We start from the raw sequence: 57,671 nt of genomic DNA on the forward strand, positions 1-57,671 counted from the left end.
AGATTGGATTTAAATGTTGTGGTTTGAAGTCAATCGCTGCATCTTCACCACGAATAATTTTTGTTACGATCCATGCTAACACTGCAATGAACGGGAATTGAATAATTGTATTTGTTACGTTAAATGTTCCGTGTGCAAATGCAATAGTCATTTCTGGATTCAAGTTTAATGATGTTTGGAAATATTGAATTAAACTTGTAAATGGTACTAATAAAATTGTAAAGATAATTGTACCGATAATATTAAAGATAACGTGAACTAATGCTGCACGTCTTGCTGCAATTGAAGTACCGATCGCTGCTAATACAGCTGTAATTGTTGTACCGATGTTATCACCGAATAATACAGGAAGAGCTGCTTGTAAATCGATTGCACCTTGACCGAATAGTTCTTGTAAAATACCGATTGTTGCGCTTGAACTTTGTACAATTAAAGTAAAGACTGTACCGACAACAATTCCTAAAATTGGATTATCACTCATGCTCACTGTTAATTCTTGGAATGATTCTAAAGAACGAAGAGGTTTCATACCTGCGCTCATTAATTCTAAACCGAAGAATAACATACCAAAACCGAATACAACTTGACCTACAGAATGTACTTTTTTATTTTTAAAGAAGAATAGTAAGATTGCTCCAACTGCCATAACTGGGAGAGCATATTCTCCGATTTTAATTCCGATAATAAATGCAGTAACTGTCGTACCGATGTTTGCACCCATAATAACACCGATTGCTTGTCTTAATGTCATAAATCCGGCACTTACAAGTCCGACTGTTAAAGCGGTTGTTCCTGAACTGGATTGGATTAATACAGTAACTAACATACCTGCTAGTACACCCATAAGTGGGTTTGTTGTAAAACGATCTAGAATATCGCGAAGACGATCTCCAGCTGCTTGTTGCAGTCCATCGCCCATGTATTTAATCCCGAATAAGAAAATACCTAATCCACCAATGAACTGGAAGATCATATCTTGAACATTATATTCCACGCATTCCACTCCTTAAATTTCATGTACGATGTAATTATTAACTGAACCTTGAGTCACTGTAAACGGTTTGCTAGTAAAATTTACACTAAATTTACAAAGGGAAGAAAAGTTTACAATCCCTTAAAGAAACAGCTGTATTTTATTGGTTTTCATCTTGTATAAATCTTAATTTTGTAAAGAAATCACACTTTTTAGAATAATGTTGTTCAGTTGAATATCAAGGAAAGCGTCTGCGAGTTCATCGTATATTTTTTGATGAAAGTTAAAAAAATATGTAGGAAAATGCATGTAGTTTTATAACAGCAAAACGAGGGAAAACAATTTTTTAATACGATAAAAAAGCTACTGATTTATCCAGCAGCTTTTTCCGTGTTTTTATCGCTATGCTTTTGTTTTCTTATGCTTGTAATGTAAATGAAGAGAAAAGCAATAAGTAATAGAGAGGAGTAACGATATACAGTTGCATAGTTTGTAAAATGAGCAATAAATCCAAATATAATCGCTCCAGCGCCGATTCCAAGGTCAAATGCGGAGAAGAATGTAGCCGTTGCTACGCCGCGTCGATGCGGTGCTACGCGGTCAATCATCCATGCTTGTAGTGCAGGTTGGATCGCTCCAAAACCACTTCCGTAACATGCTGCAGCAATAATTAAGCTCGGAATTGTCGTCGTATACGACAATAAAATAATACCTGTAAACGTTATAATAACTCCCGGAATGATGACGAATGTATGGCCTTTTGCATCATATAGCTTTCCAGAGAATGGACGAGTTACAGCGATTGCTAGTGCGTTACATAAAAAGAAGAGGCTAATATCAGCTATGCCGACTTCTGTAGCAAATAGTGTGATAAAACTTCCGATTCCTCCGTACATTAATGTAATACATAATATTAATAATGAAGGAAGTAAAGCTTTACGCTCAATAAATCCATCGAGAAAAGTACTAGATGATTGTTGTGGAGGCTGTTTCGTTTTTTGGATTTGAAGTAGTTTCGTTAATATTAATGAAACAATTGTGCACGATAATGCACATAAAAAAAGAATTGTGAAGTTATATGTTTGCATAAGCCATAGTCCGATAAGTGGACCGAGGGCCATTGCAATTGTTCCAGAAAGACCAAAATATCCCATGCCTTCTCCGCGGCGAGCTGAGGGAATTAAATCAGAAACGACAGTCCCATATGTAGTCGTTGTAATACCGAAACCAGCTCCGTGTAAAATACGAACAGCAAGCAAGAGAAAGATTGTTGAGGCGAAAAGGTAACTGCCCATAGCGAGTAAACAAATAGCAGTACCGATCATTAAGATGATTTTTTTATTAAATTTTTGCAAGGCGTTCCCAGTTAGCGGTCTAACAAAAAGTGCCGCAACGGTAAACATGCCGACAACCAATCCGATATTGGAACTTGTGCCACCAATTTCTTTCACATAAACAGGTAAGGTTGGAATTAACATTTGAAACCCTAAAAACATACATAAGTTTGCAAAAATTAAAGCAACAAACTCTTTTGTCCATAACGGTTCTCGTTTTACGAGTATTGCTTCTCCCATATATTCATCCCCTATATAAAATTTTCTCTTTTCTTTCGAGTATATGTATTGGCCAATGCAACAGTCAAGGAAGGTGTCTTGAAAACGGATAACAATTTTTAAGGTGAAAAACTGACAAATTTGTGTAAAGGCTACACAACTATGAAAAAAAGATGTAAAGTATAGATGTATAGACTTGTAGGTGTTAAGAATGATAGAAATTGTTTTTTCTTTAAAGAAAGCGGATTCAAAGGAGTAGTGAACAAGAAGGGGATATATACTTTTTCACTACATATATTTGAAAAGGTTTACAATATGATGAAGAAAGAGGCGTGTACATATGAGACGATTAGGTATTTCTATTTATCCAGAACATTCAACAGTAGAGAAAGATAAGGAGTATTTAACATTAGCAAGTAAATATGGGTTTACACGTGTGTTCACATGTTTATTATCTGTGGATGGAGAAAAAGAGAAAATTATTGAAGAATTTAAAGAAACGATCTCACATGCGAATGCATTAGGGTTCCAAGTATTAGTTGATATTAGTCCATCTGTTTTTGAACAATTAGGTATTTCGTATAATGATTTATCATTCTTCCATGAATTGGGTGCGTACGGTATTCGTTTAGATGTTGGTTTCTCAGGATTAGAAGAATCAATTATGACTTATAATCCGTATGGTTTGAAAATTGAGATTAATATGAGCAATGGTACGAAGTATGTAGATAACATTATGAGTCATAGACCAAATCGTGAAAATTTAATTGGTTGTCATAATTTTTATCCGCATCGTTATTCAGGTTTATCATACGATCATTTCATTAAATGCTCGAAACAATTTAAAGATTACGGTATGAGAACGGCTGCTTTTATTTCATCATTTGATGCAACATACGGACCTTGGCCAGTAACAGAAGGGTTATGTACATTAGAGCAGCATCGTGAATTACCGATGACAACACAGGCGAAGCATTTATTTGCGACGGAATTAATTGATGATGTTATTATTGCAAACGCATATGCGTCAGAAGAAGAATTACAAGCACTAGGTGCATTAAATAAAGAGAAACAAACATTTGATATAGAACTATATGATACAACGACAGAATTAGAAAGAATTATCGTATTAGACGAACCACATTTTTATCGCGGAGATGTATCTGAATATATGATTCGATCTACACAAAGTCGTGTGAAATATAAAAAAGAAGAGTTTAAACCTCATAATACGCGTGAAATTAAGCGTGGAGATTTATTAATTGATAATGAACAATATGGCCAGTATAAAGGCGAATTACAAATTGCATTAAAAGATATGGTGAATACAGGAAAAACAAATGTAGTTGGTCGAATTATAGAAGAAGAAATTTTCTTATTAGATTATTTACAAGCATGGGATAAATTCGGATTCACATTAAAGAAATAGAGAGAATATAAAGGGGAAAAACTACTGATTTCAGCAGCTTTTCCCCATTTATATATAAAGAGCGAGAGGAAGAGCTATGACAAAGGTGCATCAGCGATTAATTTCTATTTTAGAGGAGTTTTTAGAAGAGAAATCGATGTTAAATCGAGCTTTTTTAGCGGGCCGTTTACATGTATCGACGAAGACGATTCAAAAGGATATAAAATTATTAAATGATATATTGGAAGAAAACGGAGCGAAAATCGAATCGCAAAGAGGGACTGGGTACGAATTAGAAATTATACAAACGAAGAAATTTGAAGAATTTTGTGTGAGTCTATTTCAAAAACAGACGGAAAAGATCCCAACTTCTTATGAAGAAAGAATAGCGTATATTCTGCAGCGTGTTTTAACGACAGAGGGATATGTGAAGCTTTCAGAATTAGCAGAAGAGATTTATGTGAGCAAATCAACGGTCAATTTAATTATGAAAGATGTTACAGATATATGTAGTCGCTATAAATTACAAATTGAGAAGAGACCGTATTATGGTATACGTATTGTTGGAGAGGAATTTAATATTCGTTCTTGTTTATCACAATATGGTTTACCGCGTTATGACCATACTCCGTTTCATGAGCAATTTGAGCAGACGGATACATATTTATCGCTACCTCATATATCACTCATTCGTTCAATTATATTAAAGTATATTGAAGGCGGAACAATATATTTATCTGATATAGAAATTGATAATTTAGTCATTCATATTGCAATCGCATTAAAGCGTTGTCAAAGTCAACATTATATGAAAGAACTGCATACGGAGCAATCAGAACTTATAATAAAGAAAGAATATACAATTGCGAAGCAGATTTTAGGAGATTTAGAGAAAGAGTTGAAATTTTCATTTCCAGAAGAAGAAGTATTATATGTGACGATGCATTTATTAAGTACAGCTGTTACAACGAGAGATCGCTATGAAAATGTAGAAGAGCTATTAGGAAAAGATATATATGCATTTATGCAACATATTCTTTTTAAAGTAGCGGAAGAACGGAATCTTATTTTTTATTATGATGAAGAATTATTATTTGGATTTGGTATTCATTTAAAAACGTTATTAAATCGTTTGAAGTATAAGTTAAATACGAGAAATCCTCTTTTGGCAGAAGTGAAAAAGAATTATCCGTATGCTTTTGAAATTGCGGTTCTTGTTGGAGATATCATTGGTGAATATACGGGTGAATCGATCCCTGAAAGTGAAATTGGTTATATAGCAATTCACTTCGGCGGAGCGATGAGCCGTTTGCAGGAGCAGAATCAAAAGAAAAGATGCTTATTAGTTTGTGCGACTGGTCAAGGAAGTGCACAACTATTAAAATATAAAATTTTATCACAGTTCCGAGATAAATTAGAGATTGTAGGTATTACAGGCTATTATCAATTGAAAGTAGAAGATCTTTATAAAGAAAAAATAGATTGTATTATTAGTACGATTCATATACCGAGTGGCTTGCCTGTTCCAGTTATAAAAGTGAATTCAATATTTGATGATAAAGAGATTAAATCGATTGGTCAGCGGTTGTTTACGCATGTGAATAATAGTGTGCGGCAATATATTAAGGACGATTTAATCTTTTTAAATCATAGTGCTTCTACGAAAGAGGATGTTATTCAGTTTTTATGTGAGAAAGCTGCTGAGAAACGCTATGTACCAGAAAACTTTTATGCTTCTGTTATGGAAAGAGAAAATACGTCTCCGACAGCGGTTGGGAATTCAGTTGCAATCCCGCATCCGATGCAGTTATTAAGTGAGGAAACTTTTTTGATGTTTTGCACACTTGAAAAAGCTGTTGATTGGGGAGATAAAAAAGTACAAGTAATTATTTTATTTAGTGTAAAGCGCAATAATAATGAAGATTTGCAAAGGCTTTATGATTTTTTATATGATATTATGTCTAGTCAAACTACGATAGAGAAACTTACTCAGACCGCGGTAATTGAAGATTTTCAAGAGATTTTATTATCATTTTGAAAAAGTATATAAAAACTTCCGTTACATAACGGAAGTTTTTTATGTTTAATTGTATGCGTTTTCATAATAAGATAAAAATATAGAAAACATATAGCTTGGGGGAATTTAAAATGGCTGATATGCAAACTCCATTTGCGTTAATTTTACATGGTGGCAATGCGAGAAGCGCGGCGCTTGAAGCAATTGCTTTTGCAAGACAAGGATATTTTGAGAATGCCGGTGAAAAGATGAAACTTGCTAGTGAGGAAATTTCAGCAGCGCATCGTATTCAAACGGATTTAATTCAAGAAGAGGCAAGAGGAAATCATGCAGAAATCAGTTTACTGTTAGTGCACGCACAAGACCATTTAATGAATGCAATTACAGTAAAAGAACTAGCTGAAGAATTTATTACTCTTCATAAACGAGTGGAAGAGAAAGTGACAGTATAAGATGTATATTTTATTATGTTGTGCAGCAGGCATGTCAACGAGTATGGTCGTAAGAAAAATGCAAGAAGAGGCAAAGAAGCAGGGGAAGAATTATAAAATTAAGGCGGTTGATTCAGAATTAGTGAAACTTGAAATTAAGGAAGCTGATGTCGTTTTAATTGGTCCACAAGTGAAATATTTATTTCCAGCTGTAGAGTTTCTTGCAAATTCATACAATATACCAGTTGCGATTATAGACCAACGAGATTATGGCATGTGTGATGGTTTGAAGGTGCTTAAGCAAGCAGAACAATTAGTTTTAGCATAATTATATTTTTTTAAATATAAACATTATAATGTTATAAAGTTTATTTCATTCTTTTATAGTAGAGAGAAAGAGGAGGGCTATTGATGAATGGGTTTATGAATTTTATGGAACAAAAGATTATGCCAACAACGCAAAAAATCGCAGGACAACGACATTTATTAGCAATTCGAAACGGTGTTATTTCTACATTACCGTTAACGATCGTCGGATCATTTTTCGTTATCTTTTTAAATTTACCAATTGATGCATATATGGAATGGATTGCACCGTTTCGCCATATTTTAGATATTCCATTCCGATTTACAGTAGGACTAATGGCATTATACGCAGCGTTCGGTGTAGGGGCTTCGCTCGCGAACTTTTATCAGCTCAATCAGTTAAGTGCAGGGTTATTATCTGTACTCGCCTTTTTACTAGCATCAGTTGAACCAATTCAAATTACGAAAGCTGTACCAGGTGTTATTGATGCAGGGAGATATATTTCAGTAGGAACATTAAGTGCAACGTCTTTATTCGGCGCAATTGTTACAGCATTAATTGCAGTAGAAATTTATCATTTTATGATTAAGCATAATATTTCAATAAAATTACCAGACAGTGTACCACCAGCAGTTTCAAATTCGTTTGCAGCATTAATTCCAACATTAGTAGTTATTCTTTTATTCTGGGGCATTCGCTACGGTTTGAAATTTGATGTGAATACAACGATCACATATTTAATCGCACCATTAAAATCAGTATTAGTAGGAAATAATTTATTCGGTGGTTTATTAACAGTATTCTTAATCGTGTTTTTCTGGTCATTCGGTATACATGGACCAGCGATTTTAGGACCAATTATTCGTCCGATGTGGGATTCAGCAATTCTTGAAAATATGGAAGTGTTCACGGCTACAGGAAATGCACATCAGTTACCAAACTTATTTACAGAGCAATTCATTCAATGGTTCGTATGGATTGGCGGATCAGGCTCAACGTTAGCTTTAGTAATTATGTTTATGTTCTCTAAATCTAAGTTCCTAAAAGAGTTAGGTAGATTATCATTCGTACCAGGTTTATTCAATATTAACGAGCCAATTATTTTCGGGGCTCCGATTGTAATGAACCCAATCTTAATTATTCCGTTCGTTATTACACCGCTAGTGACAACGACAGTATCATATTTCGCAGTTGTTTCAGGTATGATTCCACTCATGATGGCGAAACTGCCATTTACGATGTTAGCACCAATTGCAGCGATTATTAGCACGGACTGGACAATTATGGCTGGTGTACTTGTACTTGTTAACTTTGCGATCTCATTCGTTATTTACTATCCATTCTTCAAAATGTATGAGAAACAACAATTAGCAGGAGAGGAGAAAACAGAATGCTCGGAGCAATTATCATCCTAATTACATTCGTGGTCGGACAGTGTATTGCCCATTATTCGAAATGGGTACAAAGTAAATCTTTATTAGTGTTACTACTAGTATCAGTTTTATTTATCGGTTGTTCAATGGGTGCATATGTAATGTTAGGATTGCAATCACCGTACGTAATTATTGTACCGACAATTTTATGTGCAACATGTTTATCTGCAAAATATAGATTTACGAGCATGGCATTAATACAACGTGTGAAGGAGATGCAAAAGCATGGAGCGTAAATTAGGAATTTCACTTTATCCAGAACATTCAACGAAAGAAAAAGATATGGCATATATTTCGGCAGCGGCACGACACGGTTTTTCAAGAATATTTACTTGTTTGTTATCTGTGAATCGTCCGAAAGAAGAAATTGTATCTGAATTTAAAGAGATTATTAATCACGCAAAAGATAATAATATGGAAGTTATTCTAGATGTAGCTCCGGCTGTGTTTGATCAGCTTGATATTAGTTATAGCGATCTATCATTTTTCGCAGAGTTAGGTGCAGACGGTATTCGTTTAGATGTAGGTTTTGACGGATTAACGGAAGCGAAAATGACGAATAATCCGTACGGTTTAAAAATTGAGTTAAATGTAAGTAACGATATTGCGTACTTAGAAAATATTCTTTCGCATCAAGCGAATAAATCAGCTTTAATTGGTTGTCATAATTTTTATCCGCAAAAATTCACTGGTCTTCCGTACGATTATTTCATTCGCTGTAGTGAACGCTTTAAAAAGCATGGTATTCGCAGTGCAGCATTTATTACATCACATGCCGCAAACATCGGTCCATGGGATATTAACGACGGATTATGTACGTTAGAAGAGCATCGTAATTTACCAATTGAAGTGCAAGCGAAGCATTTATGGGCGACAGGGCTAATTGATGATGTCATTATCGGAAATGCTTATGCGAGTGAGGAAGAGTTAGAGAAACTAGGAAACTTAAATCGATACATGTTACAGCTGAAAGTACAATTTGTAGACGAAGCGACTGAAGTAGAGAAGAGAGCTACGCTGCAAGAATTACACGTAAGACGCGGCGACATAACAGAGTATATGGTACGTTCTACAGAAGTACGTAAAAAGTACAAAGATTATGACTTCCCAGTGCGTGAAAGTGTGCTACAGGAAAGAGGGCAAGTTGTAATTGGTAATAACTCATTCGGAAAGTATAAAGGTGAACTGCAAATCATCTTGAAAGAAATGCCGATAGATGAACGGAAAAATATCGTCGGTACAATTGCGGAAGAGGAGTTATTCTTACTAGATTATGTAGGAGCTTGGACGCAGTTTACTTGTGTGGAATAGAGAAGAGAAGGAGAGGATGCTGTGGCATCCTCTTTTTTCTATTGATATAGTAGTCTATCGTATATAGAATGCAAAGAGATAGATTTCATTTGGACGGGAGAGAAGGAGATGGAAGAGTATATAGATGATTTATTAAGGCGGATGGATGATGAAGAAGCAGGTATTCGGCAATGTGCGTATGAAGAAGCGATGCAGTTAAATGATTTATCCCTTTTTTCTTGTTTGCAAGAGAAAGTAACGGAAGCACGAAAAGTATATATAAAAATAAACCTTTATTTTTTAATTACACAACTTGCAATAAATACTAGAGAGATGTATATAGCAGATTATTTGATAAATCGGTTAGAAAGTGAAGAAAGCAGGATAGTGTTGGATAGTATGCTTATAGATTTAAGTAAATTATCTGAAGCGAGCAATGCACATAAAATTATTCCTTACATATATCATAAAAATAGTGGAGTTCGTTATTCCGCTGTCATCGCTTTAAAGTTGTGTAAATCGTTGGGAGCAGAAGAGGCTTTATTGAAGTTACTTACAGTGGAGGAGAATCGAGATGATATTGTAAATATATGTGCCACTTTACATGAGATTGGAACAAAGCGATCGATTCTATCTTTAACGAAACTTTTACACTGCGATAGTGCTTATATTCGTTCAGCAGCTATTGAGACTTTAGCAGAAATCGGAAGAACAGACTTACAAATAGTTTATATTGAAGCTTTGCATGATAGAAATGTGATGGTGAAATATGAAGCTGTTCGAGCTATTTATATGTATGGCGACGAAATGGCAATGAGACCAATTTGCGAACGTGTGAATAAAATTGTCGCTAGAAGACGTAAAAATGAAGTAGAGCCTACGGATGAATCAGAGATTATCATTGCTCTTCGTTTCCTACATAAGTTTGTTAATCAGGAAGAAGTTTTAAAGACATTTGATAAAGTGTACAAAAAACGTGGAAACTTGTTTATGTCGGAGAGGAAGTGGCTTCGAGATAATATTACTTACTTTCAAGAGAAAGAAAGAATGTAAGAATCATAAAAAAGAGCCAGCCTCAACGATGAGACTGACTCTTTTTTACTAACTAGTTTAATACTTTAACTGTAACTGTTTTACGTCCCCAGCTACTTGATGTGCCTTTATCTGGCATTAAAACGTCGATTTTATTTCCTTTAATAGCTCCACCAGTATCACCAGCGATTGCTACTCCGTAACCTTCAACCCATACCTTTGAACCTAATGGAATGACACTTGGATCAACTGCAATTAGTTTCATGTTTGGATTAGCTGTTAAGTTGTGGCCTAAAGCTGATTTTACTTGGTCGCCTGCTTTATAACCATTTTCAAGTGGATCTGCTGTATAAGCTGTTGCTACAACTTGGAACTCACGAGAAGAAGATTGTGTGTTTTTCTCAGTTTCTTTTGCAACAGGTTGCTTTTCTTTTTGCTCAGCTACTTTTTGTTGAGCTAATTTAGCATTCTCTTGTTCTTGCTTAGCTTTTTGCTCAGCAGCTTTTTGTTGAGCTAATTTACGAGCATTCTCTTGTTCTTGCTCAGCTTTTTGCTCAGCAGCTTTTTGTTGAGCTAATTTAGCATTCTCTTGTTCTTGCTCAGCTTTTTGCTCAGCTACTTTTTGTTGAGCTACTTTTTGTTGAGCTAATTTAGCATTCTCTTGTTCTTGCTCAGCTTTTTGCTCAGCTACTTTACGAGCATTCTCTGTTGCTTGATTTGCTTCACTAGTTTTAGGAGCTTCTTTAGTTTTAATTACTTCTTGAACTTTAACTGTTTCACTAGCTTTAGCTGTATCTTGAACTGTAGTTGTTTTTTCAGCTTTAACTACTGGTTGAATTTTAACTGGTGCTTTACCTGTTAAGTAAGGAACATGAACATAAGCTGTTTTTCCGTTATATTCAAATTGAATCCAATCATTTTGTACTTGGTGTGTTGTTTCGATTACATCATCTTTTTTCAACTTACCAAGAATCTCTGAATCTGTATTTGCACTAGCACGTACGTTTAATACGTTTGCTGTTACGTAGTAAGTGTCTTTTGTATAGTCAGCGCTTATGAAAGCTTCTTTACCGCTATTCAATTGAACTTTTGACCAACCATTTTCTGTATGTAAAACATTTACTTTATATCCATCTAATAATTTTCCTACAACTTTTGATTCAGTAGTTGGGTTTTCTCGTACGTTTAGTACGTCAGTCGTTACGATCGTTTCTGCTTTAGCAGATGTTGTGAAAATCCCAAGACCAAAAACCGCTGCTGTTGCTATACCCATAAATTTTTTCATAATAGCCTCCATTGCATTTGTTTTCGTTGACCTTATTATAGCAACCATTATTTTCTTATTTGCGAAAAACATAAAATTACAAAGCTTTCGTAACGGGGCATTAATATTCTGTAACAATTCCATAAATATCCTGATAGCGCTTCCTTGTTGTTTTTTGGCGTATTAGGGCATGTAAAACACAAAATGAGTAGTATTTCAATTACCGTAACATTAATAATGTTACGGTAATGTTTCTTATGGATATCTATAGTGTTACAAAAATAGCATATTTTACTGTCTGAATGAAAAGATAGTTATGGAATGATAACCTTTTTAGATGTAAAAAGATATAAATGAGGTGAAATTTAATGAAATATCGATATAATTGTTACAAAATCAGTCGAAGCATGGAAAAAATTACGCCTTGATTTTCGTCTGTTACATAGTATTTTTGCAATAATAGGATTAGATAATAGCCTTAGTACCTATAAATAATGAAGAGTACTAGAATGATATTTGTAACGTGAAACATATGTAATAGAAGAAACTCGATTTAATATGTAAATAAAAAACGCAGGAGTGTAAACTCCTACGTTTTTGTTTATTCATATCGTAAACATTCAATTGGATCCAGTTTGGCAGCTTTGTTAGCTGGTAGTAAACCGAATATAATACCGATTAGCATTGAAATACCTACGGCAAGAAGTCCAAGTTCTTTTGAGACAACGAGTGGCCATCCAGCAAAGATTGAGACGATCCAAGCGAAGAAAATACCAAGCATGAATCCGATGAAACCACCAAGTCCTGTTAAAATACAAGATTCGATTAAGAATTGTGTTAATACTTTACCACGTGTTGCACCAAGTGCTTTACGAATACCAATCTCACGTGTACGTTCTGTTACAGATACGAGCATGATGTTCATTACACCGATACCACCAACAAGTAAGGAGATAGCAGCAATACCACCGAATACCATTTTCATCATACCGATTGATTCGTCTAGTTGTTTCGTAAATTCACCTAAATCTTGTGCTTCGAATTTGTGCTCAAATTTAGGAGCTTTCATTTCGTTTAAGACAGAAACAGCTTGTTTTTCTACACTTTTACGTTCTGTCGGAGAGGTCATTGTTAATCTTACAGAGTCATACTCAGTTACTCCTGAAATGACAGGCGCGTTTTCAAGTGACGTATAACCTTCAGGCATAGGCATTCCGAAGTCGTTTTTCGTTTCGTATACACCGACTATTTTATAAGGCTTTCCTTTTATATCTGTGTATTGGTTTGATTCCCAACCACTAAATAATTTGTTGAAAGCTTCTTCATTTAATATAACAGCAGGGATTGCTTGGTTTAGTTCACTGTCATTTAATTCACGACCGTGAACTAATTTTATTTTCGAATCTTTCATAAAGGCGCCTGTTCCACCTTTTAAATCAAGATTTACATCTTTTGAACCAGCAGATGCTTTTACTTTCATACTTACGTCTGGATATACATCTTTAACGCCTGGTACAGTTTGCAGACGGTTTAGCATATCAGGTGTGATTTTGGCACTATCTGTTCCGTAATCAGGGTTGTTGTAGTAAATCGTTACTTCATTATCTTTTCCTTGGCCTAATTCTTTTTTAAACTTTGCGTTTGTACCATCACCCATTGAGATGATAGTAATAATGGCACTAATACCGATAATAATACCTAACATTGTTAAGATAGAACGCATCTTATGAGCAAAGATAGAGGAAAGGGCCATGCGTATATTTTCACTCGTATTCAAAATTAACCTCTCCAATCTTGGACGATATTTCCGTCACGAATTACAATTTGACGTGCTGCAGCTTCCCCGATTTCACGATCATGGGTAATCATAATAATTGTTGAGCCTTGTTTATTTAATTCGTAAAAGAGGTCCATAATTTGTGTGCTTGTTTTCGTATCAAGTGCTCCCGTCGGTTCATCGGCTAAAATGAATTTCGGGTTATTTACGATTGCACGTGCAACAGCGACACGCTGCTTTTGCCCACCGGACAATTCGTTCGGTAAGTGAGTAGCGCGATCAGCTAAGCCTACTTTTGTTAAAGCAGCTAACGAGCGCTCACGTCTTTCTTTTTTATCGACTCCAGCGTAAATAAGAGGTAGCTCTACATTTTGAAGTGCTGTAAGTCTAGGTAATAACATGAAGTTTTGGAATACGAATCCGATTTCTTTATTACGTACGTGTGCAAGTTCTGTTTCAGACATGTTTGAAATGTTTTGACCAGCTAGTTCGTACGTACCTGTCGTCGGTTTATCTAAGCAACCGATAATGTTCATTAATGTTGATTTACCAGAACCAGAAGGTCCCATAATCGAAGTGAATTCTCCTTGGTTCAGTGTTACATCAATTCCATGTAATATTTGAACGGACTCTGCACCATTTTGGAAGGATTTCGTGATGCCTTTTAAGTTAATCACTGGGCGACAACCTCCATACCATCTTTTAAGTCTTTTTCAGGCTTAGAGATAATTTCCTCTCCTTTTTTCACTCCAGAAACTTTTGCTTCGCTATCAGTCTCGAATTCAACAGTAACTGCTTGTTCTTTCGCTTTACCGTCTTTTACAACGAAGACAACATTTTTGTCACCTTTTTTCACGATACTGCTTTTCGGAATAATTGTACCAGTTGCTTCGCCAGATTTACTTGTTACGTAAACGTGGAAGCCGTTTTGTAGTTCGTCACTATTATCTAATGTGACAGTGAATTGGTAATTAGAAACAGTTTTATTTTCATCCATGCTCTTTAAAGGTGTAGAACCGATTTCTGTTACTTTTCCTGTCCAAGTCTTACCAGCGACAGTTTTTGATGAAACAGTTACTTCTTGCCCAACTTTCATACTAGCAAGCTCATATTCAGAAAGTTGACCTTTTACTTTAAATTGACCAGCGTGACGAAGAGTAATTCCGCTCATACCTGTTTTTTCGTCAGCAGTTTTTACGATATCATCAATTACGCCATCAGCAGGACTTGTTACAGAAAGAGTGTTTACTTTCTCTTTTGCTGCTTTAATCATTTCATCAGCTTTTTCAACTTCAAACTTTTTCATTTCAATTTGTGATTCTAATTGCCCAACTTCAGCTTCTGATGCTTTTAATGCTTCAGCAGGAAGGCCTGCATTTTTGTCTTTTTGTAATTTTTGTTTCGCTGCATCAATTTGTTTTTGGAACAACGTTACTTCTTTTTGTGCGATTTTCTTTTGCATTTCTGCTTCTGTTACACCTTGTTTAGCAGTAGGATCATTGTATTTAAACAGAAGTTGACCTTTTTTCACTTCATCGCCTTTTTTAACAGCTAATTCATATGTTCCTTTTGTTGGATCGAATGAAATAGTTTCAATTCCGTTTGGAATAATTTCGCCACCAAATTTTTGTGCGTTTTGGATTTGTTTTTCCGTAACTTTATAACCGCTATATGCCATTGCTACTTCTGAACTGCCTCCAGCAAATGCAAAGTATGATCCAGCTGCAATTCCGATTGCTACTACACTAGTAATTAACACTTTATTTTTCTTCTTCATCTATTTATCACCTTTTCGTTCGTTTTAGTATCTACATTAAGTATAGAAGAGGTGAAGAATCTGACAAATCGTTTTAGCTTACAATAACCTTACAGTTTTGTAAGGTATGAATATGTAAATGTAAGGTAGAGGTTGTCCTAGTGTAAGCAAATGAATTGACTCGTCGTTTCTTTCTTACAATAATATTGTATGGAGGAAAGGAGGAAGGAAGATGGAAGCTTATTTTAGCGCACACCCATTAAAACCATTTATTCCATACTCAAGGCAACATGCCCTTATATTATTTATTATGTTGGTGGGGATATTTTTTCTGTATCAATACCAAGATGTATTACGTCAAAGTGAGTGGAATATAACGGTTCGATATGCAATTGCATTTTTATTTATAGGTAGTGAAATTGGGCTTCATATGTGGGAGTGGAAAGCGGGGATTTTTGAGCTAGCTACTTCATTACCGTTTGAATTATGTACGATTAGTTTATTATTAGCGTCGATTATGATCGTAACGAAAAGTTACCGCATATATGAGATTGTATTTTTCACGGGAATTATTGGTGCATCACAAGCTATTTTAACGCCAAACTTGCAGTATGCTTTTCCGCATTTTCGTTTCATTGAATATTTTATCGCGCATATATTGCTCATTTGGGCACCACTCTTTATGACTTGGGTGGAAGGATATCGTCCGACAGTACAATCTATTAAACGCACAATGATATTTTTAAACATATTGATTCCAATTGTTTCGTTTGTAAATTACAAAACAGGTGGTAATTATATGTTTTTAGCTCATAAGCCAGAAACAGCTTCATTACTTGATATGTTAGGGCCGCATCCTTACTATATTATTTCATTAGAAATAGCTGCGCTTATTGGATGTTTGGTTTTGTATATGCCGTTTGCGAAAAGAGAAAGGCATGCGCATAAGGAATCACTAGGATCATAGCCTAGTGATTTTTCGCTCTTAAAATATTTACAATTCAGAAAATTAAGAATAAAATTAAGGGGTAAATTATAGAGAGAGAAGGGCGAAAATGGTCAAAAAGGTATTTTTGAATGGAATGGAAGTGACGTTTCAATTTCTTATTTCGATTTTGGGTATTATTATTTTAGGGGCTTTGCCGAAATTATTTTATGGATTTAAGGTGGATGTATCAAAGTACATACAGAGTTTAAAAGAAGTGTTTGTGAACTTAATGGATATTTCCAATTTGCAATATGTGAGAGGTAAATTTTTATTTCCACAGTTGTTTGTCCATTATAAAGAAACAATTATTATATTTTTAGCTGCTTTTTTCATTTCATTATTTGTAGCATTTTGTATTGTTTATGTAATTATGAGTAGTTCACCGCGTATACAACATCGAATTAAATCATTTCTTATCTTCCTAGAATCCATTCCAGATATCCTTCTTATTTTAGTATCACAAATTTTAGTTGTATGGTTTTTTAAACAAACAGGTTTTTTACCTTTTCAAATTGCTTCAATTGGAGGCGAGTCGATTAGGGGGTTGCCAATATTGTGTTTGAGCATCCCGACTACGATTATGTTTGTAAAAATGGTCGTGCTTCGTTTTGAAAATGAACTAGAAAAAGATTATGTACTATTTGCTAAGGCGAAAGGGCTGGGGCGCTTTCATATTTTAAATCGTCATATTTTACGAAATGTGTTGCTTAGTACATTATTCTTTGCGAAAACGAATATCTTTTTTATGTTATCTAATTTATATATTATAGAATGGATTTTTAATACGGGTGGTATTTTTATGTTTTTGAAATCGTATTTCGGTATTAGAGTTGAGGTTTTCATCGTTAGTGTGCTTCTTATATATATTCCGATTTTTATTTTATTTAAATTGTTTCATTATCTCATTCCGGCTGCGATGAAGGAGAGATTATAATATGTGGACGTATATAAAACGTGATAAAAGATTTTGGATAAGCATTGGGTTTCTTCTCCTATTAGTTCTTTTGAGCATCGGAAATACGTTATGGAATGATGGACATATTAGACAAGTTACATTGCAATATGATGCGGATGAAAATCCACAAGTGCCACCGTTTCCACCTTCATTACAATTTTTACTCGGGACAGACCGGAAAGGGTATGACCTGTTACATTTAGTCATTGAGGGCGCGAAGTGGACGATTGGTATATCTATTTTAATTGCGGCACTTAGAATGGTAATAGGTGTGTTTTTCGGTGTCGTATTCGGAACGTATATAAAAAGAGGATTTTCAAAAATTGAGGCTTTCTTTGATAGTTTTACAGTTATTCCGACAGTTATGATTGCGTATTTTTTTCTTCAATCTGCAAATACATTTGGAAGCGGAGAGGAGACAACAACCTTTTTTGAAAGGGCTTCGTTTCAAGTTGTATTACTTGTACTGCTTGTAATGCCAGTTATTGCACTGTATGTGGCGAAGGAAGTTCGTAAATTGCGAACGGAAGAATTTGTTGATGCCGCGCGCATATTAGGTGGATCGAGAAGGCATATTGTTATAAAGCATATTTTCCCGCATCTCTATATGACGTTTATACTTGTATTTTTTCAGCAGTTTACGCAAACTCTTACTATTTTACTGCACTTAGGATTACTGGAAATATTCTTTGGCGGAACAGTTCAGTTTTTAGGACCGATAGAAGAAATAGACTCTTACACACATGAATGGTCAGGTTTAATTGGAGTCTATTTTAGATCATTAACAGTGAATCCATGGATCCCTCTCGTTCCGATTACATTTTTTGGACTTACTATTTTTTCAGGAAATATGATTGTAAAAAGTATCGAAGAGGCGATGATGAAAGTAAGGTTGGGAGGAGAGATAAAGAAGGACATTGTAGAAGAGGAACAATCTGCTGTGCATTCAAAAGAAGAGTTGTTTACGTTTAAACATACGATGTGAAGAGCCTAGGAAACTAGGTTCTTTTATTTTGTTATATTACAATATCGTAAGAGAGCTGTAATGAAAATCGATAGGGGAGAAATACAATTTCGTATACACTTCATGTATAGAGAAATGCGAGAGCGGGTGAAGGTATACGATGGATTTTTTAGAAGTATCAAAACGTAGTATAAAACGAAATATGAAAGATTATTTTCTATACTTTATTTCATTAGTAGGTAGCATTATTATTTATTTTACATTCGTATCGATTAAACGAAATGAAAGTGTAGTAGCTCTTTTAAAAGAGTCGGATAAGGTGGAAACGACGTTTACATTTGCACAAATTTTGTTAATTATCTTTTTAACGATATTTATTTTTTATTGTAATAGCTTCTTTTTGCGAAAGAAGAAAAAAGAAATTGCACTATATAGTTTACTAGGTATCCGTAAAGAAGAAATCGCGAAGTTACTTTTTTATGAAACATTATTAGTTGGTGGTGCGGCAAGTGTATTAGGTATTCTTGCTGGTTTATTTATAGCGAATATGTGCGCGGGGCTTCTCGTGAAGTTAATGGGAAGTGCGTTTACTTTTACATTTACGATTTCATTTGTATCTATAGTAGAAGTTCTTATAACGATAGGCGCAATTTTCTTTATTGCATCATGGAAAAGTAAAAAGTTAATTTATGAGCATCGTTTAGTTGAATTACTATATGGTGAAAATCAAAAAGAAGAGGCACCTACGTATTCAAGTAAGAAGGCAAAACGAGCGATTGTTTTATTAATTACAGGTTATATCATTGCGTTACTTACACAAGTTTTTGGATTTGGAGCAATTTTTATTACAGGTCTACTTATTTTTGGCTGTATTGTAAAAGGTACGTTTTTACTATTTGAGCAATATACAGTGAAATCACTCCATACAATCAAGGGAGATAAAACGAAATATTGGAATGGAACGAACATTTTATCGATTTCTTCATTGTTCTTCAGAATAAAAGGAAACGTAAAGATGCTTGCGTTATTATCTTTATTAAGTGCGGTAACATTATGCACCATTGGGGTGAGTTCCAGTATGTATTATGGGGCGCAGAAGACAGCGACCTTAATGAATCCAGTTAGTTATGAGTATGTAACAACTGGAAAGGAACTAGATAAGAAGGTTAGAGAAGAAATTCAAAAACATGAATTAGCAATTAAAAATGAAACGTCTGTAGCTATGCTGTCTATGCAAGGGAAGATAGATGGAGAACAAATATTAACAGGGTATTTAATAGGTAATGGTAATGTGCAAATGATAAAAGTGACAGATTATAATAAATCAGCTTCTATATTAGGCAATAAACAAGTTATTCTCGGTTCTGAAAAGGAAGTTGTTTTATTAGATCCGTATAAATCATATAACATCGAAAAGAATTCGCTTGAAGGAAACAATGTGTTCTTTGAAGGGATGAAGGACGATATTACAATCGTTGATCATCGAGAGGAAACAATTATGAGTGCGAAACTTGCACCAGTGGGGCTTGTTATTCGAGATTCGTTATTTAATAAGTTGCAGCAAGGAAAGGATGTTTCAACAGTTAGTGGATTTATCGTTGAAGGAAACGGTAATAGAGCGCTAACGAAAGAGCTAGGGACAATCATTCCTAAAGAAGTGAAATTCCAATCATTTGAAGAGGCGAGCCAATCTGAATTGCAAGATGGTGCAGTGTTATTATTTGCTAGTATATTTTTAGGGATTGTCTTTATTCTTGCAACAGGCTGTATTTTATACTTTAAACAAATAACAGAAGCGATGGCAGAGCGACCGGCGTACGGAATGTTAAAGAAAATCGGACTAACGAAAAAGGAAGCAAGGGAATCTGTAAGAAAGCAAGTAGGTGCAATATTCTTAGTACCACTATTTCTTGCGATTGTTCATACGTTCTTTGCATTTTTAAGTTTGATGGGTTTTACAGGAATGTTTGAATATAGTCTTCCCTTACTAGGTAGTATAGGAGTGTATATCATAATCTACTTTGGTTATTATATGTTAACTGTTCGTTCTTACACAAATACTGTATTTAATAATAGAAGATAAAAAGAAGCAAGCATGTATTTCATGCTTGCTTCTTTTCTTTATTTTGTAGAAACTTCGCCTTCAGCTTCTGTTTGCGGAATAAAGTATCCGATTATACCACCAATTATTGCTGGAACGATCCAGCCGATTCCTAAGTTATAAAAAGGAATCGTGTGTACAATATTAGCGATAAAACTTGGTATCATTCCCACATTATCAAGTGCGTGAATACAGCTAATAATAAATGCTGCGATCATTGCTCCGATGTAGACAGAAGGTTTACGTTTCGTATATTTATCTATAAATGATACGAAAATTAAAATAATCGTAATTGGATATAAAATAATTAATACAGGTAAAGTAATTTTGATTAATAAACTTAAACCTAAGTTTGAAATCACGAAGCTAAAGATACAAACGTATAGTACAAGCTTTTTGTAGGAAACATTTGTTAGTACTGTTGCGAAATAGTTTGCAAATGCACTTACAACACCAATTGCCGTCGTTAAACAAGCGAAGATAATGGCGATACTTAATAAAATATTACCGCTTGTCCCAAAGAATTGATACATAACAGTAGCTAATAGTTGACCACCGTTTTCGAATTGCCCTAAGTTCCCGTTTGAAGCTCCGATATAACCGAGTAAGAAATAAACAATTGTTAAGAATAGAGCAGCAATGCTTCCGCAAATGATTGTATATTTTGCGATAGATTTCTTCTCTTGTATACCGTTTTGACGAATTGCATTTACAACAATTGTTGATAGTACGAGAGCGCCAATTGCATCTAACGTTAAAAATCCTTCAAGAAATCCTTTGAAAAACGGGATGTCTTTATAGTCACCGATAGGCTCTGCAAACGTTCCTGGTGAAAGAATCGCTTTTGTTGCCATAATTGCAATAATTACAAGTAAAATTGGCGTTAATATTTTACCGATATGATCTACTAGCTTGGATGGATTTAATGATAAGAAGTAAACGACTGTAAAGAAAATCGCACTAAAAACTAACATAGAATACCATTGATCTGGGAAAAGTGGTGCAATCCCAATTTCATAAGATACAGATCCAGTTCGTGGAATAACAAATAGTGGGCCGATTGAAAGATAAATAATGATAGCGAATACTGCTGCGAATTTTGGATGAACACGGCTCGCTAAAGTGTTAAAACTACCACCAGCAAGGGCAACAGCAACGATAGCAAGTAAAGATAAACCGACGTCTGTAATAATAAACCCTGTAATGGAAACCCACATATTTTCTCCGGAAGAAAGGCCAAGAAGGGGCGGGAAAATCATATTACCAGCACCGAAGAAAACTGCGAATAGTAATAAACTAATCGAAAGTATTTGCGCTGGTTTTAAAGTTGTACGCATATAAAGAAAATCCTCCTAATGAGTGTTTTTGTCGAAAATTCAAATAATTTGTCGAGTAACTGTTATTATTTTAAAGGTCTGATGACTAGAAAGCAATAGGGAATTTTGAAAATATTAAAAAATAATGCATTAAATCGAATAAATATACTATTTATATGTTTAATAGGAAGGATTTAACTTTTAACATAAAAAAACACATATCGCTAGGATACGTGTATTAAAAATATATTTTTCTATCGCGTTCTTCTTTTAAAATTTCAACCGCTTCTCGGAAACGTTGTGAATGGACAATTTCTCGTTCGCGTAAAAAGCGTAAACTGTCATTTATATCGGGATCGTCAGATTGGTTAATAAGCCATTGATATGTGGCACGCGCTTTTTCTTCAGCAGCAATATCTTCGTATAGGTCGGCAATTGGATCACCTTTAGCTTGTATATAGGTTGCAGTAAATGGAACGCCAGCTGCGTTATGGTAATGAAGTGCGCTGTCATGGTCAACGTAATGAGGATCGAGACCAGCTGCCTTCATCTGTTCAGGAGTCGCATCTTTTGTCAGCTTATAAACCATCGTAGCAATCATTTCAAGATGTGCAAATTCTTCTGTACCAATATCGGTAAGGAGGCCAATGACTTTATCTGGAATTGTATAGCGCTGATTTAAGTAACGTAGTGCAGCGGCTAATTCTCCATCTGCACCACCGTATTGCTCAATTAATAATTTTGCAAGTGCTGGATTACAAGTTCCTACTTTAACAGGGTATTGTAATTTTTTTTCATAAATCCACATAGTTTCTCTCCTTTATATTTGCCATGGCCAAGGACCTTTACTCCATTCCCAAGGGGCATTAGAATAGCTATTTCCATACTGTTGAAGCGGTCCATATTTTTCTTCCATTTGTTGTTTTAATACTCTTCGTTTATAGGAAAAGTCATTAAATTGATTAATAGCTGCTGTATCGTCTGGGTGGGTGTCTAAGTAAAGTGTTAGTTCCACTAATACAAAGTCTAATTCTTGGAGATTCTCTAAAAGTCGATAATATTCTTCTGGTAGTGGTTGATTCACGTCAGTAGTCACCGCCCTTTTTTATAAGGATTTTCGTAATAATCATAAAAAACAGGCCATAAAGTTCCTTTTTGTAGTGCTTCTTTCGGTGAGAACTGTGGTAAATTTGGCGGTTGAAAACCTAAATATAAATTAGGAGGGGTAGAGTAATAATTTTTTCCAATAGGAGGACAAGGATCTTGAGGGCTATGATATGGCACATATGATTTCATGTATTTATCCATTAATAAACCTCCTCATATCTTCATCACTACGTATTGTATTCAGACATAATAGGCATTTATGACACATATAAAAAGGTAATAGGTACAGGGGGAATGAATGTGGAGCAATGTATTATATTAGAAGTGAAAAATTTAAAGGAAACTTTGTATTTTTACGAAGGGATTTTAGGAATAAGACCTAGTTTAGAAAGACCTCAATTGGATGTAACAGGGGTTTGGTATGATTCTGATTCAAAGAGAATTAGTTTTGTTATGAATCGCATGTTAGGGGGACGAGAGAAGAGTTTTACGAATTCATGCGCTGGTTTAACATTTTCAATTTCTAACATAGAGAATTTAAAGAAGAGGTTAGTGTTTTATAAAATTGCATATACAGAAAACAAAAGTGAGAAGAGTATTGTAGTACAAGACCCAGATGGATATAAACTTCAAGTGATAGAGAAGGATGAATAAACGGAGGCGATTTAGTGGAGCGGAATTATGAAGAAAGTGCGTTGTTTGAGCATCAATTTTGGCTAAGGGTGCTTACTGATCATTCGCAATTTTTACTTGATGCATTAGCTCCGAAGGAAAAAGAAGATATAAAGAAGGCCACATATTTTCTTGAAACATTTATGAATCTTTTAAATAAAGTTCATAATGTGAATCTCATTGCATTTTCAAAAGAGGCAGAACGGGCCGCAAAGGAAATACGAACGTTTAAATTAAGTATTATACAGAAACAACTCGAGGGAAAAATCACTATTCATTTTACGCCAACTTTCATCAATCATATGGTAAACGAAGTAGAAGAATATATAATGGTGTTAGAATTTTTAAAGAAAGGAGAAGTTCCGCCTGTTTTTCATGAATTACATTATCATCTCGTTTGGTTAACGGATGCGGCTGGTCATGCAGGCTCTATTTCTGGTGGATTAGATCTTGTTGAAAAAAGATTGAAAGAGAAAAGTGAAGAATTTACGAAGCACTTTGAACAATTTTACTTAAAGGCAGTTGAGATGACAGGTTATTTACGGACAGAGCTTCATCATTTTCCTGCATTAAAGAAGTTTACAAAAGATGTTTCACTTGAGTTAAAATTATTTTCGCATTTTCTCCATGAGGTGGAAGAGATGGAGTTATCGAATGAAATATTAAGTGCGTTATCTGCTAGAATGGCGGATCATATGGCAAGAGAAGAATGTTATTACTTATTAAAATTAACACAATCTTCTGGACTTGAGATGCCAAAATGTAATCCGCTTTAAAGAAAAAAGAGGTCAATTTTATTTGGCCTCTTTTTCTGTTGTATTGTCTCTTTTTATTTTTGCTTGTTCAATACTTGCCTGTAATGTCTCCATAATATTGATGATGTTTGGAGCAGGAGAGATGGTTTCGGTTTTTTCCTGTTGTTCAATTTTATTTTCGATTAATTCGGTAAGAGCTTCTTTATATTCATCTGTATATAACTCTTGTTCGAAAGGATTTGTAAGATGGTGGATTAAATTGATTGCTGCTGTGAGTTCTTGTTTTTGAATCGGATAATTTTCATTACTTGGTAAGTTAGGTGTATTTGTTATATCGCGAATTTCATTAGGGTAGTGAATAGTTTGTAATATAAGCCCATCTTCAAAGTTACGGATAATAGCTAAATGTTGTTTTTTTCTAATGGAAATATGGATAAGACCAAGTTTATTCGTACGTTCAAGAGCTTCTTTTAATAATAAATACGATTTTTCATGTCCTGAGGTAGGGCCTATAAAATAAGAACGATCGTAGAGAACAGAATCAATTTCGTTATTTTGGATAAAAGATATAATACGAATAGATCTTGGTTCGTGAGCTTTTTGCAACTCAGCTAATTCTTTTTCATCCATAATAATGTACTTATGAGGTGCGTATTCATAGGCTTTTACAATATCTTTATCATCAATTTCTTCATCCGTACAATCAGGAGCAAATTTTTTATATTTAATAGGTGTTAAGCATTCTTTATGAAGACTTAAAAATTTTATATCGTTTTCTTCTACGGCACTGTATAGTTTGATTCCTATATTTAATAGTCCAAGTGAAAGGGCACCTTTCCATACGGTATGCAAATGAAGCCTCTCCTTTCATTCAAAAATGATTATGTATATTATGAGATAGTAAGAAATTTCCTATACGTTTTTTGTTTTTACGGAATGTTAAGCAGGAGGATGTGGGATATAAAATATATTGACAAGCCCTCCAAAATATTTTAATGTGATTGTATAAAATTGTGTATATAAAGGGGAGTAACTTATTACAGTAAAGTCGTCATTACAGGGAGAAACCCTCGGCTTTATTGGCAACGTTTCGTTGTTAGTGAGACCTTTACCAGCAATGGTAAAGGCCCCTTATTGTCTTTTTTAGGACCCTTACCATGTTTGGTAGGGGCCTTTTTGTATACAAAGAGAGGAGATATAAAAATGAAAAAACTTATTAGTAGATTAAGAGTTGTATTTCATGTTCGCCGATTTGTTCCATTCCTATTTGACTTTTTCACTTCAAAAGAGGTTTCAATAAAGAAGAAAATTTTATCTATTGCGTTTTTAGTTGGTTATGTTGCGATGCCGCTCGATTTAATTCCAGACTTCTTACCGTTTATCGGTATTTTAGATGATATTGGAATTGTATTATTTATTTTGAACCGAATTGTAAAAATGGCGCCAGTTCAATTACAAGAAAAGCATAACGTAAACGTAGGATAGGAGTTGGGGTAGAAAATATGGAGCAAATTATTTTAGATATAATCGAGTTTTTAAAGCAATTTTCTTATTTTGGAGTTGTGTTAGCATTAACGTTTGAATTTATTCCGGCAGAAGTAGTTTTGCCCATGGTTGGGTATTGGGTATACGAGGGTGATATGAATTTTTGGCTTGCTGTACTAGCCGGAACGCTTGGCGGAACGACTGGACCGTTAACGTTATACGCACTCGGCTATTACGGTGGCCGTCCTCTATTAATAAAATACGGGAAATACTTCTTCATTAAAGAAGAACAAATTCAAAAAGCAGATGATTTCTTCGAGAAATATGGACCGGTTGTAGCATTTGTTGGACGCTTTGTACCGGGAGTTAGAACGCTTATTTCTGTTCCATGTGGTATGGCGAAAATGAACATATGGAAATTTAGTATATATACATTTGTAGCAATGTTCCCGTTAACGACTTTGTATGTTTATTTTGGAATGAAATTAGGTCCGCATTGGGAAAAAGCAGCAGATGTTGTTGGGCAATATATGCTACCAATATTAGGAGGCGTTATTCTTATCGTTGCTAGTATCTTTGTCTATAAATATATGAAGAAAAGAAATAAAACGGAATCTATTTAGTCATTTGAATATTTTTTGAAAATAGATGAATAGTACAGGCAAAAGACTCTGAGGGACATACACATATAGGGAATATAAAAGAGAGAGGGGAAACAACTATGTCTTGTGAGTGCTCAGGGTCAGCATTAACTTGTTGTCCAGATAAAAATTATGTGCAAGATAAAGTGTGTAGTCCGTGGTCTGCTACTGTAGTTGCAACAGCAATTGATAATGTTCTCTATACAAATAATATTAACCAAAACGTAATTGGTACTGGTTTTGTTAAATATGATGTTGGACCAGGCCCAATTACTGTAGAGGTACTTGATTCTGCTGGGGGTACAATTGATACACAAACATTAAACCCAGGAACGAGTATTGCTTTTACGTATCGCCGCTTTGATAGTATACAAGTTGTGTTACCTGCAACACCTGCTGGAACGTATCAGGGAGAATTTTGTATTACAACACGTTATCCACTTTCATAGCAGAATAGGAGAGGATCGAAATGGGAATGAGAAGTTCCAGTTTGTCTTGTTGTTCTAATAAAACACTTGTGCAAGACCAAGTATGTACAGACTGGTCTATTACAGGTGCTGGTACTCAAATTGTATATACAAATAATATCACGCAAGAAGTATATGGTTCAGGCTACGTGAAGTATGATGTAGGTGCCAACCCGATTACAGTTGATTTTTTAGTAGGTGCAACAGTAGTTGATACAATTACTGTACAACCACAAAGTAGTGGTACTTTCACTGTCCGATATTTTACTACTGTCCGAATTACTACGACAGGAACGACTGTTAATCAAGGCGAGTTTTGTATTACAGTACGTTATCCAATTTCATAAAAAAGCATACCGTAAATGGTATGCTTTTTTTAGAAAGTAATGAAATTGGTATTCTATAAGCAACATGTAAATTCGCAACAGTACTTGCCTTCTAAATATAGTGAAGGATTACTTGTTATATTAATAATACTGACCGACTGTAAGTCTTTTCCTGTGTACGATATTGTATTGCCAGGAAACACAGTGAAAATATTGGTTACTGTTCCAACGATTTGAATTGTAATTGCTTCGGTGCTGCTAGTACTATTGTAAACCGAGACAGTACCTGATATAAGTAGTATCCCATCACTTTGCCATAGTATCATTGATTGTGATGCATCTTTGGCAGAGGGGATGGTGTTATTAGTTATGAGGAAATTCCCTGCAAATTCATTTGTTACTCGCTCGCAATTTGGATTTGGAGGAGGGGGCGGTGGACAAGGGTCTGGACAAATAATAGATAAAGGAGCGAAACAGCCGATATTTTTTTTATTCTTCAATACAACCCCTCCTTTTAAGTTGTCTTTTATTACTATTAAATGTAAAAGCATGGCCGATGTGTTAAAAAAAGAAGGAAATATTAAAAATTAAGATTGTCTAATAGGCTTAAACCTTAACTTATCATTAGTGTTATAGAAAAGATTATATGTGAATAGTCCTAGGAAAAGAATGATCAGACTCTTTTAGACAAAAGGTGGTTGTATACAATAGTACGAGTAATGTTGGACTTAATTTCTAATTAACTGTATATTTACAAAAATCTAATAAAGTTCATTTGTTATTTAAACGACATTAACATGTATTAGATAAAATAGCCCTTGTAATGAATCAATTATTATGAGGAGGATTCACGTGGACAGAAATGCTTTAAGAAAAGTAAAAGGCCTTATTGGATTATTAATGGTTTTTGTATTAGCGTTCGTATCATTTCCGTGGAGTACATCAGTCAAGGCGGAAGAGAAAAAGCAAGAAAAGGCATCAAGTGAGAAGAAGATAGTTTTTCCAGTTGTAAGTGATGTGCATATTAAAAATAGTGGAACAGATGATACGTTTCGCTGGAAAAGAGCGATCGAACAGTTTAATACATTAGCACCGAAGCAAGATGCATTTGTTATTGTAGGTGATTTCACGGATACAGGATCGGTGCAGCAATATGATCGTTTCATGCAAGTGTACAATGAAAATGCAAATAAAGATGCTGTGCGAATGAATTCTCTTGGTAACCATGATTATTGGAACGGTTTATCTGTAGAAGGTGCGCAGAAGCGTTTCTTAGAAAAAACAGGTATGGAATCAATTTATTATCATAAAGTGGTAAAAGGTTATCACTTCCTTGTTATGTCTCCAGAGAATGGAACAACTCATGGATATTATTCAGACAAGCAAATTAATTGGTTAAAAGAAGAAATGGCGAAAGCGCAAAAAGATGATCCAGAAAAACCGATTTTTGTATTTTTACATCAACACATTAAAGAGACAGTATACGGTAGTCATGAATGGGGAACACAAGATAGCGCAAAAATTAATGCGGTATTAAAAGAATACCCACAAGTTATTACGTTTTCAGGTCATTCACATTATCCATTAGATGATCCGAGATCGATACATCAAAAAGACTTTACATCAGTTGGTACATCTTCAGTAAGTTATATGGAAGTTGAAGGTGGTAAAGTACAAGGGAATATCCCGCCAGGAGCTAGTACGTTAAGCCAAGGTTTATTAGTAGAAGTAGATGATGAAGAAGTAACGATTAATCGCCGTGATTTCCATACAAATTCTTGGACAGGCGAGCCTTGGAAAATTAAATTACCAGCAAAGAAAGAAACATTTACACATGTGGAAGATCGTGATAAAGAAAAGCCTTACTTTGCTAAGGATGCAAAGCTTGCTGTATCAAATGTAACAGAAAATGCGGCAACAGTAACATTCCCGCAAGCATTGGACAACCTCCTTGTTCACTCTTACCGTGTACAAGCTAGAGATAAGCAAACGGGTGAAATAAAAAATAAATTGTTAGCATTCTCAGAGTTTTATCGTGATCCAGTGCCGAAAGACCTTACGTTTACGCTTGCAGGGTTAGATGGCGGGAAAACATATACACTTGAAGTAGTTGCGATTGATTCATTTGGCAATGAAACCGCGCAGCCGTTAACTGCGGAAATTAATACGAAAAAAGATAATATTGACCCGAATGTGAAAGTACCAAAAGCTGATGTTTTCGATGTAAACTTTGCAGATGGTACATTTAAAGACAATTCACCATTTGGTACAAAAGGTGATGTGAAGGGCAATGTGACTATTGAATATGATAAAGCATTGAAAAAGAATGTTATGAAGTTAAACGGACAATCTAATACATTTGGATACCTTCCATTTTCAGCAGCACAAAAAGAGAAAGTAGCAAATACATTTACGCTAGAAACGGTATTTTCAATGAATCAAATCCGTGGCCAAGGTATTTTGCAAAATACAGAGAGCGGCGGAATTGGATTTGAGTCTACAGGAAGTGGATATGTTGAATTATGGGCTCACATTGGCGGCAGCTATAAACGTGTTGGAGTTCAATTAGAAGCGAACAAAACGTATCACTTAACAGGAACGTATAACGGAAGTGAAGTGGCAATTTACGTAGATGGTAAAAAAGTAAATAGCCAGCCAGCTACTGGGAAAGTGTATCATCCAAACGTACCATTTGCATTTGGAGCGGATCCTGATAGTAACGGAAATGGTGGTATTCCGTTAAATGGACAAATCGCGCTTGCGAAATTATATAGTAAAGCGTTAAGTTCTTCAGAGGTATTAGCAGCGTACAATGAGTTTTCTAACCGTACGAAGTTAGAGCAAGTAACTGCTTTATTTGAAGAGCTTGGAAAAGTAAAAGAAGTGTTAGCTGGTACGTATGAGTTTGGTGATAAGCCAGGTCAATATTCAAAGGAAGCATTTCAAGAATTAGAGAAAAGCTATAATAATGCAAAACAAGTGTTTGAAAATGTAGGGAGTACGGGAGAGCAAATCGTTCAAACATATAAAGAATTAAAAACAGCTAATGTAACATTTGTACAATCTAAAGTAGTAGAACAACCGAAAACACCGAAAGAAAAATTACAAATCAATATTGAATCTGCAAAAGTAGTAGTGAAAAAAGCGCAAGATGCAAATGTAACGGACGGTTCAGTGAAAGCATTGATTCAAAAAATTACAGTGGCCGAAGCTGTAGTGAAAGATGTAAAAGTAAAAGATGCACAGGTAGAAACGATGAATCGTACATTAGAGTATACAATTTCACTTGTTGAAAAAAGCATAAACAAATAAGAGAGAAGAAAAGAAGCTTATCATGATAGGCTTCTTTTTTGTTATACTAAAAGTAGTATAGAATGAAGGAGCGAATAATTTGGAACAGAAAAAGCTAAAAAGAATTCTTGAATATGTATGGATTGCGGTTGTGCTCCTTGTAGGATATTATTTCTTAAAAGAGAAAAGTATTTGGGTTTTATTTTTAATGACTTTCTTATTAGCAGGACTAGGAACGTTATTTATTAACTTTTTCTTTGATAGTTTAAATGCATGGAAGAATAAAAAGAAGGGAACGAAGTAAAGGAGGGAATATATGCAAAAGTGGAAGCTCATATATCAGGTGATTATTTTCCTATTGCTTGTAGGTATTGGAATTGTTAAATACGCAACGCCAATAGGAAATTGGGCATGGTTTACAGCTTGCATCGGCATATTTTTCATTTTACAATCGTTAACGAAAAAATATAATAGTACAGAAAAATAGCTCGCCGCTAAAACGGCGAGCTATTTTGTTATGCTTTTTTCTTTTCATCATTCGTTTTTTCGGTAGCTAAGTGACTATGCTTTCTAGAGTAGAAGAAATAGAAGCATAAGCCGACTATAAGCCAAACTGCAAAGCTAATCCATGTTGTTTTAGACAAATTGATCATTAAATATAAGCAGCAAAGAATCGCGACAACTGGTAATACAGGTACGAAAGGTGTACGGAATCCACGTTTTAAATCAGGGTGTGTTTTTCGTAAAATAAGTACAGCGCAGCAAACGAATGTAAAGGCTGTTAACGTACCGATGTTTACTAAATTTGCTAGCAAATGTAAATCTAAAAGCCCTGCTAATAAAGCGGCAACAACGCCAGTAATCCACGTATTTAATAAAGGGATTTTTACTCTTTTATTTACACGTGCTAACGCTTTTGGAAGGAGACCGTCACGGCTCATTGCATACGAAACGCGAACTTGTCCATACATAACGACTAAGAGAACGGTTGTCATTCCAGTCATCGCTCCGACAGCGAGTAGTCCTGCAATTGTATCCTCACCAACGAAATGCAATGCAAATGCAACTGGATCAGAGACGTCTAATTGCGTATAAGGAACCATACCTGTTAAAACGAAAGATACAATCATATATAAAACAGTACAAATAAGAAGAGAACCGATAATACCAATTGGTAAGTCACGCTGCGGTTTTTTCGTTTCTTCTGCAGCGGTTGCGATTGCATCAAAACCTAAAAAGGCGAAGAACACAGTGGCAGCCCCAGTAATAATACCGTCGTATCCGAATGGGATGAACGGTGTCCAATTTTCAGGTTTTACATATTTTGCACCTGCTACGATAAAGGCAATGATAACAGCTAGTTTAATAAGAACCATAATATTATTAATGCGTGCACTTTCACGTATACCAAAACTTAAAAGGCCAGTAATAAGAAGTAAAATGCAGACAGCTGGTAAATCGATGAGACCACCTTTTCCTACGCCGGGGGCCGAGGCGATTATGGCGGGCAGATGTATATTGAATCCTTGTAGTAATGATTGCAAATAACCAGACCAACCGACAGCTACTGCCGCGACTGCAAGTAAATATTCGAGCATTAAACACCATCCGACGATGAAGGCGACGACTTCTCCGACTGTCATATATGCGTAAGTATACACACTTCCTGAGACAGGAATAGAAGAAGCAAATTCAGCATAACAAAAGGCTACACAAGCACAAGTAAATGCAGCAATAAGAAATGATAGCATAATACCAGGACCAGAATGTTTTGCTGCAACAATACCTGTTAATACAAAGATCCCTGTCCCAATTACGGCGCCGATCCCTAAAAACGTTAAATCGAGTGCAGTTAATGTTCTATCTAGCTGCTTTGGTGATTCAGTACTAAGCGCTTTTTTTCGTAATAATGACTTCACTTTGGACTCTCCCCCGTTTTTTCATTTCCATAACTGCGACTATAGTATGAGTCCATTAAAAAAGAGTAAGTAAGGAAGTGGAGGTGCAGTTATGGTATGTAGTTTTTTAAAATTGCTGGATTAATCTTAATATAATTCAGAATATTTTGTCAAATAAAAATATGACAAATAAAATGCGGATCAATAGGGGAAACTACTTGCAGAAATGGACGGGGGTTAACGACCCACTGATTAAAGTTAAAGTAGGAGCAGATGCTATGTTATTTTATTTTGAACTTGTCGTCATTTTACTTTGTACGAAATTAGCTGGTGACATTAGTGTGAGACTTGGTCAGCCTTCTGTACTTGGTAAGTTAATTGTCGGTATTATTATCGGTCCAGCTGTACTCGGTATTATTAATAGTTCTGAACTAATTGATGAATTGAGTGAGATTGGTGTTTTGTTACTTATGTTTATGGCGGGACTTGAAACAGATTTAGAAGAGTTAAATCGGAATTTGAAATCGTCATTTGCAGTAGCGGCTGGTGGAATTATTTTTCCTTTCATCGGTGGTTATGTAACAGGATTGCTGTTTGGATTAATGCAGTCCCATGCCATTTTTTTAGGATTATTACTTTGCGCAACATCGGTTAGTATTACGGTGCAGACGCTACGTGATTTAGGGAAAATGAATACGAGAGAAAGTACAACAATTTTAGGTGCTGCCGTATTTGATGATGTCATTGTCGTTATTTTATTGGCATTTGTAATGAGTTTTTTAGGAACACAAGATGTAAATATAACACTTGTCATTGCAAAGAAAATTATTTTCTTTGTAAGTATTGTTTTTATTGCTTGGAAAGTCGTTCCTTGGATTATGAAGATGCTTGTCCCGCTTCGTGTAACAGAAGCGTTAATTAGCGCGGCTCTTATTATTTGCTTTTCTTTTTCTTATTACAGTGAAATGATGGGAATTGCAGGCATTATTGGAGCATTTGCAGCAGGAATTGCTATTTCTCAAACAGAGTATAAGCATGAAGTGGAACATAAAATTGAACCGATTGCTTATGCAATATTTGTTCCTGTATTCTTCGTAAGTATCGGAATGGAAATTACATTTCAAGGTATTGGAAGCCAGCTTTGGTTCATTATTATTATGACCCTCATTGCAATTTTCACAAAGTTAATTGGATCAGGTTTAGGAGCGAGATTGACAGGTTTTAATCTCCAATCTTCTATTAGTATTGGCGCGGGGATGGTATCACGTGGTGAAGTAGCACTTATCATCGCAGCAAATGGACTTACGGCGAATTTATTAGCGAAAGAAAATTTCACAGCGATTGTTATTGTTGTTATATTGACGACGATTATTACACCGCCACTTTTGAAGAAATATTTTGTATAGAGAGGAAGGGCTTATCTGATGTAGGTAAGCTCTTTTTTTATTCCCAAAAGCAATGATCATATAGCATGAAGGGTTTGTAATTATGGTAAAATCTATGTATGTGATATGACAAGGAGAGGGAAGTGTGAAGATTACGAAGGAGAAGGTTATCGGTGTAATCGTACTTATTGCAGTATGTATACCATTTACTGCATGGAAAGAATCAAAAGTGAAAGATTTTCCGGTTTCTATTTTTTCGGAAGAAGCAGATGGTGAGTACGGTCAGAAGCTGAAATATACTGCTTTTTTACCTGATGTTGCGATTTGGATGAACGGTTGGAAAGAGAAGTGGACAGAAGGAGAAAGAACTGTTTATCAAAAAGGGAATCGCATTGTAAATGTGTTTCATCCTCCTGGCGATGATGGTTTTTACCTTCTTGAAGCAAGAGAAAATAAGTGAACGCAGCCGTAAGAAGTGGAGGTTAAATAGTGAAAGCTTCAACATTACTATTTAAAATTGAAAGTAATATGGATCAATTTTCACCAGCTGAGAAGAAGGTTGCCATGTACATAATGGAGAATGCAGAGATTGTACCGAATTTAACGACGAAAGAAGTGTCAACGAATGCAGGCGCAAGTGAGGCGAGTGTCGTTCGTTTTTGTAAGTCGATTGGGATTGGGAGCTTTAAAGCATTTAAGATAGCACTCGTTCGTGAATTAACGATTGCTGATTATAATATTAACGATTTTTCAGTGATGAATACGGAAGATGGACCGTACGATTTATTTAATAAAGTTACTTATGTGAATAAAGCTGCAATTGAGGCGAGCGTTACTGCGATAGATAAGAAGGAACTTGAGAAAGCTGCAGATCGTATTGTCAATGCGGGCAAAATTATATTTTACGGTGTAGGTGGATCAGCTACGCCAGCGATGGATGGGGCGTATAAATTTACACGGCTCGGATTTACAGCGATGATGCTATCTGATTTTCATATGATGTTGCCGCTCGTGACGAATTTAAAAGAAGGCGATATATTTGTTGCGATTTCAACATCTGGTCGAACGAGAGATGTGCTTGAAATGGCGCAGTATGCAAAGAGACAAGGTGCAACTGTTATTGGAATTACGAAACTAGATCAATCATCACCCCTATATAAAGAAGCGGACATTCGCCTTTGTATGCCAGATGTAGAACAAGATCATCGTATTGCAAGTATTGCGTCGAGAATGACGCAACTGAATATGATTGATGCTTTATATGTTATTACTTTCAATCGAATTGGTAATAAAGTATTGGATCAATTTATGGAGACGCGAGAAGAAGCGTTGCGGTTACGGAAGTTAAAGTAGAAGAAAAGATGAGGAGACTCATCTTTTTTATTATCTTTGACACAAATATGTCATGTTGTGAAATTTTATTTCATAAAATAAGAAAGAGTTATTGATTTTTAGTTTCTTAAAGTTATAATAAAAGTGTGAAATATAATTTCAAAGAGGGTGGAAATATGTTAGAAAATTTATCGACAGAACATCGTAATGAGAAAACAATGAATCTGGATGAAATGAGCATAAAAGAAGTGTTGCAAAGTATGAATGAAGAAGATCGAACTGTTGCGTTAGCAGTTGAAAAAGAGATAGAACAAATTGAAAAGGTTGTACAGACTGTTATTAAATCTTTTGAAGAAGAGGGACGCTTAATTTACATTGGTGCTGGTACGAGTGGTCGTTTAGGTATTCTAGATGCAGTGGAATGTCCGCCGACATTTGGCACGGATGATAAAATGGTGCAAGGATTTATAGCAGGTGGATTGAAAGCGTTTACTAAGGCGGTGGAAGGTGCCGAAGATCGCGAAGAGTTAGCAGAAGAAGATTTAAAAAGTATTGGATTAAATGAGAAAGATACAGTGATTGGAATTGCTGCCAGTGGCAGAACTCCTTACGTAATTGGCGGCTTGAAATACGCACAGAGCGTAGGAGCGAGTACAGCGAGTATTTCTTGTAATAAAAATGCTGAAATAAGTAAATATGCAAAGTTAAATGTGGAAGTAGAGACAGGTGCAGAAATATTAACAGGATCTACGCGTTTAAAAGCTGGTACAGCACAAAAATTAGTGCTGAATATGATTTCAACAGCTTCGATGATTGGTGTAGGAAAAGTATATAAAAACTTAATGGTAGATGTTCAATCCACAAATGAAAAGTTAGTAGAACGGTCAAAACGAATTATTGTGGAAGCAACAGGCGCTAGTTATGAAGTAGCGGCAGAGTATTATGAAAAGGCAGAACGTAACGTAAAAGCTGCCATTGTTATGGTGTTGTTGCAGTGTGAGTATGGGGAAGCACTGGAGAAACTAAAATACGCAAAAGGGTTTGTGAAGAAAGCACTATAAAGTAATAGGGAGGGGGATTCTATTATGAAGAAAGAAGAGAGAATGGCCAAGGAAATTTCGGAGCAACTTGGGGGAATAAAAAATATTCGTAGTATTGCTCATTGTATGACGAGACTACGTTTAACGCTTCATGATGAAAGTAAAGTAAATATGGACCTTTTGAAAAAAGTTGAAGGCGTTATGGGTGTTATAGAAGATGAGACGCTTCAAGTTGTCGTTGGTCCAGGAACAGTAAATAAAGTAGCAGCTGAAATGGAAGGTTTGACAGGACTACGAATTGGTGAGGTAGCAGATCATCACCTTGAAGATATTGGGCAAGAGATGAAATCAGAGATTAAGAAGAAAAATAATACACCGGTGAAAAACTTTTTACGAAAAATAGGAAGTATTTTCATCCCATTAATTCCGGGGCTTGTTGCGTCAGGAATTATAAACGGGGTTGCTAACTTTGCGAAAAATGCTGGTGCTGATCCAAATGCAACGTGGTTACAAATGTTACTACTCATTGGCGGCGGTATCTTTACATTCTTAGGAATTTTAGTCGGCTGGAATACAGCGAAAGAATTTGGCGGGACACCAGTTCTTGGGGCAATTGCTGGTATTTTAATTTTCAACCCGGCGATGGCAAACGTAAAATTGTTTGGTGAAGCATTAGTGCCCGGACGGGGCGGATTGTTTGCAGTTATTTTTGCAGCATGGCTTATGGTTGTAGTGGAAAGACAAGTTCGAAAAGCAGTGCCAAATGCAGTTGATATTATCGTGACACCACTCATTACTGTATTAGTTGTAAGTATCGTAACGATGTTAGCCATTCAGCCATTAGCAGGTTTCTTATCAGATGGTATTACGAGCGGAATTAATGCTATTTTAAATATTGGCGGAGCATTTGCTGGCGCAGTACTTGCGGGAACATTTTTACCTCTCGTTATGGTCGGATTGCATCACGGTTTAACACCAATTCATATGGAATTTATTAATCAAACACACGTAACACCTTTATTACCAGTGCTCGCAATGGCTGGTGCTGGCCAAGTGGGCGCAGCAATTGCGATTTATGTGAAAACAAAAAACAAACGACTTCGAAATGTAATTAAAGGTGGATTGCCAGTTGGCTTTTTAGGAATTGGTGAGCCGTTATTATACGGGGTGACATTACCACTTGGGAAACCGTTTATTACTGCTTGTTTAGGAGCGGCTGTCGGTGGTGCATTCCAAGCAGTTATGCAAACAGCTTCTCTTGGAATTGGCGTATCAGGGCTATCTTTAATTCCGTTAATTGCTGACAATAAATATTTACTCTATTTCTTAGGTTTAGTAATTGCATATGCTTTCGGATTTATCTTTACGTACTTCTTCGGATTTAAAGAAGAAATGGCAGAAAACATATAGAGAAAGGGATTCCTTTCTCTTTTTCTATTAATAGAAAGGGAGATTTATATGATCGGAGTTTCCATTTATCTTTCAAAAGAACGAGTAGAGAAACAAGAAGAGTGGCTAAAAGTAGCGAAGGAAAATGGGTTTACATCTATTTTTACATCACTGCACATTCCAGAAGATGATCCAAATACGTATAAAGAGTTAATTCAAATATTAGGGAAACAAGCTCTTGCACATGAAATGGAGTTAATGGTTGATGTTTCTCCAAAATCGTTACATCATTTAGGGCTAACATATGAAAATGTGGAAGAACTATTGGACTGGGGCATTACCGGTTTAAGAATGGATTACGGCATTGCGCCAAAAGAAATTGCAAGCGTATCTCATAAGATGAAAGTAGCTTTAAATGCGAGTACGATTACAAAGCCATTTTGGAAAGAATTACTTACAGACCATATACGAGTAGAGAATGTAGAAGCGTGGCATAATTTTTATCCACGTCCAGAGACGGGACTAGCAAAGTCCTTCTTACAAAAACAAAATCAATATTTACAGGAGTGCGGAATAAAAACGATGGCATTTATTCCAGGAGATGCGGAAAAACGTGGTCCGTTATATGAAGGGTTACCAACGTTAGAAAAACATCGCAATATGCGCCCGCTTGAAGCGTACTTAGAACTTGTTCAAGATTGTGGTGTTGATAAAGTATTGATTGGAGATATAAGCGCAAGTTTGGAAAGTATGCAAGAAGTAGCTAGTGCGAGTAGAGGGATTATTCCATTGCGTTACAAATCATCTATAACTGATAAAGAAGTATTAAAAGTGGTGGAGCAAGTGCATACAAATAGACTAGATCCGGCTCGTGATGTTATTCGATCTGTAGAATCAAGGGAAGGAAATAGAGTGGTTTTACAGCCGATGCATACAATTGTAAGAAAGAAAGGCAGCATTACAATTGATAATGAATTGTACGGTAGATATGCAGGGGAGATGCAAGTTGCTACACATGATTTACCTGTAGATGAGAAAGTGAATGTTGTTGGAATAGTTGTGGAAGAGGACGTTTCTTTACTGCCTTATATTGGCGCTGGAAAAATGTTTCAACTTTTTCTATGCGATAGAATAAAAGCTTGAATTAGCGCTATTTTGTAGGAAAACATTATCCGTAAAACGGATAATGTTTTTTGTTTTCTTTAAAAAAGTATTTGACGAATGAAATAAAATACCGTATTGTTTTGACTTGTAAATAAAAGTTCATCATAACAAAACAAAAAGGAGAGTTCAAAATGAATCAATATATTGGGAATTTAATTATTCGTATCGTGTTAGGAGTTACGTTCTTTGCACACGGTTTAGCAAAGTTTCAATCAGGTATCGATAATGTAGCAGGATGGTTTACAAGCATCGGTTTACCAGGTGGCCTTGCATACGGCGTAGCAACTGTAGAATTAGTTGGTGGTATATTATTAATTATCGGTTTAGGTGTACGATATGTAGGATTGTTATTCGCTCTTATTTTAGCTGGAGCTATCGTAAAGGTAAATGGAGCAGCAGGTTTATTAGGAGATGGAAAGAATCCAGGATATGAATTAGATCTTGCATTATTATCAATGGGTGCGTATTTATTCGTAGTAAAAGCAGAAGGATATGTAGATCGTTTCTTAAAAGAGAAAGTAATGAAAACGAAGTAAATTTTATTTATAAATTGTTGACTTGAAGAATTATTGTAACTATAATGATTACAACTAATGAATTACGAATGAAACAATTTAAATATTTTTTTACATAAGATGTAACTATATTGGTTACGTCTTGTGTAAAAATAAATAAACGGGAGGAAGTAATATGCCTAAATCAAATTTAGAAATTATTCAAAGCACGTATGAAGGATCAGCTTCTTCGAATGCAAAGCATTTAGCAGAAGCCCTCTCTGAAAAAGTGGAATGGACAGAGGCAGAAGGTTTCCCGTATGGCGGAACATATACAGGCGTAGAAGCTATAATGGAAAATGTATTTAGCCGTTTAGGATCAGAATGGGATGATTATAAAGCAAGTGTAAATACATATCATGAAGTAAACGGAAAAGATGTAATTGTTGCTGAAGGTATGTATTCTGGAGTTTATAAAGAAACAGGAAAATCATTTGAAGCAGAATTTGTTCATGTATGGCAGTTTGAAAATGGAAAAATCGTGAAGTTTAAGCAGTATGTAGATAGTCATATTGTTAGGGAAGCGATGAAGAGCTAATGCTTTTTAAATGGATTTTAGGTATATGTATTACCATTATGGTAATCATCTCTTCTATAGTTGGCGGAAAGAAATTGCTTGCATATGTGGAAAAAGAAAATACAAATATTCAAACCGAGCGAGCGGCAAACGAAAAAGAGAAAAAAGCTGCAGAAGAAGCCCCGCAAATTAGTGAAGGTGAAATTATTTCTACTATGCATAAAATGGTGCATCAAAAGGTAAAATCCTCTGAAAAATGGGGATTTGTAGAGATGACAAAAAAGGAAATTTCTAATGTAAAAAGAGATATTGAAAATAGTACAGGTTTTCAATATAAAATGAAGTTATTTTCTATTATAAATAGATGGGAAAAAGGAGATTTTTCTCAAACTGTTGAGGAGCATAACTTTTTATGGAGCCTTCAAGGTGGAGATACTGGTAAGGCGACGGAACGTTTATCGCCAGAAGAGGAAAAGCAGTATATAAAAGAAATGAAGAGAAAATAAAAACATCGCCAACCCAGATGACGATGTTTTTTCATTAAGAATGTTTTCGCATTAAAGGTCTAACAGGCTGAACGGCAACAGTTTTAAAATGAGAAAATAAATAACATCCTGTTACAACGACAATTGTCCCTAAAATTTGTATCCACGTTAATTCTTCTCCGAGGAATATGAATGCTAAAATGGCTGTGAAAATTGGATTGAAGTTTAGAAAAATACCTGATGTAGTTGCGCCTAATTTTTGTACGCCAATATTCCAAAATACCATACAAAGAACTGTCGAAATAAGCCCAGTATATAAAAGTGATGTGATGAAAGAAGTATTTATATTTGAAACAGTGAAGCTACCTATGTTAAACGGTAGTAATAAAATAACGCCGAAAATACCAGAGTACAACGTTGCCATAAGTGGTGTAGTTGTTTTTGTTGCCCATTTACTACAAACAGAATAGATTCCCCAAATACAAACTGCTGCAATCATCCATAAATCGCCACTATTAAAATGTAGTGAAAATAAAAGCGAGAAATCACCTTTTAATAGGACGAGGATAACCCCGAAGAATGAAAGAATCATGGATAGGATTTGGAGTGTATTTACTTTTTCTTTTAGAAATAATACTGAAAATAATGCGATTGAAATTGCATTCAATGTAGAGATAAGACCTACATTCGTAGCGGATGTTTTTTCTAATGCTAAAAATTGAAAGATGTTAAAAAGAGCGACCCCTGAAATTCCCATCAATATTAAAGGAAGTATTGCGGTACGTGGTGGAAGGATTTTCTTTTCTTTAAACCATACCATTGGTAATAAACAAACAATCGCAATCATCCATCTTAAATTTGTCAGTGTCATCGGCGATGCATGATCGACGAGTGATTTTCCAACGACAAAATTTCCTCCCCATAATAAGCTCGTTAGTAATAGTAAAAAGACGTAAAAATAAGGCATGCTAAAATCCCCTTTTTTGTAATCAATACGAATTGTAAATAATTTTAGCATTTTTCTTTATTGTGTAATATATTCTTTTGTATAATGGTGAAAACTCGATAAAATCTTTAGTTATGAGTGATGTCTACGGAATGATATTCAGTTTCGCGTAAGGTATAAGGTGTTTTTTCGAATAATCATCGGTAAGAAAAAAGGGGGAATTGTAATGGAGTCGTCTGTTATTAAAGTGTTGGATGATTTGGATGTACAAATTTTAGATATATTGCAGAAGGAGTCACAAGTAAGTAATGCAGAGCTGGCACGTCGCGTTAATTTATCACCGGCTGCGATGCATGCAAGAATAAAAAGATTGGATGGGGAAGGTTTCATCGATAAGCAAGTTGCGATTTTAAATCAAGAAAAGCTTGGATTTGATTTATTATGTTTTATTTTTATGAGTACAAATATTCATCAATTTGACAAGCTGGAAGTGTTGGAGAAAGAATTAGAATCGATGCCGGAAGTGTTAGAATGTCACTGTTTAACAGGAGAGTACGATTATTTATTAAAGGTTGCAAATCGTGATCGTAAAGAACTGGAGCAGTTTATTAGAAAGCTGAATAAGCTTGGTATTACACGTATACAGACGAGTTTGGCACTTCGTGAAATTAAATATTCAACAGTATTGCCGATACGAGATGAGGAACCGAGCATCAATTAGATTGCTTGGTTTTTTGTTTGCATAAAGTGATTGACGAGGAGAAAAGAGAGATGTATTATTATATAAAATTATGTATTAAAATTCATTTTAAGTTATAAATATTAATATTGAGGGGCAAGGGGATGTAATATGAAAATCTGTAATGCGGTGACGAGTGATGTGAAAGAAATTTATAGTCTTATTGAGGTTTATGCAAAAGAGGGAGTTGTTTTACCACGTTCTCTTTTGTCTCTTTATCAATATTTGCAATGTTTATATGTTATGAAAGAAGACGAGAGAATTGTTGGAGTTGCTGGATTGCATGTATTGGGGGAAGATCTTGCAGAAATACGATCGTTAGTAGTTTCGCATACATATGCAGGGAAAGGGATAGGGCGTATGCTCGTAAATCATGTAATGGAGGAAGCTACAAAAATAAATGTAAGAAGAGTAATTTCCTTAACATATGAAACAGTATTTTTTCAAAAGTGTGGATTTGATTTTGTAAATAAAGAAACGTTGCCAGAGAAAGTATGGATTGATTGTAGACATTGCCCAAGGGTGGATTATTGTGATGAAGTGGCGATGGTGCGGTATGTTGGATGAAAAATTTATAGAGAAAAATTTCCCACTATTATTTACATATATAGTGGGAATATATATTTCCATAAGAAATGGACAGGTTATTAAGAATTTGAATTCTTTTGTCTCACGGCAAAATTATAAAGTGGATCTTTAAGTTCATAGTTATACGTTAAACCTTCGACAATTCCTACAACTTTATCATTATCATAAAGATCGAGCATAAATTGTGCCATTTGTTTTGCAGTGTGGAATTTTGGTACAACATTATCGTATTGGAATTCATCAATATCAAATGAACGTTTCGCAAATTCTGTTTCAGTTGCAGCAGGAGCTAAAACTTTTGCTTGCAGTTTTGCGCCTTGTTCTTTCAGTTCGTGAGACAGCCCTTCTGTAAATGCACTTACATAGAATTTCGTAGCGCAATACGTAACAGCATCAGCAACAATTGTGTATCCGCCGCCCGATGAAACGTTAATAAGCTGTGTTCCATCAACCATTGAATAATCTCGAACGAAAAGAGAAGAGAGTATTGTTAGTGCTTCTATATTTACATGTAACATCGTTTCGATTTTATTTAAATTTTGTTCAGCAATTGAGGCGAAATTACCAAAACCTGCGTTGTTAATCCACGTTTCAATTTGAAAAGATTGTAGGCTTTCATAAAGTTTATAAACATCTGCAGTAACAGATAAATCAGTTTTTCGAATGACAACATCCAATTCTGGATGCATTTCGTTAATTTTCAATTTTAATTCGTTTAATTCTTCTTGTCTTCGAGCTACAAGTACTAAATTTTTTCCGCGAGATGCAAATGCTAAAGCTGCTTCATAACCAATTCCGGAACTTGCGCCAGTAATAACCGTGTATTTCATATAAAATCCCCCTAAATTCAAATTCATTTATGGTTAGATTGTATTTGTTAGAGTATACTCTAAGTCAAACGTTTTTTATAAATTTGATACGGTTATAAAATATATGAGGGTAAGCATGTGAAGGGAGTTTTAGTATGTACACAATTAGCGAGGTAGCAAAATTATTAGGCGTGAGCACACATACACTACGTTATTATGAAAAGGAAAATATATTAATTGCAAATCGTGATACAAATGGAAATCGACTTTACGAAGAGTCACATATAAAGTGGTTGCAGTTTGTAATGAAATTAAAACAAACGCAAATGCCAATAGCGAAAATAAGAGAATACGCTAGATTATATACAGAAGGGGAGCATACAACAGAAGCTCGTTTACAGCTCCTAGAAGATCATAGGAAATCTATTCAGATTCAAAGAGAAAACTTAGAAGTTACAGAGAAGATGCTTGAGAATAAAATTAGTGCATACAAAAACTCATTGGAAAATAAATAGATGGTTGTTATGTGATGAAAAATGGATTTGATCTATGAGTATTTCATCATAGTGTGCGGACAAATAAAAAAGAGCAGCTAGCAAAAGCTAACTGCTCCATTCAAGGGATCTCTCCAAGGGGGAGTGGAGAAAATATTATGTTACTAGCAGTATTGACAGATTATTGAGAAATATACAAATCGGATGAAAGAAATTTTAAATAAACTTTCGGCATTGACAGTTTTTAAAATGTTCATGTACAATATATATGAATGACATTCAGTCATTTTTTATGTGACAGGATGTAGTTAGTTTAAAAATGGAACAAATACAATGGTAAATGAGGATGATAGTTGTTTTTATATAGTATTGATGAAAGAGTATATTTTTTTAAAACAAAAATGACTGATAGTCAGTCATAAGAGGTGAGAGGTATGAAAAATAGAGCTTGGTTATATGTCATATTAACATGTATCTTTGAAATTTTTTGGGTGTTTGGTTTTAATACGGCTAATACTTGGTGGCATTGGATTATTATTTTAGGAGTTATCGCTGTTGATTTTCACTTCCTTTCTAAAGCGTGTGAACATCTTGCAACCGGGACTGTATATGCTGTTTTCGCCGGAGCTGGTACGGTAGGTACTTTCTTGATGGATGTATTTCTTTTCGGCGGAAGTTTCAGTGTAGGGAAGTTATTCTTTATCGTGATGGTTGTAGCTGGCGTTATCGGTTTAAAGCTTGCTGATAATAAAGAAGAAACTGTGGAAGGAGCTGTTTAAAGATGGGTTGGTTTTTCGTATTTTGTGCTGCAATTAGTGAAATAGTCGGTGTGATAGGACTTAAAATGTATAGTAAAGATAAGACATTAGCCAATGGTGCGATTTATATAGGCGGGTTTGCTACATCCTTCGCATTCTTGTATACATCTTTCTTATTTTTACAAGTCAGTGTCGCGTATGCGGTTTGGATCGGTATTGGAACAGCAGGTGCCGTTTTATTAAACATGTTCTTGTTTGGGGAGTCGAAAAGTAAAGCGCGTATTATTAGTGTGTTTCTTATTGTATGTGGAGTGACAGGATTAAAGGCACTTTCTTAAAGATATATTGTATTTCTATCTCCTAATTGTTTATTAGGAGATTTTATTATAAAAAAATGATTTCCTCTTAGAGTTCACTATCATTGACAGTACAATCAATTATCTTATAAAATGAGTGACAGTCATTCAATATGCGTGTGAAAGGGTTTAGATGATGAATAAAAAAGAGAAAATTGTCTATGCAGCTATTGAAGTGTTTCAGGAAAAGGGCGTCGAAAAAACGAAGATTTCTGATATCGTGAAATTAGCTGGCATTGCGCAAGGAACTTTCTATTTATATTTTCCTTCTAAGCTATCTGTTATGCCTGCAATAGCAGAAGTGATGGTTGAAAAGATGATACTTGCAGTGAAAGAGAAAGTACAAAAAGATGTACTTTTTTCAAATAAAGTGGCACAAGTAATCGATGCAGTGTTTCACTTTATAGAGGAATACCGTGAAATACAAGCTTTAATGTATGCGGGTCTTGCATCTACAGAACATATAAAAGAGTGGGAAGCTGTGTATGAGCCTCTTTATATGTGGTTAAGCGAATTTTTAAGTGAGGCGAAAGAAGCTGGTGAAATTCGTGATTCGGTTCACGCAGAACGAACAGCGAAGTTATTTATCGCTCTTGTTGAATCAGCAGCGGAACAAGTTTATTTATATGATCATAAAGATGATGAGCAAGTCGAGCTACAAAAGGCAGAAGTACTAGATTTTTTAACACATGCACTACATATAAAGAAGTAGTAAGATGAACCTGTCTGAAAAGGTAGGTTCATTTTTGAGGAAAACTGAATGATAGTCATTCACCTAATGCTTATGTATGTGTGGAAGGATAGAGTGAAATTCTAATGAGTGGAGGCATCTTCACTCATTACTAGCCCGCAAAGAGCAGGATAAAGAAAAAGCTTCTTGGGCATTATTTTTTGAGAGGAACTTACGGGAAGAGGTGTTAAAAAGTGAAGAAACCGATAAAAGAGCAAAAGATGGTATTGGTCATTCTTTTGAGTAATATATTTATCGCTTTTCTAGGGATTGGATTAATCATTCCGGTTATGCCGTCCTTTATGAATGATATGGGTTTAACAGGGAAGACGATGGGATATCTCGTTGCAGTATTTGCAATGGCACAGCTCATTACTTCACCTATTACAGGCCGATGGGTTGATCTTTACGGTAGGAAGAAAATGATAATCATTGGATTATTTATTTTTGGTGTTTCAGAGCTTCTTTTTGGATTGGGAAAAGATGTATGGATGCTTTATGTAGCAAGGGTGTTAGGCGGAATTAGTGCTGCGTTTATTATGCCTGGTGTTACGGCATATGTTGCGGATATTACATCTATTCAGGAACGTCCAAAGGCGATGGGATACTTATCTGCAGCTATTAGTACTGGATTCATTATAGGGCCTGGAATCGGCGGATTTATTGCAGAATACGGTATACGTGTGCCGTTTTTCGTTGCAGCAGCAATTGCCTTTATAGCATGTGTGATTTCGATCTTTATTTTAAAAGAACCGTTAACGAAAGAAGAACTTGCAGAGATTTCTTCTAATACGAAGGAATCAAGTTTTATTGGTGATTTAAAGAAATCATTACATCCAATGTATGCAATTGCATTTATTATCGTATTTGTACTCGCATTCGGATTATCAGCGTATGAAACAGTGTTTAGCTTGTTCTCTGATCATAAATTTGGCTTCTCGCCGAAAGATATTGCAGCAATTATTACAATTAGTTCAATCTTTGGGGTAGTTGTGCAAGTATTTATGTTTGGCAAATTGGTAGACATGTTCGGTGAGAAAGTATTAATCCAAATATGTTTAATTGTAGGGGCAGTATTAGCATTCGTCTCAACTGTAGTCTTTAATTATTGGATTGTACTTCTCGTTACTTGCTTCATTTTCTTAGCATTTGATTTACTTCGTCCAGCTTTAACGACGTTTTTATCAAAAGCAGCTGGAAAAGAGCAAGGATTCGTTGCTGGAATGAACTCGACTTATACGAGTTTAGGAAATATCGCAGGACCAGCGATGGGCGGAATATTATTTGATATGAATATTCATTATCCATATGCATTTTCAGGAGTTGTTTTAATAGTTGGTCTCGCTATTACATTTATGTGGAGAGAGAAACAGTTGGCTGAAAGTTTTGCTAAGTAATAAAACCCCTTACGACGGTAAGGGGTTTTTGTTTTATAAACTTAATCCAAACCGTTTTAATTCAATAAAAATCCCCTCTAATTGCTTTCCTTTATCCGTTAATGTGTACTCTACACGAGGCGGAACTTCTGGATATACTTTTCTCGTTATAATGCCTTGCGATTCTAATTCTTTTAGTCGAAGCGATAATGTTTTTGGACTAATACCATTCATTGATTTTTGTAAATCACTAAAGCGTAATGTTCCTTCGATAAGAAGATCACGAATGATTAAAAACGTCCATTTTGTACTAATTACATCAAGCGTTTTAGCGATAGGACAAGGTATGCCAGGTAAACCTTTCGTTAATTCAACTGGATCTATATTGTTCATGGAACTAGCCTCCATAAAATTTTTTTGGATGAATTTGCTTTATAGTATCACAAAACTATACTTTTGGTAACTATATGAAAAAAATATCACTACTTCCATAAATGAAGTTAGTGCATATACAATAGCAATACGAAACATAAAGGATTTATATGAGGAGGTGGTGATTTCCATGGGGATAAAAAAGTTATTTGGATTCCTTAGTTTGTTTGTTATTTGTATTGTGCTTGTAGCATGTGGTGTGGAACAAAAAACTGAAGTCCAGTTATTAAAAGAAATGCCAAAGCCAAAAGCAATGACAATTGATCCCTCACTAAGTAAAAAAGAAGCGACAGAAATGGTTCATGCGGCGCAGCGTTTTTATGCATTTTGGGATACAGGTAAGGAGGAACTTATTCCGCAGACTGTTACTAAAGATTTCTTCGATAATACATTGCCGAAAGGGCGACCACAAGGCATTGAAGGATTAAAGTTTGCAGCGCAAAATTTTCGTAAAGTTGTGCCTGATATACATTGCGAGATTGAAGACTTATTAGTTGTTGGTGATAAAGTAACAGCCCGTCTTTCTTTTACAGGAACGCATAATGGTAAGAAAATTAATTTTTTTGCAATTGATATTTTACATGTGAAAGACGGAAAGATAACGGAAGATTGGCATTTAGAAGATAATCTTACACTACAGCAGCAACTCGGCTTAATAGCTGAAGAGTAGATTATATAGGGGAGAGAAAAGTAATGAAAAATATATTTATTATAAATGGACATGAAAAATACGGTACAAAGGAAGGACGATTAAATAAAACGTTAGTAGATTATATGGTTACTCTATTAGGCGAGAATCATTATGTGAAAACAACAACGATTCAAGATGGTTACAATATTAAAGAAGAACAGGATAAATTTTTATGGGCCGATGTTGTTATTTATCAAACACCAATTTACTGGTTTAGTGTTCCAGGCTTATTTAAAACGTATATGGATGAAGTGTATGAATACGGTTTGTTCTTTAAAGGTGCAGATGAATACGGAACAGGTGGTTTATTAAAAGAGAAAGAGTATATGTTCTCTACAACTTGGAATGCACCTGAAAAAGCATTTGGAGATAAGACGAAGTTCTTTGAAGGAGAAAGTTTAGAATCAACACTTAGTCATTTACACCGCGTGCAAAAGTTTCTCGGTATGAGTCCGTTAAAGAGTTTTGCTTGTTATGATGTGGTGAAGAATCCAGATATTGAGCAATATTTATTGAACTTGAAAGATCACTTAGATGAAGTAATTAAATAATAGTTTATATTTGTATGTGAAGAAGGTACTACTAAGGATGTAGTACCTTCTCGTTTATGAAATACGTTGAAAATCTTTACTTATACAGGACTGTTTTAGTTTTTTTGATTTGATTAAATGTTTTATATCAGAGATGTTATCGTATGAAAGCTGAGTATGATAATAGTTAATGTACTCAAGTAATGCAAAAATATAAATAAATAGAGTGAATGATAGCCCACCTAAAGGTAAGTGAGGATACCAAATTATAAAATCAATAGTAAACGTAATAAATCCCGTAATAATGAATGCTATATTTATCTTTTTAAGTATTTTTAAATATTGAATCATCCTAATGGGCGTAACAGATGTTTTCTCTTTTTTTAGTCGTTTCCACTTTACGTACCAGTAAATTACTCCTTGTAATAAGATAAACTCTAAAAGAAGAAATGAGACCCAAAAAGAATATAGGGAATATAAATGTAACGTAGGATAAGCATAATTAAGTAAGTAACTTGTGAAAATAAAAGTAATGACTGAAAATAACTCACCTGTGTATAGATAAGAAAGTCTTTTTTCTAGGGTGCGTTTCATGGTTTTTCTCCTTTTATAAAAACTTGCATGTTAATACGTGGATGGTTGTATCCATAACTTCGCAAAATTTGCCCAACCAAATGAATCAATTGTTACGTTTTTTAAAGAAGAAGGGTATGTTTTTCTTTTTAAAACGTGATAGTTAAATAAAATGATGTGTTCTGCTTGTAAAAACTCTTCAATCTCATACATGAGTTCATAACGCTTTTCTTTATTTTCTTCTAGTAAAAATGTATCTAGCAAACAGTTAATTTGTTTTTCGTAGTGTGGGTCCATGAACCGATTTACGAAGCAACTTTTATTTTTAAATACATTTAAGAATGCAAGTTCATGATTGGAAGCAAACACTTCTCCCATGAAAATAATATCGGCATGTTGATCGATAGAGCGATTCATATAATCTGAAACGAGAAATGGGTGAAGCTCCACTTGTATACCTAAACTTTCACATCGTTCTTTTAGGAAATGTGCGTCATTTGCACTGTCTTTAAATGCGAAGAAATAAATATGTATCGTTTCTCCGTTATAGGTGCTCTTGTTTAAGTAAACTTTTGCTTTTTCTAAAGAGTAAGATCTTTTAGAAGCTTGGCTACTTCTTTCAGGGAAAAAGCTTGATGCAGCAATTGTTCGTCTTCCCTCTATGCTACGAAGTATCGTTTCAACATCATATAGTTCTCTCCAAGCCTTTCGAAAGTAAATGTCGTGATGAGGACCAGGTTTTGTAAAGTTGAAGCCAGCATAAATACAACCTATTTCTTCTATTTGTATATCATGCCTTTCATTTTCTTCTTCATTTGGTAGTTCATAATCAGCATCGATTTGTACATGATCAGGAATACCCCAAAATTCAATACGATCTAATAACGCGCGCTCTTTAAAATAATGAGTGAACGCTTCGAGTACGATATTGTCTTCAGAGTAATGAGCAAGTTTGAAAGGTCCAGTACCTATATAATGATGATTTTCAATACTAGCATCATGTGGCAAAATTGCTAGTTGTATGGAACTTACATAGTGTAAGAAAAATAAATTTGGTTTTGCTAAATGAAATCGAATTTGCAGTGGTGATGGTGTTTCAATTTGAACAATTTCTTCTGTTAACCATTCAAAAGGAGAGTGAACTTCTTTTAGTCTTTCAAATGAAAATCGTACATCTTTAGAAGTTAAAACTGTTTCGTTATGAAAATATACATCCTTTCGTAAATAAAAAGTCCACGTCAGCCCGTCTTCACTTAATTCCCACGTATGCGCAATGTGTGGTTCCATTTTTTCCGTAACATCGTTATAAACGACTAACGTATCAAAAATTTGACTCGTAAGATGGCTCTCTGTAGTTACAGCCACAAAAGCCGGATCTAATGGGACTATCTTTCTCGATATAGGAATTTTTAATATGTCGTACATATCATTTGAAGGTTCGTATCCAAAATGATGATGTAGTTTATTTTCTATCTTTTTTTGAAGTGCAAGGGGTAGGGGTTCTTTTAAAAGAAGAAAGATATCTTTTAATTTTTCTTGCGCTAACAGTTCATCTGTATAGCATTCAATCGCTTCTACGAAATTATGTATAAATAGAATTTCTGTTTTATTTCCGCGTCCTCGCCCTGGAGTCCAGCTAATTAATTGCTCCTCGCTCATTTTCTTTAATAAAATCTTTACGTTTTTCGTACTGCAATATAAAACATCCGCTAATTCTTGTAAGCTATTTCGTATATGCTGTTGATCCTGTGCATGTAGTCTTAGCCTAATGTAATAGTCCATAATTTTCATATATACACTTCCTTCTATCATAAAAGGGGAAACTCTTTAGAATATTCTAACCTTTTTCTTCCTTTTTTTCAAAGTAAAATAAGTAAGCATAAGGAGGGGGAAACAATGGGATTTTGGAGTATGCATCGAAATATAAAGATTAGAATTATAACTTCGTTTTTAACACGTACTGTGTCCACGATGATTTTTCCATTTATGGCGATTTATTTTTCAATAAAATTAGGTAGTGCAATTGCTGGTGCGTTACTACTTATTAATGTCATAGCTTCATTAGTAATTGGTTTATACGGTGGATATGTTGGGGATCGGCTTGGGCGTAAAAAGGTTATGATTATCGGTCAAAGTATACAAGTCATTTCCATTGCTTGTATGGGAGTTGCGAATTCGGATTACGTTGACTCACCATGGCTAACATTTGTGTTTATGTTAGTGAATAGTTTAGGCTCTGGACTTATGAATCCTGCGACAGAGGCGATGTTAATTGATGTGAGTACACCTGAAAATCGAAAAGTGATGTACAGCATTAACTACTGGGCGATTAATTTATCTATTGCAATTGGAGCAATATTTGGTGGATTACTATTTGAAAACTATAGATTGCAATTGTTTATCGTATTAACTCTTGTTGCAATTATTACTTTATATGTAATGGCTGTATATATGGAAGAAGTGTATGTAGCGAGAAAAACGGTGGAGAAGAAAAATATATTAAAAGATATGGCGGATAGTTATAAAGTCGTAATGAAAGATAGAGCGTTTTTAATTTTTTGTGCAGCGAGTATATGTACATTATCGTTAGAGTTTCAAATTAATAATTATTTAGGGGTACGTTTGCAGAAGGAATTTGAAACAGTACAATTTTTCTTCAGTAATGGTTTTACGTTTGATTTAACGGGTATTCGAATGCTGAGCTGGATTTCAGCGGAGAATACAATTTTAGTTGTGTTATGTTCAGCACTTCTTATAAAAATGCTGAAAAGCTTCAACGATTTGAAAATCTTATATGTAGGTTTATTCATTTATACAATTGGATTTACAATACTCGGAACGAGCAATAGTTTATGGATTTTATTAATTGCAGGGCTTTTCCAAACAGTAGGTGAGATGATGTATGTGCCAGTACGTCAATCTATTATGGCAGATATGGTGCCAAATGAGGCAAGAGGTTCTTATATGGCGATTAACGGAATGGTCTTTCAAGTGGCAAAAATGAACGGAGCATTAGGTGTTATGCTAGGTTCATTTATTGCATCTTGGGGCATGAGTGCTCTGTACTTTATCGTTGGTATGAGCAGTATTTTATTATTTATGAAGGCAATAGGGAAAGAGAAGTATGAGGATGAGAGAAATGTTTCTCAAATTGGATGAAACTATATAAAAGCGAACCAGTTATACTGGGACTCGCTTTTTATATAATTTTTAGAACGGGTCAACTTCAGCTAAATCAGGGTTAGCATTCGGATTTGTTAATAAGGTTTTCAGCTCACCTACTTCTGAGAGAGCAACGAGGATATAACCACTAATAAGGACGATGAGTCCAATGACCCGTAATGTTTGCAGTGTAATGTCACGGCTATTGTTTTCGGAGTTGTCTTGGGGCGGAGAAGGTGGATTATTGTTCATAGTTAGGCTCCCATCTTTTTTATTTATATGTGCGAAATCATTATTTAACTTATGGATAGGAATTATATAGTCATTTTCACTATATGAAAAATGCCTATGAAAAGTGATAAGGAATTTTGGGGCGAGAAAAGAGAGGAATCCAAAAGATTATTAAAACTGAACTTTTGGGTTCCCCTCTTTTTATTTATCCTGCTATTTGTGGTGGTCGGATTGCCTGTAAACGACCAGTTGGTGAGGGCTAATAATCAGTGGGGATGAATAAAACCCCACTGATTAATTATTTTCATGTAAATAAAAGGAGGTTAGTTAACCAAAGTATTTATCCTAATATACGCAACGATTCTTCAATAAACGCCGGTATATCTTCTGGTTGTCTACTTGTGACTAACTGATTTTGGCATACGACTACTTGTTTGTCGTGAAAGTTTCCGCCAGCGTTTTTTAAATCGACTTCAATAGATTTATATCCAGTTACATCACGTCCTTCAAGTGTTTGTGCAGTGATGAGTAGCTGAGGTCCGTGACAAATAGCGAAAACGGGTTTGTCCGCATCCATAAATGCTTTACTAAAGCATACAAAACGCTCATCTGCACGGAGTATATCAGGGGAAAATCCACCTGGTATGAAGAGGGCATCAAAGTTCTCTGGAGAAACATCATCAATACTTTTATCAATTACGACTTCACTTTTTCCTTGCTTACCGTGTACTGTTTTCCTTTTTTCCATTTCAATGGTTGTTAATTCATATTCCTTTTGATTAAAAGCTGCTACCGGCTCTGTGTATTCTGTGTCCTCGAAATAATCCGTTATTAAAATAGCAATTTTTTTACTCATTGCATTCAGCTCCTTACATTATATTGTCGGTTCCAGAATCATCCTTGAGCAATGCCTTTTATAAAGTGAAACTTGAATTCATATTTTTTCATTCCCTCCACTTTCTTTGCCCTGTTAATTTAATAAATACCCTTTTTATTAGGACGTAAACATGTATTATCGTTTTTGTATGTAAAAATCATAAAATATCGGTTGTTTCAGTGATTCTTGTTTGAGGAAGCAAAATAAAAAATCCAAGGAGATAATTTATTTGCTCCTTGGATTTTAAGATATTTCTTTTCGTTAAAACGAAGAAACGCGTTGCTTCGTTTTTGGTACAATAATAAATTTAATCCAGAGTAACCCGCCAGACATAATGATAAGGCTATGTAAAAATTGACCTGTAGCAATGAGTATAACACTCGAAAATAAAATGAGTTGAATGCTTAGCAATATAAAGATTAAGCTAAGAAATTGCTTCATCCTTTCTTCAGTATGGATTGGATATAATGCTACAATAATATTTCCCGAAAAATATTTCCACAGTGAACGGAGCTGCATAGAAATCATATATAGAACGATGTAAGCGATAGCGCCTTTTACGTATATATTTGGTATGAAATATAAGGCGAAAGCACCGATCAATCCTAAGCGAATATATATACCGAAATAATCATTCCCGCGTAAAAATGCTAATGTATGTAAATAGAAGAAAGTTGCTCTTTTTTTATGTAATAAAGGTTCAATCCAATTTGTAAGCCATTTTCTTTTATTTACTTGTTTGTTCAGTTGCGGAACATCAGTGAAGATGCTAGCGAATTGATAAAAACGAACGTTCATTTTTTTTTCTTGCTCGATTATGTAATCCCACGGTATTCGTTTTGTAGGCTGTTTTTTCGTATATAGAAGTAGGAAAGCAAGTAGTAAGAGTAATCCGCCTAATATGAGAACATTTGCGGAATAAAACAGCATGTAAATGATTAAGGCATTACAAGTAATACGGATGATCAGCCATATGTTTTTGTCGTGACTATCACGCCACATCCAATGTATGTACATGTTCCAAGCTTTCGTAATCATTAATACGATAAAGATTGTACACAAAAAAGGTACAGTTAATTGCAATGATTGCATAGCAAGTGGAACGAGAATAAGGAACGTAAATAACAATGGGAAAAGCTGAATGATGTAATTGTATAGAAGAGATTTTTTGAAATAAGATGTTAATTTCTCTTCTAGTGCTAGTAAATAGACAGCATCAGGTTTTTGAATAAATGTACGGATAGGGCATCTCGTTATAATGAATGTAAGTACAATCGTTATAATTATTAAAGATATTCCTTTAGAAGGAGATGCTTTTAGAAACTGAGCATAATAATATGCACCAACGCATGAAATAAAGATAAAGCTATATAGTAAACCGTTAATCATACGTGCAAAGTATGTAATGATATTTTGAATATGTTGTTGGAAGCGACTGCTCCATAGCGATTCGATTGACATGTTTCTCACCTCTTTGTTCTATTATATATGTTTTACAAAAGAAAAAACGAGCAAATTGCGTTATGCAACTTGCCCGTTTTTCTTTTCGTTATTTTTTTTCTGATCACGATTCATTAATGGATAGAAAGCAAATCCAATTACGAATAAACCAATTCCGAGAAGGAACGTTTTTATATCGGATGCACCGGTTTTAATAACCCATAGTGCGTAGCAAAGTGCGATAACTGCGACTATGCCATCTGTAATTCTTGCCCGCATTTCATTTTTATATGTTTCACCAGTTGCGACTAGTTTTAACTGGAAGATTGGTGAAACGAGATATGGAATGAGGTAGGCCAGTGTCGATACGGTAATAACGAATGTATAAGCTTCCGCAATGGTTCCTGATAATGTTGAGAATAGGAATACTTGCGACATAATGTTTGTTAATCGTAATGAGTAAATTGGACTTCCTTTTTTATTTGTTTTCGTGAAGAAGGAAGGGAAGAAACCTTCTTTTGCTGCTTGATAAGGTACTTCTGAGCTTAATAAAATCCAGCCTAAGATAGAACCGAACAGGGAAGTAAGAGCAAGTAATGCCATCAGTTTCCCGCCGCCATGACCCATTGCAGCGTTTAATGCATCTGCTAATGGACGTTCAGAAGCTTGTAATTTATCAACGTGAAGTACACCCATTGTTAAAATTGTAATTCCTAAGTAAATTGCAACTGTAATAAGTAATCCCGCAACTGTTGCACGTTTTACCGTTTTTGGAGAAACAGCACGGTTTGATAAAAGAACGGCTGATTCAATTCCGATAAACGCCCAAAGCGTTGTAAGAGCAGCTAAATTTACTTGTGAAAGAAGACCGTGTGATGCACCTGATTTATCAATCATCGGTGTGTACCATTGTCCAAATTTAGAAGCTTCGAATGCAAATAACGTAACGACGATGAATAAAAGGAATCCAGTTACTTTCGTTGTTGTTGCTAAGAAGTTTAGTTTTCCAGCTCCGCTTACACCATTTGTTAATATAATATGAGTTCCCCAAAGTAAGATGGAACAAATCGTAAATGTAATTAGTTTTCCGACTTCTATGTTAAAAGAACCGATTGAAAATAGTAGTCGCGTATCTTTCATAATTGGGAAGAAGAGTGATAAATATCCCGCAAATGATGTAATGATGGCAACGTTACTTGCCCAGTTTGCAACCCAATATCCCCATACCATACTGAAGCCAGCCATTTTTTTCTTTTTTGGTGTTGAGAATAAAGCATATGCATGACTTTGTGGTCCTGTCGTTAAATCAGGACGACGAATTGCTAAATTACCGAAAACAAGAGCTAGCATTAAAACACCAAACCCTGTAGTTAACCAAGCTAAAGTGACACCGAGTGGGCTTGCTGTTTGTGCCAACGTACTTGGCACCATGAAAATACCAGCGCCAACCATGTTACCGACAACGAAAGCTGTTAGTACCCAAAAGCCCCATTTTTTTTGTTGCATAGAAAATACCTCCAAAGTTAGTATAACCAAGTCAAGCGAGGAGATATGTATGTCTTCTTAGTAGAGAAGAGAAGTCCCAAACAAAACAAAAAAAGCACGTAATCTGCCGCTACATGCTTTCTATCTTATAAGAAACCCACGACATACCTCTCGATAGCTCTCCACAAACGAAACGTTTGTGACAGTTCTGCACTTATTAAATGCAGACCCAGCAAGCGTGCATGGTGGACACGACTTACTTCGGCAACCATTCCTTTCTCATTCCTTCATCAATGCCACTACATCTCCTGAAATGATACTCTTAATGATTGCAACCTCTACCTCACCGAGATACGAATGAGGATTTAAATATTAAATTAACGTCTTTAAGAGTAACAAATGTATTTTTATACGTCAATGGATATAGTAATAATCAGATTATAGAGAAGAGTTTGTGATTAAAAGTAAGTTAAGAGAAGATGTAACGATTATTAGTTCTGCAGAAGAAACAGCGATAGAGTTAAGTACGATTTTACAGCACAAAGGAATTTTGTCTGACAATCTGAATCCGAAGCATCGCTTTTTTACAACGGGATCTGTTTTATCATTTGAACATATTGCTGAGCGATGGCTAGGGTATCACATTTCTGTAGAATGTGTGGATTTACCCGTAAAGAATGCTCGTATCTGTAATTAGACTGTATTAAAGTACTTTTTGTTCAATAAATTAGGTTAGTTGCATAAGAAGGAAAAAATGCACTTTTAATTGAAAGGATTAAGGTCATTTCAATTAAAGGGGAGATTGGATTATGGAATTATCAAGATCTCAATTATTTGCTTTAGAGTATATTTCAAAATATGCAGAGAACGAAAAACGTGGGGCTAAAGCAACGATTAATCATATACTTAACATGTGTAATATTACAGATGAAATATTTGAAGAAGCTGTCGCTAATTTAAAATCTCATGCAAGGATCGCTTTACACTTTCATCCAGACAGACTAGATTCGAGTATGAAAAGTGTTGCTGAAGCATTGTTTGAACAAGGAGTATATAAAAGTCAATTTGAAACGTTGCTATCTAATGGAAGCGTATCTGCTTACCCTGGTGGTGAACGTGACCTTTGGGAAAAGAGAATATTTGGAGGGGCATATCAATTAGAAGGCGTAACGAATGATCAACGTCCAAAATACGGAGCGCTAAATTTGATGTTACATCCAGATGGGCCGGCTCCGCGTTTTGGATCCTGTTATTTTCTCTTATCTCCAAAAGTTTCTTCGCGCTCTACATATACATATTTAGATTCACATCAAGATCCGAAAGAAAAGGGGACTTATGAGGAGTTTGATATGATTTTAGCTGCTCTTTTGGAAGAGGCATT

Annotated in this window: 64 protein-coding genes, 1 pseudogene and 1 riboswitch (2 of these 66 running past the window's edge); of the genes and pseudogenes, 43 read left to right on the forward strand and 22 right to left on the reverse strand. The window is 35.1% G+C overall.

From position 1 onward, the window contains the following. Positions 1-994, reverse strand: partial view of a Na/Pi cotransporter family protein gene (locus tag MRP26_RS08695; RefSeq protein ID WP_197241347.1) — the 5' portion only. 662 nt of this gene lie to the left of the window's left edge; only the first 994 of its 1,656 coding nucleotides appear in the window; the start codon lies at positions 992-994; the stop codon falls past the left edge of the window. Between the two features lie 350 nt (positions 995-1,344). Then, positions 1,345-2,547 carry an MFS transporter gene (locus MRP26_RS08700; RefSeq protein ID WP_000503255.1) on the reverse strand — a complete coding sequence of 401 codons (1,203 nt, stop codon included), beginning with the start codon at positions 2,545-2,547 and terminating at the stop codon, positions 1,345-1,347. Positions 2,548-2,866: 319 nt separating this feature from the next. Here MRP26_RS08700 and MRP26_RS08705 point away from each other — a divergent pair, with 319 nt between their 5' ends. The 8 genes from MRP26_RS08705 (at position 2,867) to MRP26_RS08740 (ending at position 10,465) form a co-directional block, all read left to right on the forward strand. Beyond that, a complete protein-coding gene (locus MRP26_RS08705) occupies positions 2,867-3,955 on the forward strand; it encodes a DUF871 domain-containing protein (RefSeq protein WP_001253350.1) in 1,089 nt (362 codons plus the stop codon). A gap of 76 nt (positions 3,956-4,031) precedes the next feature. After that, positions 4,032-5,972 (forward strand): BglG family transcription antiterminator, encoded by a 1,941-nt coding sequence (locus MRP26_RS08710; protein ID WP_242806106.1) that lies wholly within the window; start codon positions 4,032-4,034, stop codon positions 5,970-5,972. A 110-nt stretch (positions 5,973-6,082) separates the two neighbouring features. Further along, positions 6,083-6,403, forward strand: a complete 321-nt coding sequence (locus MRP26_RS08715) for a PTS lactose/cellobiose transporter subunit IIA (protein ID WP_197241344.1) — start codon at positions 6,083-6,085, stop codon at positions 6,401-6,403. 1 nt (position 6,404) lies between these two features. Then, on the forward strand, positions 6,405-6,710 hold the full coding sequence (locus tag MRP26_RS08720; RefSeq protein WP_000275642.1) for a PTS sugar transporter subunit IIB: 306 nt from the start codon (positions 6,405-6,407) through the stop codon (positions 6,708-6,710). 83 nt (positions 6,711-6,793) lie between these two features. Beyond that, positions 6,794-8,104: a PTS sugar transporter subunit IIC gene (locus MRP26_RS08725; protein ID WP_001013042.1), complete on the forward strand. Its 1,311-nt coding sequence runs from the start codon at positions 6,794-6,796 to the stop codon at positions 8,102-8,104. Further along, complete coding sequence (locus tag MRP26_RS08730; RefSeq protein ID WP_000900048.1) at positions 8,080-8,358, forward strand: hypothetical protein; 279 nt, start codon at positions 8,080-8,082, stop codon at positions 8,356-8,358. Before MRP26_RS08725 ends, MRP26_RS08730 begins: the two co-directional genes overlap by 25 nt. Beyond that, entirely contained in the window at positions 8,348-9,433 is a 1,086-nt protein-coding gene (locus MRP26_RS08735) for a DUF871 domain-containing protein (protein WP_053565185.1), read from the forward strand. The genes MRP26_RS08730 and MRP26_RS08735 overlap by 11 nt, the downstream gene beginning before the upstream one ends. 108 nt (positions 9,434-9,541) lie before the next feature. Next, positions 9,542-10,465, forward strand: a complete 924-nt coding sequence (locus tag MRP26_RS08740; RefSeq protein WP_242806107.1) for a HEAT repeat domain-containing protein — start codon at positions 9,542-9,544, stop codon at positions 10,463-10,465. Between the two features lie 52 nt (positions 10,466-10,517). Here MRP26_RS08740 and MRP26_RS08745 read toward each other — a convergent pair whose 3' ends face one another. The 4 genes from MRP26_RS08745 to MRP26_RS08760 all read right to left on the reverse strand — a co-directional run bounded on the left by MRP26_RS08745 (position 10,518) and on the right by MRP26_RS08760 (position 15,262). Then, positions 10,518-11,852 carry an SH3 domain-containing protein gene (locus tag MRP26_RS08745; protein ID WP_242806108.1) on the reverse strand — a complete coding sequence of 445 codons (1,335 nt, stop codon included), beginning with the start codon at positions 11,850-11,852 and terminating at the stop codon, positions 10,518-10,520. Between the two features lie 457 nt (positions 11,853-12,309). Further along, positions 12,310-13,461, reverse strand: coding sequence for an ABC transporter permease (locus tag MRP26_RS08750; protein WP_416474752.1), 1,152 nt, complete (start codon positions 13,459-13,461; stop codon positions 12,310-12,312). A 26-nt stretch (positions 13,462-13,487) separates the two neighbouring features. Beyond that, positions 13,488-14,162, reverse strand: a complete 675-nt coding sequence (locus tag MRP26_RS08755; protein WP_000609100.1) for an ABC transporter ATP-binding protein — start codon at positions 14,160-14,162, stop codon at positions 13,488-13,490. After that, positions 14,159-15,262 (reverse strand): efflux RND transporter periplasmic adaptor subunit, encoded by a 1,104-nt coding sequence (locus MRP26_RS08760; protein ID WP_197233698.1) that lies wholly within the window; start codon positions 15,260-15,262, stop codon positions 14,159-14,161. Before MRP26_RS08760 ends, MRP26_RS08755 begins: the two co-directional genes overlap by 4 nt. A 211-nt stretch (positions 15,263-15,473) precedes the next feature. Here MRP26_RS08760 and MRP26_RS08765 point away from each other — a divergent pair, with 211 nt between their 5' ends. From MRP26_RS08765 to MRP26_RS08780, 4 genes are all read left to right on the forward strand, one after another. Further along, positions 15,474-16,208: a YwaF family protein gene (locus tag MRP26_RS08765; protein ID WP_000388700.1), complete on the forward strand. Its 735-nt coding sequence runs from the start codon at positions 15,474-15,476 to the stop codon at positions 16,206-16,208. A gap of 88 nt (positions 16,209-16,296) precedes the next feature. Further along, positions 16,297-17,163 carry an ABC transporter permease subunit gene (locus tag MRP26_RS08770; protein ID WP_098679475.1) on the forward strand — a complete coding sequence of 289 codons (867 nt, stop codon included), beginning with the start codon at positions 16,297-16,299 and terminating at the stop codon, positions 17,161-17,163. Between the two features lies 1 nt (position 17,164). After that, the gene (locus tag MRP26_RS08775) at positions 17,165-18,169 is read left to right on the forward strand and encodes an ABC transporter permease (RefSeq protein ID WP_242806109.1); all 1,005 of its coding nucleotides are present in this window, start codon (positions 17,165-17,167) and stop codon (positions 18,167-18,169) included. 139 nt (positions 18,170-18,308) lie between these two features. Then, positions 18,309-20,231: an ABC transporter permease gene (locus MRP26_RS08780; RefSeq protein WP_197241339.1), complete on the forward strand. Its 1,923-nt coding sequence runs from the start codon at positions 18,309-18,311 to the stop codon at positions 20,229-20,231. 38 nt (positions 20,232-20,269) lie between these two features. On the opposite strand, the gene brnQ2 is transcribed toward MRP26_RS08780, so the two are convergent. The 4 genes from brnQ2 to MRP26_RS08800 all read right to left on the reverse strand — a co-directional run bounded on the left by brnQ2 (position 20,270) and on the right by MRP26_RS08800 (position 22,873). Continuing rightward, the gene (gene brnQ2, locus MRP26_RS08785; protein ID WP_097919940.1) at positions 20,270-21,586 is read right to left on the reverse strand and encodes a branched-chain amino acid transport system II carrier protein BrnQ2; all 1,317 of its coding nucleotides are present in this window, start codon (positions 21,584-21,586) and stop codon (positions 20,270-20,272) included. A gap of 217 nt (positions 21,587-21,803) precedes the next feature. Beyond that, a complete protein-coding gene (gene cotJC / locus MRP26_RS08790; protein ID WP_000265278.1) occupies positions 21,804-22,373 on the reverse strand; it encodes a spore coat protein CotJC in 570 nt (189 codons plus the stop codon). A gap of 12 nt (positions 22,374-22,385) precedes the next feature. Continuing rightward, positions 22,386-22,649, reverse strand: a complete 264-nt coding sequence (gene cotJB / locus MRP26_RS08795; RefSeq protein WP_001075543.1) for a spore coat protein CotJB — start codon at positions 22,647-22,649, stop codon at positions 22,386-22,388. A gap of 8 nt (positions 22,650-22,657) precedes the next feature. Beyond that, a complete protein-coding gene (locus tag MRP26_RS08800) occupies positions 22,658-22,873 on the reverse strand; it encodes a spore coat associated protein CotJA (protein ID WP_242806110.1) in 216 nt (71 codons plus the stop codon). Between the two features lie 33 nt (positions 22,874-22,906). On the opposite strand from MRP26_RS08800, the gene MRP26_RS08805 reads away from it, so the two are divergent. Continuing rightward, entirely contained in the window at positions 22,907-23,326 is a 420-nt protein-coding gene (locus MRP26_RS08805) for a VOC family protein (RefSeq protein WP_140155568.1), read from the forward strand. A gap of 14 nt (positions 23,327-23,340) precedes the next feature. Continuing rightward, positions 23,341-24,120 carry a DUF2935 domain-containing protein gene (locus MRP26_RS08810; protein ID WP_197241336.1) on the forward strand — a complete coding sequence of 260 codons (780 nt, stop codon included), beginning with the start codon at positions 23,341-23,343 and terminating at the stop codon, positions 24,118-24,120. Between the two features lie 18 nt (positions 24,121-24,138). Here the strand turns inward: MRP26_RS08810 and ku are convergent, their stop codons facing one another. Then, positions 24,139-24,951 (reverse strand): non-homologous end joining protein Ku, encoded by an 813-nt coding sequence (ku, locus tag MRP26_RS08815; RefSeq protein WP_197241335.1) that lies wholly within the window; start codon positions 24,949-24,951, stop codon positions 24,139-24,141. A 351-nt stretch (positions 24,952-25,302) separates the two neighbouring features. Here ku and MRP26_RS08820 point away from each other — a divergent pair, with 351 nt between their 5' ends. From MRP26_RS08820 to MRP26_RS08835, 4 genes are all read left to right on the forward strand, one after another. Continuing rightward, the gene (locus MRP26_RS08820; protein ID WP_000733844.1) at positions 25,303-25,584 is read left to right on the forward strand and encodes a YkvA family protein; all 282 of its coding nucleotides are present in this window, start codon (positions 25,303-25,305) and stop codon (positions 25,582-25,584) included. 17 nt (positions 25,585-25,601) lie between these two features. Further along, on the forward strand, positions 25,602-26,207 hold the full coding sequence (locus tag MRP26_RS08825; protein WP_000435017.1) for a DedA family protein: 606 nt from the start codon (positions 25,602-25,604) through the stop codon (positions 26,205-26,207). A 98-nt stretch (positions 26,208-26,305) separates the two neighbouring features. Beyond that, positions 26,306-26,674 (forward strand): DUF3992 domain-containing protein, encoded by a 369-nt coding sequence (locus MRP26_RS08830; protein ID WP_001277537.1) that lies wholly within the window; start codon positions 26,306-26,308, stop codon positions 26,672-26,674. Positions 26,675-26,694: 20 nt separating this feature from the next. Further along, complete coding sequence (locus tag MRP26_RS08835) at positions 26,695-27,039, forward strand: DUF3992 domain-containing protein (RefSeq protein WP_000525819.1); 345 nt, start codon at positions 26,695-26,697, stop codon at positions 27,037-27,039. A 53-nt stretch (positions 27,040-27,092) separates the two neighbouring features. Here MRP26_RS08835 and MRP26_RS08840 read toward each other — a convergent pair whose 3' ends face one another. Continuing rightward, on the reverse strand, positions 27,093-27,476 hold the full coding sequence (locus MRP26_RS08840; RefSeq protein ID WP_224981213.1) for an S-Ena type endospore appendage: 384 nt from the start codon (positions 27,474-27,476) through the stop codon (positions 27,093-27,095). Here MRP26_RS08840 and MRP26_RS30885 point away from each other — a divergent pair. The 4 genes from MRP26_RS30885 (at position 27,361) to MRP26_RS08860 (ending at position 30,796) form a co-directional block, all read left to right on the forward strand. Continuing rightward, positions 27,361-27,609, forward strand: a complete 249-nt coding sequence (locus MRP26_RS30885) for a hypothetical protein (RefSeq protein ID WP_249275568.1) — start codon at positions 27,361-27,363, stop codon at positions 27,607-27,609. The two genes, MRP26_RS08840 and MRP26_RS30885, sit on opposite strands and share 116 nt — an antisense overlap. A gap of 261 nt (positions 27,610-27,870) precedes the next feature. Continuing rightward, positions 27,871-30,330 (forward strand): LamG-like jellyroll fold domain-containing protein, encoded by a 2,460-nt coding sequence (locus MRP26_RS08850; protein ID WP_197241332.1) that lies wholly within the window; start codon positions 27,871-27,873, stop codon positions 30,328-30,330. A gap of 79 nt (positions 30,331-30,409) precedes the next feature. Next, positions 30,410-30,613: a hypothetical protein gene (locus MRP26_RS08855; protein WP_000435797.1), complete on the forward strand. Its 204-nt coding sequence runs from the start codon at positions 30,410-30,412 to the stop codon at positions 30,611-30,613. A gap of 12 nt (positions 30,614-30,625) precedes the next feature. Continuing rightward, the gene (locus tag MRP26_RS08860; protein ID WP_001174838.1) at positions 30,626-30,796 is read left to right on the forward strand and encodes a hypothetical protein; all 171 of its coding nucleotides are present in this window, start codon (positions 30,626-30,628) and stop codon (positions 30,794-30,796) included. Between the two features lie 28 nt (positions 30,797-30,824). On the opposite strand, the gene bcaP is transcribed toward MRP26_RS08860, so the two are convergent. Beyond that, the gene (gene bcaP / locus MRP26_RS08865) at positions 30,825-32,228 is read right to left on the reverse strand and encodes a branched-chain amino acid transporter BcaP (protein ID WP_000838715.1); all 1,404 of its coding nucleotides are present in this window, start codon (positions 32,226-32,228) and stop codon (positions 30,825-30,827) included. Between the two features lie 161 nt (positions 32,229-32,389). Between bcaP and MRP26_RS08870 the strand changes: the two genes are divergently transcribed. From MRP26_RS08870 to MRP26_RS08910, 9 genes are all read left to right on the forward strand, one after another. Beyond that, entirely contained in the window at positions 32,390-33,613 is a 1,224-nt protein-coding gene (locus MRP26_RS08870) for a cation:proton antiporter (RefSeq protein WP_050427771.1), read from the forward strand. Positions 33,614-33,737: 124 nt separating this feature from the next. After that, positions 33,738-34,052, forward strand: a complete 315-nt coding sequence (locus MRP26_RS08875) for a hypothetical protein (RefSeq protein WP_000704960.1) — start codon at positions 33,738-33,740, stop codon at positions 34,050-34,052. Positions 34,053-34,081: 29 nt separating this feature from the next. Next, the gene (locus tag MRP26_RS08880; protein WP_000648168.1) at positions 34,082-34,945 is read left to right on the forward strand and encodes a MurR/RpiR family transcriptional regulator; all 864 of its coding nucleotides are present in this window, start codon (positions 34,082-34,084) and stop codon (positions 34,943-34,945) included. A gap of 155 nt (positions 34,946-35,100) precedes the next feature. Next, the gene (gene murQ, locus MRP26_RS08885) at positions 35,101-35,985 is read left to right on the forward strand and encodes an N-acetylmuramic acid 6-phosphate etherase (protein WP_000892345.1); all 885 of its coding nucleotides are present in this window, start codon (positions 35,101-35,103) and stop codon (positions 35,983-35,985) included. A 24-nt stretch (positions 35,986-36,009) separates the two neighbouring features. After that, a complete protein-coding gene (locus MRP26_RS08890) occupies positions 36,010-37,374 on the forward strand; it encodes a PTS transporter subunit EIIC (protein WP_000711293.1) in 1,365 nt (454 codons plus the stop codon). A 48-nt stretch (positions 37,375-37,422) separates the two neighbouring features. Beyond that, a complete protein-coding gene (locus tag MRP26_RS08895) occupies positions 37,423-38,496 on the forward strand; it encodes a DUF871 domain-containing protein (protein ID WP_197241331.1) in 1,074 nt (357 codons plus the stop codon). 152 nt (positions 38,497-38,648) lie between these two features. Next, positions 38,649-39,053: a DoxX family protein gene (locus tag MRP26_RS08900; protein ID WP_001077751.1), complete on the forward strand. Its 405-nt coding sequence runs from the start codon at positions 38,649-38,651 to the stop codon at positions 39,051-39,053. A 154-nt stretch (positions 39,054-39,207) separates the two neighbouring features. Beyond that, the gene (locus tag MRP26_RS08905; RefSeq protein WP_053565170.1) at positions 39,208-39,609 is read left to right on the forward strand and encodes a nuclear transport factor 2 family protein; all 402 of its coding nucleotides are present in this window, start codon (positions 39,208-39,210) and stop codon (positions 39,607-39,609) included. Then, positions 39,609-40,094: a PRK06770 family protein gene (locus MRP26_RS08910; protein ID WP_197241330.1), complete on the forward strand. Its 486-nt coding sequence runs from the start codon at positions 39,609-39,611 to the stop codon at positions 40,092-40,094. Before MRP26_RS08905 ends, MRP26_RS08910 begins: the two co-directional genes overlap by 1 nt. 34 nt (positions 40,095-40,128) lie before the next feature. On the opposite strand, the gene MRP26_RS08915 is transcribed toward MRP26_RS08910, so the two are convergent. Continuing rightward, positions 40,129-41,040 carry a DMT family transporter gene (locus MRP26_RS08915; RefSeq protein ID WP_001146242.1) on the reverse strand — a complete coding sequence of 304 codons (912 nt, stop codon included), beginning with the start codon at positions 41,038-41,040 and terminating at the stop codon, positions 40,129-40,131. A 205-nt stretch (positions 41,041-41,245) separates the two neighbouring features. Between MRP26_RS08915 and MRP26_RS08920 the strand changes: the two genes are divergently transcribed. Then, positions 41,246-41,740 (forward strand): Lrp/AsnC family transcriptional regulator, encoded by a 495-nt coding sequence (locus tag MRP26_RS08920; RefSeq protein WP_000446096.1) that lies wholly within the window; start codon positions 41,246-41,248, stop codon positions 41,738-41,740. A gap of 129 nt (positions 41,741-41,869) precedes the next feature. After that, the gene (locus tag MRP26_RS08925; protein WP_197241328.1) at positions 41,870-42,325 is read left to right on the forward strand and encodes an N-acetyltransferase; all 456 of its coding nucleotides are present in this window, start codon (positions 41,870-41,872) and stop codon (positions 42,323-42,325) included. Positions 42,326-42,405: 80 nt separating this feature from the next. Here the strand turns inward: MRP26_RS08925 and MRP26_RS08930 are convergent, their stop codons facing one another. After that, positions 42,406-43,176 (reverse strand): SDR family NAD(P)-dependent oxidoreductase, encoded by a 771-nt coding sequence (locus tag MRP26_RS08930; protein WP_078401220.1) that lies wholly within the window; start codon positions 43,174-43,176, stop codon positions 42,406-42,408. 134 nt (positions 43,177-43,310) lie between these two features. Between MRP26_RS08930 and MRP26_RS08935 the strand changes: the two genes are divergently transcribed. From MRP26_RS08935 to MRP26_RS08955, 5 genes are all read left to right on the forward strand, one after another. Continuing rightward, entirely contained in the window at positions 43,311-43,670 is a 360-nt protein-coding gene (locus MRP26_RS08935; RefSeq protein WP_000288069.1) for a MerR family transcriptional regulator, read from the forward strand. Positions 43,671-44,083: 413 nt separating this feature from the next. Further along, complete coding sequence (locus tag MRP26_RS08940; RefSeq protein WP_197241323.1) at positions 44,084-44,428, forward strand: DMT family transporter; 345 nt, start codon at positions 44,084-44,086, stop codon at positions 44,426-44,428. A gap of 2 nt (positions 44,429-44,430) precedes the next feature. Continuing rightward, entirely contained in the window at positions 44,431-44,745 is a 315-nt protein-coding gene (locus tag MRP26_RS08945) for a DMT family transporter (protein ID WP_000539671.1), read from the forward strand. Between the two features lie 151 nt (positions 44,746-44,896). After that, on the forward strand, positions 44,897-45,475 hold the full coding sequence (locus MRP26_RS08950) for a TetR/AcrR family transcriptional regulator (RefSeq protein WP_242806111.1): 579 nt from the start codon (positions 44,897-44,899) through the stop codon (positions 45,473-45,475). A gap of 212 nt (positions 45,476-45,687) precedes the next feature. Then, complete coding sequence (locus MRP26_RS08955; protein ID WP_048655892.1) at positions 45,688-46,890, forward strand: MFS transporter; 1,203 nt, start codon at positions 45,688-45,690, stop codon at positions 46,888-46,890. 33 nt (positions 46,891-46,923) lie between these two features. Here the strand turns inward: MRP26_RS08955 and MRP26_RS08960 are convergent, their stop codons facing one another. Beyond that, positions 46,924-47,262: a winged helix-turn-helix transcriptional regulator gene (locus tag MRP26_RS08960; RefSeq protein WP_001059472.1), complete on the reverse strand. Its 339-nt coding sequence runs from the start codon at positions 47,260-47,262 to the stop codon at positions 46,924-46,926. A 169-nt stretch (positions 47,263-47,431) separates the two neighbouring features. Here MRP26_RS08960 and MRP26_RS08965 point away from each other — a divergent pair, with 169 nt between their 5' ends. Then, positions 47,432-47,971 (forward strand): ester cyclase, encoded by a 540-nt coding sequence (locus MRP26_RS08965; protein ID WP_000511560.1) that lies wholly within the window; start codon positions 47,432-47,434, stop codon positions 47,969-47,971. A gap of 23 nt (positions 47,972-47,994) precedes the next feature. Beyond that, complete coding sequence (locus tag MRP26_RS08970) at positions 47,995-48,543, forward strand: NAD(P)H-dependent oxidoreductase (RefSeq protein WP_053565164.1); 549 nt, start codon at positions 47,995-47,997, stop codon at positions 48,541-48,543. Between the two features lie 54 nt (positions 48,544-48,597). On the opposite strand, the gene MRP26_RS08975 is transcribed toward MRP26_RS08970, so the two are convergent. Both MRP26_RS08975 and MRP26_RS08980 read right to left on the reverse strand, forming a co-directional pair. Continuing rightward, complete coding sequence (locus tag MRP26_RS08975) at positions 48,598-49,116, reverse strand: hypothetical protein (RefSeq protein ID WP_000831576.1); 519 nt, start codon at positions 49,114-49,116, stop codon at positions 48,598-48,600. Between the two features lie 30 nt (positions 49,117-49,146). After that, a complete protein-coding gene (locus MRP26_RS08980; protein ID WP_242806112.1) occupies positions 49,147-50,907 on the reverse strand; it encodes an SgrR family transcriptional regulator in 1,761 nt (586 codons plus the stop codon). A gap of 84 nt (positions 50,908-50,991) precedes the next feature. Between MRP26_RS08980 and MRP26_RS08985 the strand changes: the two genes are divergently transcribed. Continuing rightward, positions 50,992-52,254: an MDR family MFS transporter gene (locus MRP26_RS08985; RefSeq protein WP_069355057.1), complete on the forward strand. Its 1,263-nt coding sequence runs from the start codon at positions 50,992-50,994 to the stop codon at positions 52,252-52,254. Between the two features lie 51 nt (positions 52,255-52,305). Here the strand turns inward: MRP26_RS08985 and MRP26_RS08990 are convergent, their stop codons facing one another. From MRP26_RS08990 to MRP26_RS09005, 4 genes are all read right to left on the reverse strand, one after another. Then, a complete protein-coding gene (locus MRP26_RS08990; protein ID WP_001063856.1) occupies positions 52,306-52,509 on the reverse strand; it encodes a hypothetical protein in 204 nt (67 codons plus the stop codon). A gap of 319 nt (positions 52,510-52,828) precedes the next feature. Further along, positions 52,829-53,344, reverse strand: coding sequence for a type 1 glutamine amidotransferase domain-containing protein (locus tag MRP26_RS08995; protein ID WP_197241320.1), 516 nt, complete (start codon positions 53,342-53,344; stop codon positions 52,829-52,831). 282 nt (positions 53,345-53,626) lie between these two features. Continuing rightward, positions 53,627-54,826 (reverse strand): ABC transporter permease, encoded by a 1,200-nt coding sequence (locus MRP26_RS09000; protein ID WP_197241319.1) that lies wholly within the window; start codon positions 54,824-54,826, stop codon positions 53,627-53,629. Between the two features lie 60 nt (positions 54,827-54,886). Next, positions 54,887-56,311 carry an amino acid permease gene (locus MRP26_RS09005; protein WP_023521252.1) on the reverse strand — a complete coding sequence of 475 codons (1,425 nt, stop codon included), beginning with the start codon at positions 56,309-56,311 and terminating at the stop codon, positions 54,887-54,889. Positions 56,312-56,457: 146 nt separating this feature from the next. Next, positions 56,458-56,639, reverse strand: a riboswitch (Lysine riboswitch). 99 nt (positions 56,640-56,738) lie between these two features. Here MRP26_RS09005 and MRP26_RS09010 point away from each other — a divergent pair. Both MRP26_RS09010 and MRP26_RS09015 read left to right on the forward strand, forming a co-directional pair. Then, positions 56,739-56,987 (forward strand): annotated as a pseudogene (locus MRP26_RS09010) (glutamate racemase); the annotation flags it as partial. A 112-nt stretch (positions 56,988-57,099) separates the two neighbouring features. Next, positions 57,100-57,671, forward strand: the 5' portion of a protein-coding gene (locus tag MRP26_RS09015) for a DUF3626 domain-containing protein (protein WP_197241317.1). It continues 514 nt past the right edge of the window; 572 of the gene's 1,086 nt are visible here — the first part of the coding sequence; its start codon is at positions 57,100-57,102; its stop codon lies beyond the right edge, outside the window.

It is taken from the genome of Bacillus sp. CCB-MMP212, from assembly GCF_022748145.1.
GTDB lineage: Bacteria > Bacillota > Bacilli > Bacillales > Bacillaceae_G > Bacillus_A > Bacillus_A cereus.

Coding starts and splice junctions, on each gene's coding strand:
- MRP26_RS08770 (WP_098679475.1), top strand. CDS start 16,297: ATGGTCAAAAAGGTATTTTTGAATGGAATGGAAGTGACGTTTCAATTT.
- MRP26_RS08975 (WP_000831576.1), bottom strand. CDS start 49,116: ATGAAACGCACCCTAGAAAAAAGACTTTCTTATCTATACACAGGTGAG.
- MRP26_RS08935 (WP_000288069.1), top strand. CDS start 43,311: ATGTACACAATTAGCGAGGTAGCAAAATTATTAGGCGTGAGCACACAT.
- MRP26_RS08740 (WP_242806107.1), top strand. CDS start 9,542: ATGGAAGAGTATATAGATGATTTATTAAGGCGGATGGATGATGAAGAA.
- MRP26_RS08825 (WP_000435017.1), top strand. CDS start 25,602: ATGGAGCAAATTATTTTAGATATAATCGAGTTTTTAAAGCAATTTTCT.
- MRP26_RS08945 (WP_000539671.1), top strand. CDS start 44,431: ATGGGTTGGTTTTTCGTATTTTGTGCTGCAATTAGTGAAATAGTCGGT.
- MRP26_RS08890 (WP_000711293.1), top strand. CDS start 36,010: ATGAAGAAAGAAGAGAGAATGGCCAAGGAAATTTCGGAGCAACTTGGG.
- MRP26_RS08820 (WP_000733844.1), top strand. CDS start 25,303: ATGAAAAAACTTATTAGTAGATTAAGAGTTGTATTTCATGTTCGCCGA.
- MRP26_RS08720 (WP_000275642.1), top strand. CDS start 6,405: ATGTATATTTTATTATGTTGTGCAGCAGGCATGTCAACGAGTATGGTC.
- MRP26_RS08985 (WP_069355057.1), top strand. CDS start 50,992: ATGGGATTTTGGAGTATGCATCGAAATATAAAGATTAGAATTATAACT.
- MRP26_RS08860 (WP_001174838.1), top strand. CDS start 30,626: ATGCAAAAGTGGAAGCTCATATATCAGGTGATTATTTTCCTATTGCTT.
- MRP26_RS08780 (WP_197241339.1), top strand. CDS start 18,309: ATGGATTTTTTAGAAGTATCAAAACGTAGTATAAAACGAAATATGAAA.
- MRP26_RS08760 (WP_197233698.1), bottom strand. CDS start 15,262: ATGAAGAAGAAAAATAAAGTGTTAATTACTAGTGTAGTAGCAATCGGA.
- MRP26_RS08715 (WP_197241344.1), top strand. CDS start 6,083: ATGGCTGATATGCAAACTCCATTTGCGTTAATTTTACATGGTGGCAAT.
- MRP26_RS08835 (WP_000525819.1), top strand. CDS start 26,695: ATGGGAATGAGAAGTTCCAGTTTGTCTTGTTGTTCTAATAAAACACTT.
- MRP26_RS08895 (WP_197241331.1), top strand. CDS start 37,423: ATGATCGGAGTTTCCATTTATCTTTCAAAAGAACGAGTAGAGAAACAA.
- MRP26_RS08920 (WP_000446096.1), top strand. CDS start 41,246: ATGGAGTCGTCTGTTATTAAAGTGTTGGATGATTTGGATGTACAAATT.
- MRP26_RS08730 (WP_000900048.1), top strand. CDS start 8,080: ATGCTCGGAGCAATTATCATCCTAATTACATTCGTGGTCGGACAGTGT.
- brnQ2 (WP_097919940.1), bottom strand. CDS start 21,586: ATGCGTACAACTTTAAAACCAGCGCAAATACTTTCGATTAGTTTATTA.
- MRP26_RS08990 (WP_001063856.1), bottom strand. CDS start 52,509: ATGAACAATAATCCACCTTCTCCGCCCCAAGACAACTCCGAAAACAAT.
- murQ (WP_000892345.1), top strand. CDS start 35,101: ATGTTAGAAAATTTATCGACAGAACATCGTAATGAGAAAACAATGAAT.
- MRP26_RS08710 (WP_242806106.1), top strand. CDS start 4,032: ATGACAAAGGTGCATCAGCGATTAATTTCTATTTTAGAGGAGTTTTTA.
- MRP26_RS08905 (WP_053565170.1), top strand. CDS start 39,208: ATGCCTAAATCAAATTTAGAAATTATTCAAAGCACGTATGAAGGATCA.
- MRP26_RS08700 (WP_000503255.1), bottom strand. CDS start 2,547: ATGGGAGAAGCAATACTCGTAAAACGAGAACCGTTATGGACAAAAGAG.
- MRP26_RS08870 (WP_050427771.1), top strand. CDS start 32,390: ATGACAAATAAAATGCGGATCAATAGGGGAAACTACTTGCAGAAATGG.
- MRP26_RS08900 (WP_001077751.1), top strand. CDS start 38,649: ATGAATCAATATATTGGGAATTTAATTATTCGTATCGTGTTAGGAGTT.
- MRP26_RS08745 (WP_242806108.1), bottom strand. CDS start 11,852: ATGGAATTGTTACAGAATATTAATGCCCCGTTACGAAAGCTTTGTAAT.
- MRP26_RS08725 (WP_001013042.1), top strand. CDS start 6,794: ATGAATGGGTTTATGAATTTTATGGAACAAAAGATTATGCCAACAACG.
- MRP26_RS08925 (WP_197241328.1), top strand. CDS start 41,870: ATGAAAATCTGTAATGCGGTGACGAGTGATGTGAAAGAAATTTATAGT.
- MRP26_RS08940 (WP_197241323.1), top strand. CDS start 44,084: ATGAAAAATAGAGCTTGGTTATATGTCATATTAACATGTATCTTTGAA.
- MRP26_RS08915 (WP_001146242.1), bottom strand. CDS start 41,040: ATGCCTTATTTTTACGTCTTTTTACTATTACTAACGAGCTTATTATGG.
- MRP26_RS09005 (WP_023521252.1), bottom strand. CDS start 56,311: ATGCAACAAAAAAAATGGGGCTTTTGGGTACTAACAGCTTTCGTTGTC.
- MRP26_RS08980 (WP_242806112.1), bottom strand. CDS start 50,907: ATGATAGAAGGAAGTGTATATATGAAAATTATGGACTATTACATTAGG.
- MRP26_RS08930 (WP_078401220.1), bottom strand. CDS start 43,176: ATGAAATACACGGTTATTACTGGCGCAAGTTCCGGAATTGGTTATGAA.
- MRP26_RS08735 (WP_053565185.1), top strand. CDS start 8,348: ATGGAGCGTAAATTAGGAATTTCACTTTATCCAGAACATTCAACGAAA.
- MRP26_RS08765 (WP_000388700.1), top strand. CDS start 15,474: ATGGAAGCTTATTTTAGCGCACACCCATTAAAACCATTTATTCCATAC.
- MRP26_RS08960 (WP_001059472.1), bottom strand. CDS start 47,262: ATGAACAATATAGATCCAGTTGAATTAACGAAAGGTTTACCTGGCATA.
- MRP26_RS08775 (WP_242806109.1), top strand. CDS start 17,165: ATGTGGACGTATATAAAACGTGATAAAAGATTTTGGATAAGCATTGGG.
- MRP26_RS08910 (WP_197241330.1), top strand. CDS start 39,609: ATGCTTTTTAAATGGATTTTAGGTATATGTATTACCATTATGGTAATC.
- MRP26_RS08830 (WP_001277537.1), top strand. CDS start 26,306: ATGTCTTGTGAGTGCTCAGGGTCAGCATTAACTTGTTGTCCAGATAAA.
- MRP26_RS08800 (WP_242806110.1), bottom strand. CDS start 22,873: ATGGATAAATACATGAAATCATATGTGCCATATCATAGCCCTCAAGAT.
- MRP26_RS09000 (WP_197241319.1), bottom strand. CDS start 54,826: ATGTCAATCGAATCGCTATGGAGCAGTCGCTTCCAACAACATATTCAA.
- MRP26_RS08970 (WP_053565164.1), top strand. CDS start 47,995: ATGAAAAATATATTTATTATAAATGGACATGAAAAATACGGTACAAAG.
- MRP26_RS08950 (WP_242806111.1), top strand. CDS start 44,897: ATGATGAATAAAAAAGAGAAAATTGTCTATGCAGCTATTGAAGTGTTT.
- MRP26_RS08705 (WP_001253350.1), top strand. CDS start 2,867: ATGAGACGATTAGGTATTTCTATTTATCCAGAACATTCAACAGTAGAG.
- MRP26_RS08995 (WP_197241320.1), bottom strand. CDS start 53,344: ATGAGTAAAAAAATTGCTATTTTAATAACGGATTATTTCGAGGACACA.
- cotJC (WP_000265278.1), bottom strand. CDS start 22,373: ATGTGGATTTATGAAAAAAAATTACAATACCCTGTTAAAGTAGGAACT.
- MRP26_RS08750 (WP_416474752.1), bottom strand. CDS start 13,461: ATGGCCCTTTCCTCTATCTTTGCTCATAAGATGCGTTCTATCTTAACA.
- MRP26_RS08965 (WP_000511560.1), top strand. CDS start 47,432: ATGGGGATAAAAAAGTTATTTGGATTCCTTAGTTTGTTTGTTATTTGT.